38 protein-coding genes are annotated in these 47,009 nt (G+C 61.0%); 10 read left to right on the top strand and 28 right to left on the bottom strand.

All coding sequences use genetic code 11. From position 1 onward, the window contains the following. Window positions 1–669: 669 nt before the first annotated feature. Complete coding sequence (locus BBG20_RS23140; protein ID WP_065907532.1) at window positions 670–1,611, bottom strand: SphA family protein; 942 nt, start codon at window positions 1,609–1,611, stop codon at window positions 670–672. Between the two features lie 204 nt (window positions 1,612–1,815). Here BBG20_RS23140 and BBG20_RS23135 point away from each other — a divergent pair, with 204 nt between their 5' ends. Further along, window positions 1,816–2,853: an AraC family transcriptional regulator gene (locus BBG20_RS23135; RefSeq protein ID WP_065907530.1), complete on the top strand. Its 1,038-nt coding sequence runs from the start codon at window positions 1,816–1,818 to the stop codon at window positions 2,851–2,853. Between the two features lie 90 nt (window positions 2,854–2,943). On the opposite strand, the gene nuoN is transcribed toward BBG20_RS23135, so the two are convergent. The 23 genes from nuoN to BBG20_RS23020 all read right to left on the bottom strand — a co-directional run bounded on the left by nuoN (window position 2,944) and on the right by BBG20_RS23020 (window position 31,002). Next, entirely contained in the window at window positions 2,944–4,407 is a 1,464-nt protein-coding gene (gene nuoN / locus BBG20_RS23130; protein ID WP_003192122.1) for an NADH-quinone oxidoreductase subunit NuoN, read from the bottom strand. A 7-nt stretch (window positions 4,408–4,414) separates the two neighbouring features. Then, window positions 4,415–5,947: an NADH-quinone oxidoreductase subunit M gene (gene nuoM, locus BBG20_RS23125; RefSeq protein WP_065907529.1), complete on the bottom strand. Its 1,533-nt coding sequence runs from the start codon at window positions 5,945–5,947 to the stop codon at window positions 4,415–4,417. A gap of 39 nt (window positions 5,948–5,986) precedes the next feature. After that, entirely contained in the window at window positions 5,987–7,840 is a 1,854-nt protein-coding gene (nuoL, locus tag BBG20_RS23120; protein WP_065907528.1) for an NADH-quinone oxidoreductase subunit L, read from the bottom strand. Next, entirely contained in the window at window positions 7,837–8,145 is a 309-nt protein-coding gene (nuoK, locus tag BBG20_RS23115) for an NADH-quinone oxidoreductase subunit NuoK (protein ID WP_003174727.1), read from the bottom strand. Before nuoK ends, nuoL begins: the two co-directional genes overlap by 4 nt. A gap of 2 nt (window positions 8,146–8,147) precedes the next feature. Further along, the gene (nuoJ, locus tag BBG20_RS23110; protein WP_065907526.1) at window positions 8,148–8,651 is read right to left on the bottom strand and encodes an NADH-quinone oxidoreductase subunit J; all 504 of its coding nucleotides are present in this window, start codon (window positions 8,649–8,651) and stop codon (window positions 8,148–8,150) included. Between the two features lie 9 nt (window positions 8,652–8,660). Further along, window positions 8,661–9,209 carry an NADH-quinone oxidoreductase subunit NuoI gene (gene nuoI / locus BBG20_RS23105; RefSeq protein WP_003174725.1) on the bottom strand — a complete coding sequence of 183 codons (549 nt, stop codon included), beginning with the start codon at window positions 9,207–9,209 and terminating at the stop codon, window positions 8,661–8,663. Window positions 9,210–9,220: 11 nt separating this feature from the next. Next, on the bottom strand, window positions 9,221–10,228 hold the full coding sequence (nuoH, locus tag BBG20_RS23100) for an NADH-quinone oxidoreductase subunit NuoH (RefSeq protein WP_003219563.1): 1,008 nt from the start codon (window positions 10,226–10,228) through the stop codon (window positions 9,221–9,223). Continuing rightward, window positions 10,225–12,939, bottom strand: coding sequence for an NADH-quinone oxidoreductase subunit NuoG (gene nuoG, locus BBG20_RS23095; protein WP_065907525.1), 2,715 nt, complete (start codon window positions 12,937–12,939; stop codon window positions 10,225–10,227). Before nuoG ends, nuoH begins: the two co-directional genes overlap by 4 nt. 134 nt (window positions 12,940–13,073) lie before the next feature. Then, on the bottom strand, window positions 13,074–14,429 hold the full coding sequence (gene nuoF, locus BBG20_RS23090; RefSeq protein ID WP_065907523.1) for an NADH-quinone oxidoreductase subunit NuoF: 1,356 nt from the start codon (window positions 14,427–14,429) through the stop codon (window positions 13,074–13,076). Continuing rightward, the gene (gene nuoE / locus BBG20_RS23085; RefSeq protein WP_003174721.1) at window positions 14,426–14,923 is read right to left on the bottom strand and encodes an NADH-quinone oxidoreductase subunit NuoE; all 498 of its coding nucleotides are present in this window, start codon (window positions 14,921–14,923) and stop codon (window positions 14,426–14,428) included. The genes nuoF and nuoE overlap by 4 nt, the downstream gene beginning before the upstream one ends. Before the next feature lie 2 nt (window positions 14,924–14,925). Beyond that, complete coding sequence (gene nuoC / locus BBG20_RS23080; RefSeq protein ID WP_025858969.1) at window positions 14,926–16,710, bottom strand: NADH-quinone oxidoreductase subunit C/D; 1,785 nt, start codon at window positions 16,708–16,710, stop codon at window positions 14,926–14,928. A 72-nt stretch (window positions 16,711–16,782) separates the two neighbouring features. Further along, window positions 16,783–17,457 (bottom strand): NuoB/complex I 20 kDa subunit family protein, encoded by a 675-nt coding sequence (locus tag BBG20_RS23075; protein ID WP_003174719.1) that lies wholly within the window; start codon window positions 17,455–17,457, stop codon window positions 16,783–16,785. 10 nt (window positions 17,458–17,467) lie between these two features. Further along, window positions 17,468–17,881: an NADH-quinone oxidoreductase subunit A gene (locus BBG20_RS23070; protein WP_003219575.1), complete on the bottom strand. Its 414-nt coding sequence runs from the start codon at window positions 17,879–17,881 to the stop codon at window positions 17,468–17,470. Window positions 17,882–19,129: 1,248 nt separating this feature from the next. Beyond that, window positions 19,130–20,455, bottom strand: a complete 1,326-nt coding sequence (gene aceA / locus BBG20_RS23065) for an isocitrate lyase (RefSeq protein WP_025858968.1) — start codon at window positions 20,453–20,455, stop codon at window positions 19,130–19,132. A gap of 491 nt (window positions 20,456–20,946) precedes the next feature. Further along, the gene (locus BBG20_RS23060) at window positions 20,947–21,684 is read right to left on the bottom strand and encodes a secretin N-terminal domain-containing protein (protein ID WP_065907521.1); all 738 of its coding nucleotides are present in this window, start codon (window positions 21,682–21,684) and stop codon (window positions 20,947–20,949) included. A 229-nt stretch (window positions 21,685–21,913) separates the two neighbouring features. Beyond that, the gene (locus BBG20_RS23055) at window positions 21,914–22,336 is read right to left on the bottom strand and encodes a GNAT family N-acetyltransferase (RefSeq protein WP_065907519.1); all 423 of its coding nucleotides are present in this window, start codon (window positions 22,334–22,336) and stop codon (window positions 21,914–21,916) included. Beyond that, window positions 22,329–23,495: a ribosomal protein uL16 3-hydroxylase gene (locus BBG20_RS23050; protein WP_065907517.1), complete on the bottom strand. Its 1,167-nt coding sequence runs from the start codon at window positions 23,493–23,495 to the stop codon at window positions 22,329–22,331. Before BBG20_RS23050 ends, BBG20_RS23055 begins: the two co-directional genes overlap by 8 nt. 84 nt (window positions 23,496–23,579) lie before the next feature. Further along, entirely contained in the window at window positions 23,580–24,950 is a 1,371-nt protein-coding gene (purB, locus tag BBG20_RS23045; RefSeq protein ID WP_065907515.1) for an adenylosuccinate lyase, read from the bottom strand. A gap of 125 nt (window positions 24,951–25,075) precedes the next feature. Continuing rightward, a complete protein-coding gene (gene hflD, locus BBG20_RS23040) occupies window positions 25,076–25,699 on the bottom strand; it encodes a high frequency lysogenization protein HflD (protein WP_058425015.1) in 624 nt (207 codons plus the stop codon). Next, window positions 25,696–26,820: a tRNA 2-thiouridine(34) synthase MnmA gene (gene mnmA / locus BBG20_RS23035; RefSeq protein WP_065907513.1), complete on the bottom strand. Its 1,125-nt coding sequence runs from the start codon at window positions 26,818–26,820 to the stop codon at window positions 25,696–25,698. Before mnmA ends, hflD begins: the two co-directional genes overlap by 4 nt. Before the next feature lie 59 nt (window positions 26,821–26,879). Continuing rightward, entirely contained in the window at window positions 26,880–27,326 is a 447-nt protein-coding gene (locus tag BBG20_RS23030; RefSeq protein WP_065907512.1) for an NUDIX hydrolase, read from the bottom strand. 70 nt (window positions 27,327–27,396) lie between these two features. Next, on the bottom strand, window positions 27,397–28,614 hold the full coding sequence (locus BBG20_RS23025) for a serine hydrolase domain-containing protein (protein ID WP_065907510.1): 1,218 nt from the start codon (window positions 28,612–28,614) through the stop codon (window positions 27,397–27,399). Window positions 28,615–28,776: 162 nt separating this feature from the next. After that, on the bottom strand, window positions 28,777–31,002 hold the full coding sequence (locus tag BBG20_RS23020) for an NADP-dependent isocitrate dehydrogenase (RefSeq protein WP_065907507.1): 2,226 nt from the start codon (window positions 31,000–31,002) through the stop codon (window positions 28,777–28,779). Between the two features lie 493 nt (window positions 31,003–31,495). Here BBG20_RS23020 and icd point away from each other — a divergent pair, with 493 nt between their 5' ends. Then, a complete protein-coding gene (icd, locus tag BBG20_RS23015) occupies window positions 31,496–32,752 on the top strand; it encodes an NADP-dependent isocitrate dehydrogenase (RefSeq protein ID WP_065907535.1) in 1,257 nt (418 codons plus the stop codon). A gap of 81 nt (window positions 32,753–32,833) precedes the next feature. On the opposite strand, the gene cspD is transcribed toward icd, so the two are convergent. Next, window positions 32,834–33,091: a cold shock domain-containing protein CspD gene (gene cspD / locus BBG20_RS23010; RefSeq protein ID WP_168167071.1), complete on the bottom strand. Its 258-nt coding sequence runs from the start codon at window positions 33,089–33,091 to the stop codon at window positions 32,834–32,836. A 225-nt stretch (window positions 33,092–33,316) separates the two neighbouring features. On the opposite strand from cspD, the gene clpS reads away from it, so the two are divergent. Beyond that, on the top strand, window positions 33,317–33,685 hold the full coding sequence (clpS, locus tag BBG20_RS23005) for an ATP-dependent Clp protease adapter ClpS (protein ID WP_010567912.1): 369 nt from the start codon (window positions 33,317–33,319) through the stop codon (window positions 33,683–33,685). Window positions 33,686–33,714: 29 nt separating this feature from the next. After that, complete coding sequence (gene clpA / locus BBG20_RS23000) at window positions 33,715–35,985, top strand: ATP-dependent Clp protease ATP-binding subunit ClpA (RefSeq protein ID WP_065907505.1); 2,271 nt, start codon at window positions 33,715–33,717, stop codon at window positions 35,983–35,985. 1,039 nt (window positions 35,986–37,024) lie between these two features. Here clpA and infA read toward each other — a convergent pair. From infA to aat, 3 genes are all read right to left on the bottom strand, one after another. Next, entirely contained in the window at window positions 37,025–37,243 is a 219-nt protein-coding gene (gene infA, locus BBG20_RS22995) for a translation initiation factor IF-1 (protein WP_002553999.1), read from the bottom strand. A 100-nt stretch (window positions 37,244–37,343) separates the two neighbouring features. Continuing rightward, window positions 37,344–38,051: an arginyltransferase gene (locus tag BBG20_RS22990; protein WP_065907503.1), complete on the bottom strand. Its 708-nt coding sequence runs from the start codon at window positions 38,049–38,051 to the stop codon at window positions 37,344–37,346. A gap of 55 nt (window positions 38,052–38,106) precedes the next feature. Further along, a complete protein-coding gene (gene aat, locus BBG20_RS22985) occupies window positions 38,107–38,787 on the bottom strand; it encodes a leucyl/phenylalanyl-tRNA--protein transferase (protein ID WP_065907502.1) in 681 nt (226 codons plus the stop codon). A 496-nt stretch (window positions 38,788–39,283) separates the two neighbouring features. On the opposite strand from aat, the gene BBG20_RS22980 reads away from it, so the two are divergent. The 6 genes from BBG20_RS22980 to cysG are packed head-to-tail and all read left to right on the top strand — an operon-like array spanning window position 39,284 to window position 46,786. Continuing rightward, entirely contained in the window at window positions 39,284–41,692 is a 2,409-nt protein-coding gene (locus tag BBG20_RS22980; RefSeq protein WP_065907501.1) for a DNA translocase FtsK, read from the top strand. Window positions 41,693–41,746: 54 nt separating this feature from the next. Continuing rightward, window positions 41,747–42,370 (top strand): outer membrane lipoprotein chaperone LolA, encoded by a 624-nt coding sequence (gene lolA, locus BBG20_RS22975; RefSeq protein ID WP_065907498.1) that lies wholly within the window; start codon window positions 41,747–41,749, stop codon window positions 42,368–42,370. A 27-nt stretch (window positions 42,371–42,397) separates the two neighbouring features. Continuing rightward, complete coding sequence (locus BBG20_RS22970) at window positions 42,398–43,720, top strand: replication-associated recombination protein A (RefSeq protein WP_065907495.1); 1,323 nt, start codon at window positions 42,398–42,400, stop codon at window positions 43,718–43,720. Continuing rightward, the gene (crcB, locus tag BBG20_RS22965; RefSeq protein ID WP_065907493.1) at window positions 43,720–44,094 is read left to right on the top strand and encodes a fluoride efflux transporter CrcB; all 375 of its coding nucleotides are present in this window, start codon (window positions 43,720–43,722) and stop codon (window positions 44,092–44,094) included. The genes BBG20_RS22970 and crcB overlap by 1 nt, the downstream gene beginning before the upstream one ends. Window positions 44,095–44,110: 16 nt before the next feature. Further along, window positions 44,111–45,391 (top strand): serine--tRNA ligase, encoded by a 1,281-nt coding sequence (gene serS / locus BBG20_RS22960; protein WP_065907488.1) that lies wholly within the window; start codon window positions 44,111–44,113, stop codon window positions 45,389–45,391. Then, window positions 45,392–46,786 carry a siroheme synthase CysG gene (gene cysG / locus BBG20_RS22955; protein WP_065907487.1) on the top strand — a complete coding sequence of 465 codons (1,395 nt, stop codon included), beginning with the start codon at window positions 45,392–45,394 and terminating at the stop codon, window positions 46,784–46,786. Window positions 46,787–47,009 lie beyond the last annotated feature (223 nt).

Here is a 47,009-nt window from a genome sequence, read left to right as displayed (position 1 = left end):
TCAAGATCAAAAGCAAAAGCACGGCGGCCTGACAGCCGGCCTGAGTGGTTAGATCAAGAGCAGAAACCTGTAGGGGCCGGCTCCCACAGGGGATCGGCGGTGTTGGCCTCGATACGGGTCTACCGCAAGCAGCCTTGAGTCACACCCATAATCCGCCGCCCCAAAGATCAAATGTGGGAGCCGTCGAGCCCCAGCGAGGCCGCGAAGGCGGCGGCATTGCCGATGTATTTCGCGCCTGACCCACCGCTTTCGCGGCCTCGCCGGGGCTCGACGGCTCCCACAGGGGATCGGCAGTGTTGGCCTCGATACCGGCCTGGCGCAAACAAACACAACCCACGATGCGAAGCGAGCCGCTTTTGATCTTGATCTTGATCTTGATCTTGATCTAGGCGCCCCATTAAACACGCTGGCCGAACGCAGGCTTGAATCCGTGGGTAACCCGGCAGGACGCCGGGTTAGCCGCCCCGCGCCATGGATGGCGCGTGGCGGCGGCCCACGGATTCAAGCCGGAGTGAGGGCACACCGAGCCTAGGCGAGGTGCCGAGTGTTGGGGCAAGAGCCCTTTTGGTTACTTTTGGGGCTCTTTTCCAAAAGTGACCCGCTGTAAGAGCGGAACCAATATCAGCCATTACCGCAGCAACGGATATGTACACCCCCCCCAAAAAAACCTCACAAAGCAAACGGAATCGTCACCTTGGCCCACAACATATCCCCCTCCGGCCGATTCTCCACATCAAACTCCTTGGCCCACCGCACCTCTGCGCTGGCGTACTTGAGAAAGGTGAAATACACCGCCGGGCCGATCGCAAAAACCTGTCCGCGCACCCCGTCGTTCACCTCCTCGCCAAAGATATTCACCACCGTGTGCCCGTACTGCTTATCGTCGGTAGTCTGCTTGAGGTAGTAACCATTCACCCCCAGGCTCAGGTTGTCAGTGACCTTGTAGCTGGCCGAATAATCGAAGTGAAAAATCTGCCCGGAGCGGTAGTCGGTGTCGTGATTTTCCTGGTTGAAGCTGTAGGTAGCCTTGATCGACAGTTCAGTGCGATCGTCAGGCATCCAGGTCGCCGAGACCAACGGTTTATAGGTGTAGAAATTGTTGCTGGTGTTGGCCAACCGCGAAGCGTCGTATTCGCCGGTGGGCAGGGTGATCTCCACGGCGGTGGCCAAGGTCAGGCGGGGGCCCATGTCCCACAGGATGATCGGCGCCACCGTGGTGTCGCCCATGCTTTCGCGCTGGTCCGACATACCGAACAGCGCCACCTGTTGCTTGAGGTAGGGCTGGGCAATGTAGCCGCCCAGGCGCCCGCCGAAAATGCGCACCGGGCTCAGGTAGTCCAGGCGCGGGATGATCGCGTCGGACTTGATGCGCACGTCCGGCACCTTGCCGCCCAGGGAGCTGATGTCCAATTTCCGCGCTTCGTAGTGGTTGTAGTACAGGTTGAAGGCGAACATATGGTCCGGCAGGTTGTTCACATCCAGGGGCAGGATGTAGAAGCCGTCAGTGCCGGGGCCGATGTTGTCGACGCCGCCTTCGGTGGCCAGGGCCGGCAGGCTGATCAGGCTCAGCAGGGCGAACGGCAGTGGGTGAAACACACGGGTGGGGTTCATGTCTGGCCTCTTTATTATTGTTAGGGCACCGCTGGTCCATAGAAATAAGCCCTGGGCGCCCGGCAGGGCAGGGTTTTGGCGGCCAGATAGGGGGACTTTGCCGGACAGTTTTCACTCATGGTGCAGCGGCTCTTGCAAGCGCCTATGATTAACAGGATGTTTCCAAAACAAGAACTGAAGCACTCAGTCAGGAACCCGCGAGCCATGCAAAGGAAAGCCGTAGACCCGCACTTCGAGTTGGCGCTTGTGTCACCGTTCCTATTGCAGACGCTCGGGCAGGTGGTGGCGCAGAAAGGCGCCAATGCCGAGGCCCTGTGCCGTGGCCTGGGGTTCACCCTGGCTGACCTGGATGACCCGGCCCAACGCATTTCCTATCGCCAGGCGGTGGCGATGATCCAGCGTGCGCTGAGGGTGTTGCCCGACCAGGGCCTGGGGCTGTGGGTGGGCCATCAGAATGTGCTCGGCACCCTCGGCTTGCTCGGCCACGTGATTTCCTTGTGCAAGACCTTGCGCGATGCGTTTGCCATCGGCGAGCGCCATCAGCACACCTCCGGGGGCATCGCCACCACCCGCACGCATGAAGGGCCCCACGAGGTGTTTATCGACGTCGAGTGCCTGCTGCCGTATGCCGAGGTCCAGGTGTTTGCCGCCGAGGAGTTCTTCGCCAGCCTGATGGTGTACGGCCGCGCACTCGTGGGGGCTGAATTCATGCCGCTGCGCGTGGAGTTCGTGCATGCCGCACCGCCTTATGCGGCGCAGTACCCGCAGCTGTTTGGCGCCGATGTGCGTTTCGGCTGTCTGCACAACCGCATGGTGCTGGCGCCCCATTGGCTGGATGTGCGCTTGCCCAATCACCATGCCCTGGCGCTGCGCCAGGCCCTGGAGTTGCTGGAGTTGGAGAGTGCCCAGCTGCACCAGAAGATGGACCTGATCCAGGCGGTGGAGCGCGCAATTTCCCGCGACTTGCAGGGCAGCCACTTGGAGAAGGTTGCGAGTGACCTGAACATGAGCGGACGCACCCTGCGTCGGCGCCTGACCGAACACGGGCTGACCTTCGAGGCCTTGCTGGAGCAGGTTCGTCGCGCCCGGACCATGGGGCTGCTGGGCAATCCGGGATTGTCTATCGAGCGCATCACCGAGGAAGTCGGCTACAGCGACGTGCGCAGTTTTCGGCGGGCGTTCAAGCGCTGGACGGGGGTGAGCCCCAGTGCGTTTCGCGGTGACGGGGGAGGGGCGGCGTAGTCTGTCGCGTAACCTTTGCCTGGCGATTGCCCAGAACGCAAAAACGGCACCCGAAGGTGCCGTTTCTGTTGACTGCATCCTGCTAAGCGATCAAACGCCCAGTACCGCGTGCTGCACCAGGGTGAGCAACGGTTGTGGGTACACGCCCAGGAAGAACGCGAGCAGGGCGATGGCCAGCAGCATCACGCCGCCTGCCTTCTGTTCCCAATGCAGCTCGGCGTCCACACGGCGCAGGTTTGGCTCGATCAGGTACAGGGTGACCATCACGCGCAGGTAGTAGAACACGCCGATGGCGCTGCCCAGCACCAGCGAGGCAACCAGCCACCATTCGTGGGCTTCGACACCGGTAGCGACAATGTAGAACTTGCCGATGAAACCTGCAGTCAGCGGGATACCGGCCAGGGACAACATCATCACGGTCAGTACGGCGGTCAGGTACGGACGGCGCCAGAACAGGCCGCGGTATTCGTACAGGGCGTCGGCGTCACGGCCTTTGTACGGCGAGGACATCAGGGTAATCACGCCGAACGCGCCGAGGCTGGTGATCACGTAGGTGACCAGGTACACGCCGATGGCTTCCACGGCCAGGCCCTTGCTCGCCACCAGGGCGATCAGCAGGTAGCCGAAGTGGGCGATGGACGAGTAACCGAGCAGACGCTTGAGGTTGTTCTGGGTCAGGGCCAGCAGGTTACCGAACAGGATCGACGCGATGGCGATCACGGTCAGCACGTTGCTCAGCACCCCGGTGTTGGCCGCTGGCGAGATCTGGAACAGACGCACCATCACCGCAAACACCGCGACTTTCGACGCGGTCGCCAGGAACGCGGCCACCGGCGCCGGGGCGCCTTCGTACACGTCCGGGGTCCACAGGTGGAACGGCACCAGCGACAGCTTGAACGCCAGGCCGATCAGCATCATCGCCAGGCCCAACTGGGCAATCGGCGCCGGGCTGTTGGTGGCGGCCAGGGCGTGGCCGATACCGGTGAAGCTCAGGCTGCCGGCTTCGGCGTAGAGCAGGGCCATGCCGAACAACAGGAACGCGGAACCGGCCGCAGACAGCACCATGTACTTGATGCCGGCTTCCAGGGAGCGCTTGTTGAAGAAGGCGTAGGCCACCAGGCCGTAGGTCGGGATCGATAGCAGTTCCAGGCCGATGAACAAGCCAGCCAGGTGCTGCGCGCTGACCAGCACGATACCGCCGGCCGCAGCCAGCAGGATCAGCAGGTACAGCTCTTCCTTGTTGCCTGGGTAGCCGGTGCCGCCTTCGCCGAGGTAGGCGTGGGCGAGGGTGACGCAGGCCAGTGTCGCCACCAGGATCAACGCGATATACAGCAGCGCGAAGTCATCGACCATCATCAGCGGGGTGACCGCCAGTGGCGCGACCTTGAGGGCCGGGATGATCGACAGCAGGGCCAGGTTCAAACCGGCACAGGACAGCAGGAACGTTTGCGAGTGATTGCGGCGCCAGGCGATCGCCAGCATCACCACCACGATGGTGAGGCTGGTGATCAGCAGCGGCGCAAGCGCGATAAAGTGTTGGATCGTGAATTCCATAGCGCTCTTACCGGGCCGAAGCGAGTTGAGAGAAGGCGGTGCCGAACCACTGCTGCACGCCATGCATCGTTGCGGCAGAAGTGTCCAGGAACGGTTGCGGGTACACGCCGATGTAGATCAGCAATACCGCAAGGCCGAGCACCATGATCAGTTCGCGAGCATCCATCCCTTGCAGGACGGTGTCGGACTTGGCCGGGCCGAAGTACGCGCGGTGGATCATGATCAGCGAGTAGACCGAACCGAACACCAGGCCGGACGTCGCGATGGCACTGATCCAAGGCGTCTGGACGAACGACCCCATCAGGATCAGGAACTCGCCGATGAAGTTACCGGTACCCGGCAAGCCCAGGGACGCGGCGGCGAAGAACAGGCTGATCGCCGGCAGGTACGCGATGCGCGACCACACGCCACCCATTTCACGCATGTCACGGGTGTGCAGGCGCTCGTACAGCTGGCCACTCAGGATAAACAGGGCAGCGGCCGAAACACCGTGGGCCAACATCTGGATCACCGCGCCTTGCAGCGCCAGTTGGCTGCCGGAGTAGATGCCGATCAGTACGAAGCCCATGTGGGAAACGGACGAGAAGGCAATCAGGCGCTTGATGTCGGTTTGTGCGAAGGCCAGGAAGGCACCGTAGAAGATCCCGATCAGACCCAGGGTCATGGCGATCGGCGCAAACTCGGCCGAGGCATTCGGGAACAGCGGCAGGGCGAAACGCAGCAGGCCATAAGCAGCGGTCTTCAGCAGGATACCGGCCAGGTCCACAGAACCTGCGGTTGGCGCCTGGGCGTGCGCATCCGGCAGCCAGGAGTGGAACGGCACCACCGGCAGCTTCACCGCGAAAGCGATGAAGAAGCCCAGCATCAGGATGTACTCGGTGGTCAGCGACATCTTGGTTTTCAACAGGTCGGCGTAGTTGAAGGTAATCACGCCGGTGTTGTTGAAGTTGACCAGTACCAGGCCCAGGATCGCCACCAACATGATCAGGCCGGAAGCCTGGGTGAAGATGAAGAACTTGGTCGCCGCGTAGATCCGGGTTTTCTTGCCGTCCGAAGAACTGTGACCCCAGAGCGCGATGAGGAAGTACATCGGCACCAGCATCATTTCCCAGAAGAAGAAGAACATGAACAGGTCGAGGGCGAGGAATACGCCAACCACACCGCCCAGGATCCACATCAGGTTCAGGTGGAAGAAGCCCACGTGACGCTGAATCTCTTTCCAGGAGCAGAGTACCGAGAGGATACCCAGCAGGCCGGTCAGCAGGATCATCAACAGCGACAGGCCGTCGAGGGCCAGGTGCACGTTGATGCCGAAGCGCTGGATCCAGACGTGCTTGAACTCAAGCGCCCAGGTCGGATCGGCGCCAGGCGCCGGAGCAAATGAATAGTCACCGTGGGCCCACAGCCAGAGGCCGAGAGCGAGTTCCAGGGACATGGTCAGCAACGCAATCCAGCGGGGGAGGGTGGCGCCGAAGCGTTCACCCATCCAGCAGAGCAGGCCGCCGATAAAGGGGATCAGGATTAGCCAGGGCAGAATCATGACGGGCTCGTTTCCTTTCGCAAGTTCGCAAAGTTCATATCAGACCGCTACCACAACAATGGCGCCGATCACCAGGACGGCACCGGCCGCCATGGAAGCTGCATACCAACGCAATTGGCCAGTCTCGCTGCGGCTCAGGGCAGTGTGACCACCCTTGGCGGCGCGCGGGATCAAACCGATGGTCTGGTCGAGCGGGTCTTTGCGCAGTACATGGCTGATGGCGAGGTAGGGCTTGACGAACAGTTTGTCGTAGATCCAGTCGAAGCCCCAGGCGGCGAACCACCAGGCCGAAAGGAAGCGGCCAATGCCACTGTTGGCAACGGCCGTGACGAAGCGGCGCTTGCCGAGGAACAGCAGGGCCGCCAGCAGGATACCGGCGATGGCGATGGCGCCCGAGGCGATCTCCAGGCTGTGCTTGGCGGCACCGCCGGCATGGCCAGCGCTTTCCGGCAGGACGCCGGCGAGTGGCGGAGTGATCATGGCGCCGATGAAGGTCGACAGGATGATCAGCACCGACAGTGGCAACCAGTGGGAGATGCCGTGGCCTGCGTGTGCTTCGGTCTTGGCTTCACCGTGGAAGGTGATGAAGATCAGGCGGAAGGTGTACAGCGAGGTCATGAAGGCACCGACCAGGCCTGCGTACAGCAGGTTCTGGTTACCGCTGGCAAAGGCTTCCCAGAGGATTTCGTCTTTCGAGTAGAAACCTGCGGTCACCAGTGGCAGGGCAGCGAGTGCGGCACCACCGACGATGAAGCTGGCGTAGGCCAGTGGCAGTTTCTTCCACAGGCCGCCCATCTTGAAGATGTTCTGCTCGTGGTGGCAGGCAACGATCACCGCACCGGAAGCAAGGAACAGCAGGGCTTTAAAGAAGGCGTGGGTCATCAGGTGGAAGATCGCCGCGTCCCAGGCGCCGACGCCCAGGGCCAGGAACATGTAGCCGATCTGGCTCATGGTCGAGTAGGCGAGGATCCGCTTGATGTCGGTCTGCACCAGCGCGGCGAAGCCGGCCAGTACCAGGGTCACGCCGCCGACCAGGCCCACCAGGTGCAGGATTTCCGGCGCCAGGGTGAACAGGCCATGGGTACGTGCGATCAGGTAGACACCGGCGGTCACCATGGTTGCCGCGTGAATCAGTGCGGAAACCGGGGTAGGACCGGCCATGGCATCCGCCAGCCAGGTTTGCAGCGGCAGTTGCGCCGATTTACCCACGGCGCCGCCCAGCAGCATCAGGGTCGCCAGGGTGATCCAGAAGTCGCCGACCTGGAATTTCTGCGGTGCCAGTACCAGCAGTTCCTGGATGTTCAACGTGCCCACTTGTTGGAACAGGATGAACAGGCCGATGGCCATGAACACGTCGCCGATCCGGGTCACGATAAAGGCCTTGAGTGCCGCGTTACCGTTGTTGCGGTTGCTGTAGTAGAAACCAATCAACAGGTACGAGCACAGGCCCACGCCTTCCCAGCCGAAGTACAGGAACAACAGGTTATCGCCGAGCACCAGGAACAGCATGCTGGCGATAAACAGGTTGGTGTACGAGAAGAAGCGCGAGTAACCGGCTTCACCGCGCATGTACCAGGACGCGAACAGGTGGATCAGGAAGCCCACGCCGACGACCACGCCGAGCATGGTGATCGACAGGCCGTCGATGTAGAGGGCGAAGTTGGGCTTGAAGCCCTCCACCGACATCCACTGCCACAGCACCAGGGTGTAGTGGCCGCCTTCCGGCGGTGCCACGTTGAATTGCCAGATGACGTAGGCGGCGACAATCGCCGACAGGCCAATGGAACCCACGCCGATCAGGGCAGACAGGTTTTCCGACCAGCGTCCACGGGAGAACGACAGCAGCAGGAAACCGATCAGGGGAAATACGAAAGTCAGAAAGATCATGTTCATCCGCGCATCTCACTGGCAGCGTCGATATCAAGCGTGTGGAAGCGACGATACAGCTGCAGCAGGATCGCCAGGCCGATACTGGCCTCGGCGGCTGCCAGGCTGATCACCAGGATGAACATGACTTGTCCATCCGGCTGGCCCCAACGTGCACCTGCCACGATGAAGGCCAGTGCCGCAGCGTTCATCATGATTTCCAGGCTCATCAACACGAACAGAATGTTACGGCGGACCATCAGGCCGACCAGGCCAAGGCAGAACAGGATGCCGGCGACCGCCAGACCATGCTCCAAAGGGATAGCAGGCATCGTCATTGCTCCTTGGCTTCGTTGCGGCCCAAGTGGAAGGCAGTGATGGCTGCAGCGAGCAGCAGCATCGACGCCAGTTCGACCACCAGCAGGTACGGGCCGAACAGGCTGACGCCCACGGCTTTCGCGTCCACGGTGGTGTGGCCGATGGCCTGGCCGCTCTGGTGAGCGAACAGCACATACAGCAGTTCAGCCAGCAGCAGGGCTGCCAGGATCACCGGGCCGAGCCAGATGCCGGGCTTGAGCCAGACGCGCTCCTGGGCGACCGAGGCCGGCCCCAGGTTGAGCATCATCACCACAAACACGAACAGCACCATGATGGCGCCGGCGTAGGCAATCACTTCCAGTACACCGGCGAACGGTGCGCCGAGGCTGAAGAAGGTCATGGCCACGGCGATCAGCGAAATGATCAGGTAGAGCAGGGCGTGCACGGGGTTGGTGTTGGTGATCACGCGAAGCGTGGACACCACTGCAATACCCGATGCGAAATAGAAAGCGAATTCCATCTTTCTTCCTTAAGGCAGCAAGCTCTTCACGTTGATCGGCTCGGCTTCGTTTTGTGCGGCGCCTTTCGGCTTACCGGCAACGGCCATACCCGCAACACGATAGAAGTTGTAATCAGGGTTTTTACCGGGACCAGAGATCAGCAGATCTTCTTTCTCGTACACCAGGTCCTGACGTTTGAACTCGGCCATCTCGAAATCCGGTGTCAGCTGGATTGCGGTGGTCGGGCAAGCTTCCTCGCAGAGGCCGCAGAAAATGCAGCGCGAGAAGTTGATGCGGAAGAAGTCCGGGTACCAGCGACCGTCTTCGGTTTCAGCTTTCTGCAGGGAGATGCAACCCACCGGGCACGCCACGGCGCACAGGTTGCAGGCTACGCAACGCTCTTCGCCATCGGGGTCACGGGTCAGCACGATGCGGCCGCGATAGCGCGGCGGCAGGTACACCGCTTCTTCCGGGTATTGCAGGGTGTCGCGTTTGCGGAAGCCATGGCCGAAAACCATCACCAGGCTTCGCAACTGGGTACCGGTACCCTTAACGATGTCGCCAATATATTTGAACATGGGTCAAATCCTCACTGAACCGCGCCGGCTGGCGTGTTCAACAACACAACGGCAGCCGTCACCAGCAAATTGATCAGGGTCAGCGGCAGGCAGAAACGCCAGCTGAAATCCATCACCTGGTCATACCGTGGACGCGGGATGGAAGCGCGCAGCAGGATAAACAACATGATGAAGAACGCGGTCTTCAGGAAGAACCAGAAGAACGCCAACTGCGGCAGGATGCCGAACGGACCGTGCCAGCCGCCGAAGAACAGCGTGACCAACAGGGCCGAGATCAAGATGATGCCGATGTACTCACCGACGAAGAACATGCCCCATTTCATGCCGGCGTATTCAATGTGGTAACCGTCGGCCAGTTCCTGTTCCGCTTCCGGCTGGTCGAACGGGTGACGGTGAGTCACGGCCACGCCAGCGATGAAGAAGGTACAGAAGCCGAAGAACTGCGGAATGATGAACCACAGGTTCTGCGCCTGGTACTCGACGATGTCGCGCATGTTGAACGAGCCGACCTGCACCACGATGCCCATCAGCGCGAGGCCCATGAACACTTCGTAGGAGACGGTCTGGGCCGAGGCCCGCAAGCTGCCCAGCAGGGCGAACTTGTTGTTGCTCGACCAACCGGCGAACAGCACCGCGTAGACCGACAGGCCGGCCATGGCGAAGAAGAACAGCAAGCCGATGTTCAGGTCCGCGACGCCCCAGGTCGGGGTGATCGGGATGATCGCGAAGGCGATCAGCAAGGCGCTCATGGCCACGACGGGTGCCAGGGTGAAGATCACCTTGTCGGCAAACGGCGGGGTCCAGTCTTCCTTGAAGAACATTTTCAGCATGTCGGCGGCGATCTGGAACATACCGAACGGGCCAACGCGGTTCGGACCATAACGGTCCTGCCACCAGCCCAACAGGCGACGTTCGACGAAGCTGAGCAGGGCGCCCGCGACGACCACGGCCAACAGGATCACGATGGCCTTGACGACCGCGATGATCACGTCGATCACTTCAGGGGTGAACCAGGTCATTGCGCTGCCTCCTGCAGACCGTCAACGGTTTTGCCAAAGATCGCCGCTGGAATACCGGCGAAGCCCTTGGGCAGTGCAACCAGGCCGGCACCCAACTCTTCGTTGATGCGCAGCGGCAGGCGCAGGGTCTGGCCAGCCACGTTGAGGCTGAGCAGGGCGCCGTCGTTGACGCCCAGGCGGTCGGCTTCGGACTTGGCCACGGACACATACGCGGCTGGGATGCGTTCTTGTACCGGCGCGGCTTTGGAAGAGGTTTCTTCACTGCCGAACAGGTGGAAGAACGGCACAACCTGCCAGGTGCCCTGGGCCGGGTTGAACGGACGCGGTACCGCGGCGAACCAGTTCAGCGAATCACCTGTGCTTTCGATCAGGCGGGTGCCCGGGTCGCCAGCACGGATGTGGCCACCGACTTCGTCCTGGAACTTGTTCCAGGCCTGCGGCGAGTTCCAGCCCGGCGACCAGGCAAATGGCACTTGCTGACGCGGCTCGACCGAACCCGAGTAACCTTCCATGGAGAAGGCAAACGCGGTGTCCGGGTCTTGCGGGGTACGCGGCTCGTGCACGCTGATGTCAGCACGCATGGCGGTACGACCGGAGTAACGCAGCGGTTCGCGGGCCAGTTTCAAGCCCTTGATGCGGAACGAGGCGGACGGTGCAGCATCGACGATACGTGCCAGCTGCGGTGCGCTTGCGGCGGCGGCAGCGGTGACGTGGTCGAGCTGGGTCCAGTCGATCGGCTGGTTCAGCAGGGTCGCGCGCAGGGCATGCAGCCAGCGCCAGCCTTCGTGAACCAGGATGCTGGCGTCCATGTACTTCGGATCGAACACCTGGAAGAAGCGCTGGGCGCGGCCTTCCTGGCTGACCAGGGTACCGTCGCCTTCGGCGAAGGTGGCGGCTGGCAGGATCAGGTCGGCACGTTCGCTGGTGGCGGTCTTCTGGTGGTCGGCAACGATCAGCACCTTGGTGGCGTCGAGCGCAGCATCAACCTTGGCGGCATCGGTGCGGGTGTACAGGTCGTTTTCCAGCACCACGATGGCGTCGGCGTTGCCGTCGATCACGGTTTGCAGCGCCGCGTCCAGCGATTCGCCACCGAGCATGGCCAGGCCAAGGCTGTTGGCTTCCGGCACGACGAGGCTGATGGAACCGTTCTTGTCGCGCAGCTTCAGGGCCTTGGCGATGTTGGCAGCCGCCTCGATCAGCGCCTTGGAACCCAGCGAGGTCCCGGCAATGATCAATGGACGCTTGGCCGCGAGCAGGGCGTCGGCGATGCGCTGGGCCAGTTCGACGGCTTCAGTGTCCAGGCCGTCGACGGCAGGCGCGCTGGCGTCAAGGGCGTGGGCCACGGCGAAACCGATGCGGGCCAGGTCGTCGGGGGCTGCGTGTACGCATTCTTCGGCGATGTCGTCGAGCTTGGTTTCGGCCAGGCTGGCGATAAACAGCGGGTTCAGCGCGTGCTGGCCGATGTTTTTCACGGCCGCGTCGAGCCACGGCTGTACGCGCATGGCCTCGGCCATGTCTTCAGCCTTGCCCTTGACCGACTGGCGCAGCGACAGGGCGATGCGGGCAGCGGTCTGGGTCAGGTCTTCACCGAGCACGAAGATGGCGTCGTGGTCTTCGATGTCGCGCATGTTCGGCACGGGCAGCGGGCTGTCGTTCAGCACTTGCAGCACCAGGCGGATGCGCTCCAGTTCACCGGCTTCGATGCCGGAGTAGAAGTGCTCGGCACCGACCAGCTCGCGCAACGCGTAGTTGCTTTCGAGACTGGCGCGTGGCGAACCGATACCGACGATGTTGCGCCCGCGCAGCAGGTCGGCGGCTTTATCCAGCGCCGCGTCCAGGCTCAGCTTGGCGCCACCGGCCAGCAGCGGCTGGCGTGGGCGGTCTTCGCGGTTGACGTAGCCATAGCCGAAGCGGCCACGGTCACACAGGAAGTACTGGTTGACCGAACCGTTGAAGCGGTTTTCGATCCGACGCAGTTCGCCGTAGCGCTCGCCCGGGGAGATGTTGCAACCGCTGGAGCAGCCATGGCAGATGCTCGGCGAGAACTGCATGTCCCATTTACGGTTGTAGCGCTCGGAGTGAGTCTTGTCGGTGAACACACCGGTCGGGCAGACCTCGGTGAGGTTGCCGGAGAACTCGCTTTCGAGCACGCCGTCTTCAACGCGACCGAAGTACACGTTGTCGTGGGCGCCGAAGACGCCCAGGTCGGTGCCGCCGGCGTAGTCTTTATAGAAGCGCACGCAGCGATAGCAGGCGATGCAGCGGTTCATCTCGTGGGAAATGAACGGGCCGAGGTCCTGGTTCTGGTGGGTACGCTTGGTGAAGCGATAACGACGCTCGTTGTGGCCAGTCATCACCGTCATGTCTTGCAGGTGGCAGTGACCGCCTTCCTCACAGACCGGGCAGTCGTGGGGGTGGTTGGTCATCAGCCATTCGACAACGCTGGCGCGGAACGCCTTGGATTCATCATCGTCGATGGAAATCCAGGTGTTGTCGGTGGCTGGGGTCATGCAGGACATGACGATACGACCACGGGTGTCGTTCTCGTCGGTGTATTGCTTGACCGCACACTGGCGACAGGCACCGACGCTACCAAGCGCGGGGTGCCAGCAGAAATAAGGGATGTCGAGGCCTAGTGACAGACACGCCTGTAACAGGTTGTCCGCCCCATCGACTTCGAGCGCTTTGCCGTCTACGTGGATAGTGGCCATGGTTCAAAGTTCTTCGTTGGCCCGTTGTCAGCGGGCGTGGCTAATGGAATCTTGTTATTCATGTGCATCTACACAGCCTTGACGGCGTCAGCACATGAGAAAGCGAAGGGCACGGACCCTTCGCTCTTTAAGCGTTACGCGCCGACTACGATCGGCCTCGCCAGAGGCGGGACGGCGGCGCTGGTAGGCGCGATGCCGGCTTCGAACTCCGAGCGGAAGTATTTGATTGCGCTGCCCAATGGCTCCACGGCGCCCGGTGCGTGAGCACAGAAGGTCTTGCCTGGGCCGAGGAAACCGACCAGACCCAGCAGGGTCTCGATGTCACCCTGGCGGCCTTCGCCGTTTTCCAGGGCCATCAACAGCTTGACGCTCCACGGCAGACCGTCGCGGCATGGGGTGCAGAAACCGCACGATTCACGGGCAAAGAACTGCTCCATATTGCGCAGCAGCGAAACCATGTTCACGGTGTTGTCCACCGCCATCGCCAGGCCGGTACCCATCCGGGTGCCGACCTTGCCGATGCCGCCGGCATACATCTGTGCGTCGAGGTGCTCGGGCAACAGGAAGCCGGTACCGGCACCGCCTGGCTGCCAGGCTTTCAAGGTGTAGCCGTCGCGCATGCCGCCGGCGTAGTCCTCGAACAGCTCGCGGGCGGTCACGCCGAAAGGCAGCTCCCACAGGCCCGGGTTCTTGACCTTGCCGGAGAAGCCCATGAGCTTGGTGCCCATATCTTCGCTGCCTTCGCGGGCCAACGATTTGTACCAGTCGACGCCGTCGGCGATGATCGCCGGTACGTTGCACAGGGTCTCGACGTTGTTCACGCAGGTCGGCTTGCCCCACACGCCCACGGCGGCAGGGAAGGGCGGCTTGGAGCGCGGGTTGGCGCGGCGGCCTTCGAGGGAGTTGATCAGTGCGGTTTCTTCACCGCAGATGTAACGCCCGGCGCCGGTGTGCACGAACAGTTCGAAGTCAAAACCCGAACCGAGGATGTTCTTGCCCAAGAGGCCTGCGGCCTTGGCTTCTGCCACGGCACGGTTGAGGTGCTTGGCGGCGGTGGTGTATTCGCCACGCAGGAAGATGTAGCCGCGGTAGGTTTTCAGCGCGCGGGCGCTGATCAGCATGCCTTCGATCAGTAGATGGGGCAGTTGCTCCATCAGCATGCGGTCTTTCCAGGTGTTCGGCTCCATTTCATCCGCGTTGCACAGCAGGTAGCGGATGTTGATGGATTCGTCCTTGGGCATCAGGCCCCACTTCACGCCCGTGGGGAAGCCTGCACCGCCCCGACCTTTGAGGCCGGCGTCTTTCACGGTCTGGACGATATCGTCCTGGGCCATGTCGGCGAAGGCTTTGCGCGCAGCGGCGTAGCCGTTCTTGGCCTGGTACTCGTCGAGCCATACCGGCTCGGCATCGTCACGCAGGCGCCAGGTCAGTGGGTGGGTCTCAGGCGAACGCTTGATCAGGTTGGCCGGGCCGAAAGATGTAAGGGTCATGGGTAGCCCTCGAGCAATTGGGTCACGCCAGCAGGCTGCACGTCACCGAATGTGTCGTCGTCGATCATCAACGCCGGCGCCTTGTCGCAGTTGCCCAGGCAGCACACCGGCAGCAGCGTGAAGCGGCCGTCCGGGGTGGTTTGGCCAAGGCCGATGCCCAGCTTGTTCTGGATTTCGCTGACCACCGACTCGTGGCCACCGATGTAGCAGACCATGCTGTCGCACACGCGAATGATGTGGCGGCCCACGGGCTGGCGGAAGATCTGGCTGTAGAACGTTGCCACACCTTCAACATCACTGGCCGGGATGCCGAGGATCTCGCCGATGGCGTAGAGGGCGCCGTCCGGCACCCAGCCACGTTCCTTCTGGACGATCTTCAGGGCTTCGATCGACGCCGCGCGCGGGTCTTCGTAGTGATGCAGCTCGTGCTCGATGGCCGAGCGCTCGGTTTCACTGAGGGTGAAACGGTCTGTCTGGATAAGCGTGCTGTTCATGCTTAGCGGTCCACGTCGGCCATAACGAAATCGATACTACCCAGGTACGCAATCAAGTCCGCGACCATCTCGCCTTTGATCACCGAAGGGATCTGCTGCAAGTGCGCGAAGCTTGGGGTACGAATCCGGGTGCGGTAGCTCATGGTGCCGCCATCGCTCGTCAGGTAATAACTGTTGATACCCTTGGTCGCTTCGATCATCTGGAAGGATTCGTTGGCCGGCATCACCGGGCCCCACGAAACTTGCAGGAAGTGCGTGATCAGGGTTTCGATGTGCTGCAGCGTGCGCTCTTTCGGCGGCGGCGTGGTCAGCGGGTGATCCGCCTTATACGGGCCGGCCGGCATGTTGCGCATGCACTGCTCGATGATCTTCAGGCTCTGGCGCATTTCTTCGACGCGCACGATGCAACGGTCGTAGGCATCGCCATTGGCCGCCAGCGGGACTTCGAATTCGAAGTTCTCGTAGCCGGAGTACGGGCGCGCTTTACGCAGGTCGAAATCGCAACCGGTGGAACGCAGGCCAGCACCGGTGACGCCCCATTCCAGGGCTTCCTTGGTGTTGTACTGGGCGACGCCGATGGTGCGGCCCTTGAGGATGCTGTTGTCCAGCGCGGCTTTCTGGTACTCGTCCAGACGCTTGGGCATCCAGTCGATGAATTCCTTGACCAGGCGTTCCCAGCCGTTAGGCAGGTCATGGGCGACACCGCCGATGCGGTACCAGGCCGGGTGCAGGCGGAAGCCGGTGATGGCTTCGATGACCTTGTAGGCGCGCTGCCGGTCGGTGAAGGTGAAGAACACCGGGGTCATGGCGCCGACGTCCTGGATATAGGTACCCAGGAACAGCAGGTGGCTGGTGATCCGGAAGAACTCGGCCATCATGATGCGGATGGTGTCGACGCGGTCCGGGACCTTGATGCCGGCCAGCTTCTCGACCGAGAGCACGTACGGCAGGTTGTTCATCACGCCGCCGAGGTAGTCGATACGGTCGGTGTACGGGATGAAGCTGTGCCAGGACTGACGCTCGGCCATCTTCTCGGCACCACGGTGGTGGTAGCCGATGTCCGGCACGCAGTCGACGATTTCTTCGCCGTCCAGTTGCAGGATGATGCGGAACGCACCGTGAGCCGAAGGGTGGTTCGGGCCCAGGTTGAGGAACATGTAGTCCTCGTTGGTGCCGGAGCGCTTCATGCCCCAGTCTTCCGGACGGAAGCGCGCAGCCTCTTCTTCAAGCTGTTGCTTGGCGAGGTTGAGGCTGAACGGGTCGAATTCGGTGGCGCGCGCAGGGAAGTCCTTGCGCAGCGGGTGACCTTCCCAGGTCGGCGGCATCATGATGCGCGTCAGGTGCGGGTGGCCCGGGAAGTCGATCCCGAACATGTCCCAGACTTCACGCTCGTACCAGCTGGCGTTCGGCCAGATACCGGTCACGGTCGGCACGCTCAGGTCGCTTTCGGAAAGGGCGACCTTGATCATCACGTCGCTGTTACGTTCGATCGACAGCAGGTGATAGAACACGGTGAAGTCGGCGCCGCTCGGCAGCCCCTGGCGCTTGGTGCGCAGACGCTCGTCCACGCCATGCAGGTCATAGAGCATGACGTACGGCTTGGGCAGGTTGCGCAGGAAGGTCAGGACTTCGACAAGCTTGGCACGCGCCACCCACAGCACCGGCATACCGGTGCGTGTGGCCTGGGCGGTGAAGGCGTCAGGGCCAAAACGGTTATTGAGTTCGACGACCACATCCTGGTCGTCTGCCTTATAAGGCGGGATGTACAGAGCACTGCCTGTAGTCATGGTTTTTTATCGCTTTCGGTCAACGTAAAGAATGAAGCCAGGTTTTCGTTCTATAAAAGAAGCGGGGCTGGATCAGACTTCGTCGGGGCTGCGCAGGTTGGTGACTGCGATTCGCTGTTCGCGGCGCTGTTCCTTTTGCGAAGGCATCTCGGCGCGGTACACGCCTTGATCGCCGACGACCCAGGAAAGCGGGCGACGCTCCTTGCCAATCGACTCCTGCAACAGCATCAAGCCTTGCAGGAAAGCTTCAGGGCGAGGCGGGCAGCCAGGCACGTAGACGTCCACGGGCAGGAACTTGTCCACCCCCTGAACCACGGAGTAGATGTCGTACATGCCACCGGAGTTGGCGCACGAACCCATGGAGATAACCCACTTCGGCTCGAGCATTTGCTCGTAGAGACGCTGAATGATCGGCGCCATCTTGATGAAGCAGGTTCCGGCGATAACCATGAAATCCGCCTGGCGCGGCGATGCCCGGATAACTTCGGCGCCAAAGCGCGCGATGTCGTGGGGCGCCGTGAAGGCGGTGGTCATTTCCACGTAGCAGCACGAAAGGCCGAAGTTGTACGGCCACAGGGAGTTTTTACGCCCCCAGTTGACCGCGCCACTCAGCACGTCTTCCAGCTTGCCCATGTAGATGTTTTTGTGGACTTGGTCTTCTAACGGGTCGGAAACGGTTTCCCGTTCGCCGATGGGGTACTGCTCGTTAGGAGCATCCGGGTCGATCCTGGTGAGATTGTATTGCATCGCCAAAGCCTCATTGTTTCAGCTTCGCTTGCCGCTTACGACGAGCTTCCGGAGCCCAGTCAAGGGCGCCCACTCGGAATAGGTAGACAAGGCCTGCCAACAGAATTGCTATGAAAACGAGGGCTTCGACGAATCCGGTCCAGCCGCTTTCGCGGACGGACACAGACCAGGCAAAGAGAAAGAGGGCTTCGATGTCGAAGATCACGAAGAGCATCGCGACCAGATAGAATTTGGCTGAGAGCCGCAAGCGGGCGCCACCTGTAGGGAGCATGCCGGACTCGAACGGTTCGTTTTTGCTGCGGCCCCAGGCTTTTGACCCGAGGAGGCTGGAGACGCCGAGCATGAAGGCGCAGAGGCCGACAACACCGAGGAGGAAAATGGCAAAGCCCCAGTTGTGGGCCATGAGTCCTGTCGCTTCGGTCATGCTGGAAATCCTTAACAGAGAGCAAAGGTCTCTGAGCTCGAAAAAGTAACGATGCAGTGACGATATGTCGCACTGCAATCAATCGCGGTGATTTTATGGCTAAACACCGGGCAAGTAAAATTCCTATAGCGAAATTATTCGATGGAATAAGGACATAGTGCACCTTTGTGGGGCTGCAGCCCTTGCGGTGTGGGCATTAGCGGGCTTTTCACCAATTATGTTTTGTTTAACCTGTAACGAAGTTTTCATGCGCTAAATGATAATGAATATTGTTTGCGTGGGGTTTAAGCGATTGTTTCTCATGTGGCGGGGGAAGTTGCCGTTACTTGCTGGAGTGGTGCTAGTTGGTGGAGGGGATCTTTTAACTGATTTGAGTCGAGTAAATACCGCTCTGGATCAATGTTTTGCGCAAAATCCCCAGGTAGCCAGCATTCCCTGTGGGAGCCGGGCTTGCCCGCGAAGGCGATCCGTCAGTTGATGCATTCGGCGACTGACCCAGCGCTTTCGCAGGCAAGCCAGCTCCCACACTCGATCTCCATACACCCGGGGACCTAGGCCTTATCCCCAATCCCCTGTGGGAGCGGGCTTGCCCGCGATGGCGATCCGTCAGTTGGTGCATTCGGCGACTGACCCAGCGCTTTCGCAGGCAAGCCAGCTCCCACATTTGATCTCCATGCACCCGGGGACCTAGGCCTCACCCCCAATCCCTTGTGGGAGCGGGCTTGCCCGCGAAGGCGATCCGTCAGTTGGTGCATTCGGTGACTGACCCAGCGCTTTCGCAGGCAAGCCAGCTCCCACATTGGATTTCCATACACCTGGGGGTCTAGGCCTCACCCCCAATCCCCTGTGGGAGCGGGCTTGCCCGCGAAGGTGATCCGTCAGTTGATGCATTCGGCGACTGACCCACTGCTTTCGCAGGCAAGCCAGCTCCCACATTGGATCTCCATGCGCCCGGGGACCTAGGCCTCACCCCCAATCCCTTGTGGGAGCGGGCTTGCTCGCGAATGCGGTGTGTCAGTTAATGCATTCGGCGACTGATCCACCGCTTTCGCAGGCAAGCCAGCTCCCACATTCGATCGCCATACGCCCCGGGACCTAGGCCTCATCCCCAACTCCCTGTAGCCAGTTCCACCTTGGATTTTGGTGTTCTTTAAATAAAAAAAACGCCCCGAACCAGTCGGGGCGTGATTGTTGTGCGGCACTGCGGTTAGGTCTTCCTTGGGGCCGCAGTGGCCGTGTACGCGGTGCTTAGTGGAACTGCTCTTCTTCGGTCGAACCGGTCAGCGCGGTCACGGACGAGGTGCCGCCCTGGATCACGGTGGTCATGTCGTCGAAGTAGCCAGTGCCCACTTCCTGCTGGTGCGCCACGAAGGTGTAGCCCTTGGCGGCGTCAGCGAATTCCTGCTCCTGCAGCTTCACGTAGGCAGTCATGTCGTTGCGGGCGTAGTCGTGCGCCAGGTTGAACATGCTGTGCCACATGTTGTGAATGCCGGCCAGGGTAATGAACTGGTGCTTGTAGCCCATGGCGGACAGTTCGCGCTGGAACTTGGCGATGGTCGCGTCGTCCAGGTTCTTCTTCCAGTTGAAGGAAGGCGAGCAGTTGTAGGACAGCAGTTGGTCCGGGTATTCCTTCTTGATCGCTTCGGCAAAGCGGCGCGCTTCGTCCAGGTCCGGCTTGGCGGTTTCGCACCAGATCAGGTCGGCGTACGGCGCGTAGGCCAGGCCGCGGGCGATGGCCTGGTCGAGACCGGCGCGCACCTTGTAGAAGCCTTCCTGGGTGCGTTCGCCTGTCACGAACGGCTGGTCGTACGGGTCGCAGTCCGAGGTCAGCAGGTCAGCGGCGTTGGCGTCGGTACGGGCCAGGATGATGGTCGGGGTACCTGCAACGTCAGCAGCCAGGCGCGCAGCAGTCAGCTTCTGTACAGCTTCCTGGGTAGGAACCAGTACCTTGCCGCCCATGTGGCCGCATTTCTTCACCGAGGCCAGTTGGTCTTCGAAGTGCACGCCGGCAGCGCCTGCCTCGATCATGCTCTTCATCAGTTCGTAGGCGTTCAGCACACCACCGAAACCGGCTTCGGCGTCAGCCACGATCGGTGCGAAGTAGTCGATGTAGCCTTCGTCGCCCGGGCCTTTACCGGCTTTCCACTGGATCTGGTCGGCGCGGCGGAACGAGTTGTTGATGCGCTTGACCACGGTTGGCACGGAGTCCACCGGGTACAGCGATTGGTCGGGGTACATGGATTCAGCGGAGTTGTTGTCCGCTGCCACTTGCCAGCCGGACAGGTAGATCGCCTGGATACCGGCTTTTACCTGCTGGACTGCCTGGCCGCCAGTGAGGGCGCCCATGCAGTTGACGAAATCTTTGTCGGGACGGAAGGACGGCTTGGCGCCCTGGGTGACCAGGTTCCACAGCTTCTCGGCGCCGAGTTTTGCAAAGGTGTGCTCAGGTTGAACCGAGCCACGCAGGCGGACGACGTCAGCAGCGGAATAAGCGCGGGTCACGCCTTTCCAGCGTGGGTTTTCAGCCCAATCTTTTTCAAGGGCTGCAATTTGCTGTTCGCGTGTCAGTGCCATGGGGAAAAACCTCGTCGCGTCTTGTTTGAAGTATCCGTTTGCCAGCCATGCATTCATTGCGTGGGCAGGGCTGCTCGCTGATCAGGAGCGTAGGCGCTCAAGACAGGTTCGACGGAGAAGGCGACGGGATGAACGATGGGGCTCAAGGGAGAGTTGAGCAGGTAAGGGCGAACTGCGAACGGTCTTCGGGCGTCGTGGGCCTTTGTACGATCCAACAGCGTGTTGCCGGGTTACCTGGTTAGCTTCCGTCCCTCGGGACAACTTCGTTCCAGTCGCAACCTCGTCAAACACACCTTGTGGGCGGTACAGACACGAATCGGCTCAGGTGGGTAGCTTAGAGCGGCGATCCGAAGGCCCTTGCCAGGGCCCCTGATTAGCGGGAGCGAGGCCATCATGCCCATGCTTTTTTGGATCGTCAAATGTTTTGTAGTGCTTTTTTTCAAGCACTACATCTTTAGTCTAATGCGACTCATCAGTCAGTTTTTGGTGCTTCAGTTCAGGGTATCGACCTTGACCCGCAGAGTCAGGTCATCGCGGCCTTGAGTAGAGTAGCTGCGGGTTGTAGAGGATTTGTCGGCCTGGGTCTCGCGATTGATGCCGGCCAGTGGAATCCATTCGCCAAGGCGACCGCTGATGGTTGTGTCGGTGCTTTGCACGTTCACTACATCGGGACGTTCCTGGCTCATGCGGTCACGGTTGGTACTGATCGCCAGGTGCACGGTCTCGCCGGTAACGCTGGCGGTGACATAGAAACCCTGGGTGACATTGCGGTACTGGGTCTGGTTTTGCGGGCGGCCGTAGGCATCCGGCTGGGTGGTGGTCAGGGGGACGCTCTGGCCGACCTGGATCAGCGCGGGCACACCCTCGCTCGCCTGGATCTGCTGGATGCCACCGTCGCGGCTGGCAGTGCCGTAGCTGATGATGCGGGTCTGGCTGTCACCGCTGTTCTGCTGGTTGTTTTCATTGCTGTCGACCGTGATCAGCAGGCGCTTGGCCGGCGTGTCCAGCTGCGCGAGCAGAGCGCGCAGGTCCTGGATCTTGCCGGGGTCGGCGTTAACGATAAGCTGGTTGCCGTAGGCGCTGACGGTGCCGTCCTTGCCGATGAAATTCTGTGCCACCGGCAGCAGGTCGGCGCTGGTACGGTTGCTGAGGTTGACGACTTCGGTGTCGGCCATGGCCGAACAGCTGGCAGCCAGGAGGAGGGCGGTGAGCAGGGTGCGTAGGGACATGTCCGTTATCTCTGCGAGTCATTTAGGCGTGATAGTGCCAGTTTGTCGGCCTGGCAGGGCGCAAGTTGAATCGTAGACGGCAAAATGCCCTGGCAAGCCAGGGCATTGTTGGTGTTGCTGAATTAGCTTTCGGGGGCAAGCCCCTCCCATACTTGACCGCATTTCAAAGTATGTACTCGGTCAAATGTGGGAGCTGGCTTGCCGGCGATAGCAGCGGCGCGGTATTGGATCAGTCCCCGCGCACCATATCCACATGCGGAATCCCGACTTCAAGGAACTCGTCACTGACGATCTTGAAACCCAGGCGCTCGTAGAATGGCGCCGCATATACCTGTGCGCTGAGAAATTGCCGGGTCTGGCCGCGTTGCTCGGCCGCGCCAATCACCGCTTCCATCAGCTTGTCGCCGACCTTCAGGCCGCGCCAGTCCTTGAGTACCGACACGCGGCCGATCTCGCCACTGGGCAGCAGGCGCGCAGTACCGATCGGAAAGTCGCCTTCGAAGGCTAGGAAATGCACTGCGTCTGCGTCGTCCGCATCCCACTCCAGCTCAGGTGGGACCGATTGTTCAGCGACAAAGACCGCTTCACGAATGCGCCGAATCTCGGCGATATCCTTTTGCCAGTCCGCGACACTTACGTGAATCTTATTCATCGGCAAACCCCAGGCTTCCTTGCTTGACCAGCTCGCACAGCAGGTCGCGGCCATCTTCGTCGGCCAGCCATTCGCCAAGGTTCTCGCTGTGCAGCGCATCGGCAGAGCACACCAGCTTCAGCAGCTCACGCAATTTGCCCGGCAGGTAACGGCTCTGGCCGCTGGCGAACAGCAGCACGTCGTCGTCGACTTCGGACCAGGCCAGGCGCGCGCTCGGGTTGCGCACCAGGATCGCGCCGTCTTGCAGGCTGGTGACGAAGTCGTCTTCGCCCAGCTCTTCGCCGGCTACCAGTTCCGGGTAGCGCGGTTCGGTCATGAACTGGCCGAACCAGGTCAGCAGCATGCGCTCGTCGCTCATGTGCTCGGCCAGCAGGCTCTTGAGGCGGTCGAGTGCATCGCTCTGGATCTGATGCGGGTCGCTGACGGGCTGGGCATCGGCGTCGGTGTAGCGCTCTTCGTCGGTCAGGTACTGGCTGAGGAAGTCGGTGAAGTGGGTCAGCACTTCAGCTGCGCTCGGCGCGCGGAAGCCGACCGAGTAGGTCATGCAGTCATCTTCGGCAATGCCGAAATGCGCCAGGCGCGGCGGCAGGTAGAGCATGTCGCCCGGTTCCAGGACCCATTCGGCGCTCTCTTCGAATTCGGCGAGGATGCGCAGGTCGGCGTGTTGCAGCAGCGGGCTTTCGGCGTTGCACATCTGGCCGATCTTCCAGTTGCGCTTGCCCTGGGCCTGCAGCAGGAACACATCGTAATTGTCGAAGTGCGGACCGACACTGCCGCCCGGTGCGGCGAAGCTGATCATCACGTCGTCGATGCGCCAGCTGGGCAGGAAGCGGAAGTGTTCGAGCAATTCGGCGACTTCCGGCACGAACTGGTCGACGGCCTGTACCAGCAGGGTCCACTCGCGCTCGGGCAGGGTGCTGAAAGCGTCTTCGGCGAACGGGCCGCGACGCAGTTCCCACGGGCGCTCGCCGTGCTCGATCACCAGGCGCGATTCGACTTCTTCTTCCAGCGCGAGGCCTGCGAGTTCGTCGGCGTCGATCGGGCTTTCGAAGTCAGGGATGGCCTGGCGGATCAGCAGTGGTTTTTTCTGCCAGTAGTCGCGCAGGAATTCCCGTGCCGTGATGCCGCCCAGAAGTTGAAGAGGGATATCAGGATTCATGTGTAACCTATTGAAAAAAAGCACTTTTCAGACTGGAATAAAAACGCCCGGCGCGGCCGGGCGTCTCAAAGGGTCGTGCGTGGATCAGATGCGCTTGGCTTGCTCTACAGCGTTACCGATGTAGTTGGCCGGGGTCAGCAGTTTCAGCTCGGCCTTGGCCGCGGCTGGCATGTCCAGGCCATCGATGAAAGTCTGCAACGCCTCGGGGCTGATGCCCTTGCCGCGCGTCAATTCTTTCAGCTTCTCGTAGGGGTTTTCGATGTTATAGCGACGCATCACGGTCTGGATCGGCTCGGCCAATACTTCCCAGCACGCGTCCAGGTCGGCGGCGATCTTCTGCTCGTTGAGCTCAAGCTTGCTGATGCCCTTGAGGCTGGCTTCGTACGCGATCACGCTGTGGGCAAAGCCCACGCCGAGGTTACGCAGTACGGTGGAGTCGGTCAGGTCGCGCTGCCAGCGGGAGATCGGCAACTTGCTGGCCAGGTGCTGGAACAGCGCGTTGGCGATGCCGAGGTTGCCTTCGGAGTTTTCGAAGTCGATCGGGTTGACCTTGTGCGGCATGGTCGACGAACCGATTTCACCGGCAATGGTGCGTTGCTTGAAGTAGCCCAGGGAGATGTAGCCCCAGATATCGCGATCGAAGTCGATCAGGATGGTGTTGAAGCGCGCAATGGCGTCGAACAGCTCGGCGATGTAGTCGTGCGGTTCGATCTGCGTGGTGTACGGGTTGAAGCCCAGGCCCAGTTCGTCTTCGATGAAGGCGCGGGCGTTGGCTTCCCAGTCGATCTCGGGGTAGGCCGACAGGTGGGCGTTGTAGTTGCCGACAGCGCCGTTGATCTTGCCCAGCAGCGGGACGGCAGCCACTTGAGCGATCTGGCGCTCCAGGCGGTACACCACGTTGGCCAGTTCTTTACCCAGGGTGGTTGGCGACGCCGGCTGGCCGTGGGTGCGCGACAGCATTGGCACGTCGGCGAAACGGATGGCCAGTTCGCGGATGGCGTTGGCGGTCTGGCGCATCAGCGGCAGCATCACGTCATCACGGCCTTCGCGCAGCATCAGGGCGTGGGACAGGTTGTTGATGTCCTCGCTGGTGCAGGCAAAGTGGATGAACTCGCTGATCTGGGCCAATTCCGGCAGCTTGGCCGCTTGCTCCTTGAGCAAGTATTCGATGGCCTTGACGTCGTGGTTGGTGGTGCGCTCGATCTCTTTCACACGCTCGGCGTGCTCCAGGGAGAAGTTTTCCGCCAGGGTGTCGAGCACAGCGTTGGCTTCGGCGGAGAACGCCGGCACTTCGCTGATGGCGGGGTGAGCGGCCAGGCGCTGGAGCCAGCGCACTTCAACCAATACACGAGCACGGATCAGGCCGTATTCGCTGAAAATAGGGCGCAGGGCCTGGGTTTTGCCGGCGTAGCGGCCGTCAACAGGGGAAACCGCAGTGAGCGAAGAAAGCTGCATGGGGTGTTCTCGGACAGTCGGGCAACGAAATGGGGCGCGTATCATACATGAAAAAATCCGCCGGTCCGTTGCCAACTGACCGGCGTATTACGCGTGAGGCTATAAAAAAACGTGGCTGTTGCGACTTATTCGTTGCGCATCAACGGGTAAAGCTCTTTGAGCAATTTGCGTCGGCTGATCACCAGCTGCCAACGATGACCGCCCAACTGGCGCCACAACCGTGCCGAACGAATACCGGCCAGGAGCAGGGCGCGGATTTTCGAGGCGTTGTTCGGTTGCTGCAGGTTGCGCATGTCGCCGTGCACCTGAATCCGTTGGCGCAAGGTGCTCAAGGTGTCCTGGTACAGCGCACCGCAGGCGGCAATCACGTTCTCGTGGGCCGGGCCGAAGTGCTCTACCTGGGACTGGATCTGCGGCAGGCGTTTGCCGATGACTTCCAGCATGTCTTCACGCTTGGCCAGTTGGCGCTCCAGGCCGAGCATCGACAGGGCGTAGCGCAGCGGCTCGCGCTGCAAGGTGCTCGGGTCGCGTTCCAGGGCGCCGATCAGCGCGCGGTAACCTTCGCGCAGCGCCAGGTCGTCGCCGCCATACACTTCCAGCGTGTCCTTGGGATCACGGATCAGCAGGCTGCCGAGCATGCAGGTCAGGCCTGCCTCGGTGACCTGGCCAGTCTTGGCGATCTTGTCGACCAGCACCGCGGCAAGGAATACCCCGCCGAGGGCGGTCAATTGCTCCTGGGTCGGGCTCATGCCGGGTTGCTCCAGGGCTCGGCGACTTCAATCACGCCGCCGCCGAGGCAAATCTCGCCGTCATAGAACACCACGGACTGGCCTGGCGTGACCGCGCGTTGCGGGTCATCGAAGGTGGCACGGTAGCCGCTGGCGGTTTTTTCCAGGGTGCAGGGCTGGTCACTCTGGCGATAGCGCACTTTGGCGGTCAGGCGGCGCGGGGTGCTCAGGTCGATCGGGTTGACCCAGTAGATCTCCGACGCCAGCAGCGCGCCGGAGAACAGCAACGGGTGCTCATTGCCCTGGCCGACGATCAGCACGTTGTGCTCGAGGTCCTTGACCAGCACGTACCACGGCTCTTCGCCGGCGTCTTTCAAACCGCCGATGCCCAGGCCCTGGCGCTGGCCGATGGTGTGGTACATCAGGCCATGGTGGCGGCCGATCACTTCGCCTTCGGTGGTCTTGATCTCGCCGGGTTGCGCGGGCAGGTACTGCTTGAGGAAGTCGCTGAAGCGGCGCTCGCCGATAAAGCAGATACCAGTGGAGTCCTTCTTCTTGGCAGTGGCCAGGCCGTGTTTCTCGGCAATCTTGCGGACTTCGGGTTTTTCCAGCTCGCCCACCGGGAACAGGGTCTTGGCGATCTGTTCGCCGCCGACGGCGTGCAGGAAATAGCTCTGGTCCTTGTTCGGGTCCAGGCCCTTGAGCAGTTCGGTGCGGTCATCAACGTCGCGGCGGCGCACATAGTGGCCGGTGGCGATCAGGTCGGCGCCGAGCATCATGGCGTAGTCGAGGAACGCCTTGAACTTGATCTCGCGGTTGCACAGGATGTCCGGGTTCGGCGTGCGGCCGGCCTTGTATTCGGCCAGGAAGTGCTCGAACACATTGTCCCAGTACTCGGCGGCGAAGTTGGCGGTGTGCAGCTTGATGCCAATCTTGTCGCAGACGGCCTGGGCATCCGCCAGGTCGTCCATGGCGGTGCAATATTCCGTTCCATCGTCTTCTTCCCAGTTCTTCATGAACAGGCCTTCCACCTCATAACCCTGCTCCATGAGCAGAACGGCGGAAACGGAAGAATCCACGCCGCCGGACATACCGACGATGACGCGCTTCTTTTGTGTGTCAGAAGGGGCTGGATCACGCATAGGATTTCAACGGGTGTCTTGAAAAAGGACGCGATTCTAGCAGGCCTGGGCCCGCAAGGCTAAAGAGAAGGGCGGATCAGTTCGAGGCTGTGGCACTGGCCGGCCAAATAATCATCGATACAGCGGATGATCAGCTCGCTGCGCCAGTCATTGCGCACGGCCATCAGTTCATCGCGGGTCATCCAGCGGGCGCGCAGGATGCCTTCGTCGAGTTGATAGTCGGGATGGTGTTTCAGCGCCTTGGCGATAAAACATACCCGCTGATAGGTCACGCCGTTGCTGGGGGCGGTGTACAGGTAGATGCCGACGATGCCGGTGGCTTCCACGTCCCAGCCGGTTTCCTCGAGGGTTTCGCGCACGGCGGCTTCGGTCAGGGTTTCGTGTGGGTCGAGGTGGCCGGCAGGCTGGTTGAGCACGGCGCGCCCGCCCTTGAGTTCCTCGACCATCAGGAAGCGGCCGTTGTCTTCTACGAGGGTGGCGACGGTGATGTGGGGTTGCCAGGTCATGGAGGGCTCTCAAGCGATCAGTGGGGCAGGCGCCCATCATACAGGGGCGCCTGCCGGGTGTTGCGCTCGGTTACCGGGCGGCCTTGGTGATGGCGTCGAAGGCGACCATGTCGTCAATGACTTCACCGCCGGTGGCTTTGGTCTGCGCTTGCCACACGACGATCACCACGTTTTGCGTAGGGTTTATGTAGATGAACTGGCCGAAAATGCCGGCAGCCGTGAAGGCTTTGTCGGCTTTGGACGCGGCAGTCCAGGCCGGCCACCACATGGAGGCAAAGTCGCCGTAGGCGGCATCGGTGCCGGTGGTGGCGCTGGCAAAGCTCATCCAGCCTTTGGGTAGCACTTGCTTGTCGCCGGCTTTACCGCCACTGAGTACGAACTGTCCGAAGCGCCCGTAATCTTCCAATGTTGCGCTGATGCCGCTGCCGCCCACTTCGTTGCCGTTCGGGCCGTCGAGCCACCAGTTCGCATCGGTCTGCATGCCATACGGCGCCCAGATTTTCTCGCTGAGGTAGTTCGCCAGGGGCTTGCCCACGGCGGCGCTGACCAGTTGGCCCAGCACTTGTGTCTCGCCGGTGCTGTAGTTGGTGCGGGTGCCAGGCGGCGCGGCGCTGGGCAGGCTCGCCATGAACTTGAGGGCGGAGCCGGGCACTTGTTCGGTCTGCAGCTTGAGCATCATGCGTCGATCCGACGTCGGGTCGGCGTATTTCTCACTCCATTTGACTCCCGAACGCATCGCCAGCACCTGGCGCACGGTGGCCTGGTCGTAGCCGCTGCCGGCGAGTGCAGGCAAATACTCGGTCACTTTGTCATCCAGGCTCTTGATCGAGCCGTCCTGCAAGGCCGCGCCGACGAGGGTCGATGTAATCGACTTGGCCACCGACATCGACATCCAGCGGGTTTCGGCGGTGTTGCCTTTTTCGTAGCGTTCAGTAACGACTTGGCCGTCCTTGATCACCAGCAGGCCTGTTACCCGGTTGAGGGTGACGTAGTCATCGAGGCTATAGCGTTTGCCTTCGTAATCGAATGCAACCGGTCCCAACGCCCGGCTGCTGTGCGGCAGTGGGAAAGGGTGGCCGCCGGCCTTGATGGTGCGCACCGGAAACAAGCGGTCGATATTGCGAAAGGTGCTGACCGCGGCGTCGGGGCTGAGTTTGCCGTCGTACATGGTCTGCACGTCGCCAATCGGTTCCTGTGCATGCGGGTAGGGTGGCGAGTGGCTCGCGCAGGCGGTCAGCAGGGCGATTGCCGAGGCCCAGGCCAGCGCCTGGAAGTGAGCTCTTTGCATAAAAACTTCCTTATTTGTTGTTTTCTGGAATGGCTTGAGCAAAAACACAAAGCAAGTCCTGCGCCCACTTACGGAAAAAAGCGCAAAAAAAATCCGGAACCCTTTCGGGTTCCGGATTTTGCTGTGGTGTGACGATCAATCAAGCATCGTCACATCAGCGCATCACACCAGTGCAGCAATCGCCGCATTGAGGGTGTTGCTTGGACGCATGGCCTTGCTGGTCAGCTCAGGGTTCGGCGCGTAGTAGCCGCCGATGTCCACTGGCTTGCCCTGCACGGCGTTGAGCTCGGCAACGATGGTTGCTTCGTTCGCGGCCAGGGTCTTGGCCAGTTCGCCGAACTGCGCTTGCAGTGCAGTGTCTTCGGTCTGGGCGGCCAGGGCTTGAGCCCAGTACAGCGCCAGGTAGAAGTGGCTGCCGCGGTTGTCGATGTTGCCGACTTTGCGCGATGGCGACTTGTTGTTGTCGAGGAACTGGCCAGTCGCCTGGTCCAGGGTTTTCGACAGCACCAGGGCTTTCGGGTTGTTGTACGTGACGCCCAGGTGTTCCAGGGAAGCGGCCAGGGCCAGGAATTCGCCCAGGGAGTCCCAGCGCAGGAAGTTTTCTTCCAGCAGCTGCTGCACGTGCTTGGGAGCCGAACCGCCGGCGCCGGTTTCGAACAGGCCGCCACCGTTCATCAGCGGCACGATCGAGAGCATCTTGGCGCTGGTGCCCAGTTCCATGATCGGGAACAGGTCGGTCAGGTAGTCACGCAGTACGTTACCGGTCACCGAGATGGTGTCCAGGCCCTTACGGGTGCGCTCCAGGGTGAACTTCATCGCGTCGACCGGCGACATGATGCGGATGTCCAGGCCTTCGGTGTTGTGGTCTTTCAGGTAGGCCTGAACTTTCTCGACCACGACGCCGTCGTGCGCGCGCTTCGGGTCCAGCCAGAAAATGGCTGGGGTGTTGCTGGCGCGGGCACGGTTGACGGCCAGTTTGACCCAATCCTGGATCGGCGCGTCTTTGGTCTGGCACATGCGGAAGATGTCGCCGGCCTCGACGTTCTGTTCCATCAGCAGGTTGCCCTTGCTGTCGGTGACGCGGACGACGCCGTCAGCCTTGATCTGGAAGGTCTTGTCGTGGGAGCCGTACTCTTCGGCTTTCTTCGCCATCAGGCCAACGTTTGGCACGCTGCCCATGGTGGTTGGGTCGAAAGCGCCATTGGCCTTGCAGTCTTCGATGACCGCTTGGTAGATGGTGGCGTAGCAGCGATCCGGGATCACGGCCTTGGTGTCGTGCAGCTGGCCGTCGGTGCCCCACATCTTGCCGGAGTCACGGATCATGGCTGGCATCGAGGCGTCGACGATGACGTCGCTCGGCACGTGCAGGTTGGTGATGCCTTTGTCGGAGTTGACCATCGCCAGGGAAGGGCGAGCGGCGTAGACCGCCTGGATGTCAGCTTCGATCTGTGCTTGCTGGTCGGCCGGCAGGGCCTTGATGCGAGCGTACAGGTCGCCGATGCCGTTGTTCAGGTTGAAGCCGATCTGCTCCAGCACGGTGGCGTGCTTGGCCAGCGCGTCTTTGTAGAACTCGGCAACGATCTGGCCGAACATGATCGGGTCGGAGACCTTCATCATGGTGGCTTTCAGGTGAACCGAGAGCAGCACGCCTTGCTTCTTGGCGTCTTCGATTTCAGCGGCGATGAAGCTGCGCAGGGCGTTCTTGCTCAGTACGGCGCTGTCGATGATCTCGCCAGCCTGTACGGAAGTCTTTTCCTTGAGGACGGTCGCGGTACCGTCCTTGGCGATCAGCTCGATTTTGACAGCATCGGCGGCTTCGATCTGAACGGCTTTTTCGCTGCCGTAGAAGTCGCCGCTGCTCATGTGAGCCACGTGGGACTTGGAGTCGGCAGCCCAGGCGCCCATCTTGTGCGGGTGCTTGCGCGCGTAGTTCTTGACCGACAGCGGGGCGCGGCGGTCGGAGTTGCCTTCGCGCAGGACCGGGTTCACGGCGCTGCCCTTGACCTTGTCGTAACGTGCACGGGTTTCTTTTTCCGCGTCGGTGGTTACGGTTTCAGGGTAGTCCGGCAGGGCGTAGCCCTGGGCCTGCAGTTCCTTGATCGCAGCCTGCAGCTGAGGCGTCGAGGCACTGATGTTAGGCAGCTTGATGATGTTGGCTTCAGGCGTAACGGCCAGGTCGCCCAGTTCGGCGAGGTGGTCCGGGATGGCCTTGGTACCCAGTTGCTCAGGGAAGCTTGCGAGGATGCGCCCGGCGAGGGAGATGTCGCGGGTTTCCACGGCAATATCAGCGGAAGCGGTGAAGGCCTCTACGATAGGCAGCAGTGAATAGGTGGCGAGGGCTGGGGCTTCGTCGGTGAAGGTGTAGATGATCTTCGAGCGGGTGGGCATATTCGGATTAACTCTCTTCTTTGCTGAAAGCGTGCGCAGAAACTCGAGATGCGCCGGGTGGAGCGCGTTCGTTCAAAGTCATCCATGAGCGAAATGTCGAGGTTTCTTCGCGGTGATGTTGGTTTGCATCAGTCGAGCGTCAAGCGGGTGGACTATTGTATTAGTCCTGCTTTGTAGCGGAAGGCTGTGTTCTAGAGCGGTCCGCCGTCGTGACTCTTTGGTCAGCGGCGGCATTATACATAGGTCGCTATGCTTACGCCGAGCCTTCATACAAAAGGTGTGTCGTCCATTGGTCTAAAGGTCGCAGGGCCCAACGTGCTACCAAGGTCGCATGCAGTGCTCAAGATTGGCGATTTTGCCTTTGCTTTCAGGCTTGTAGGCGACAATTTATGCTGTTTTCGATGCAAATGAGCATGGCGTGAGGTTTCAGTCGCCATTTATCTGGAGTAGGCTCGAACGCAGCCAGATGTTCAATCCATAGATGGAGTTCAGCATGGGATACAAGCAGATTCAGGTTCCGGCAGTCGGCGACAAAATCACCGTCAATGCAGACCATTCTCTCAATGTTCCTGACCAACCGATCATCCCTTATATCGAAGGTGACGGTATTGGCGTCGACATCAGCCCGGTGATGATCAAGGTGGTCGACGCAGCTGTTGAAAAGGCCTACGGCGGCAAGCGCAAGATCTCCTGGATGGAGGTGTACGCCGGCGAGAAAGCTACTCAAGTCTACGACCAGGACACCTGGCTGCCCCAGGAAACCCTGGATGCGGTCAAGGATTACGTGGTGTCCATCAAGGGCCCGCTGACCACCCCGGTCGGTGGCGGCATCCGTTCGCTGAACGTGGCCCTGCGCCAACAACTCGATTTGTATGTGTGCCTGCGCCCGGTGCGCTGGTTCGAAGGCGTGCCGAGCCCGGTCAAGAAGCCAGGCGATGTGGACATGACCATCTTCCGTGAGAACTCCGAAGACATCTACGCCGGGATCGAGTGGAAAGCCGGCTCGCCCGAAGCGATCAAGGTGATCAAGTTCCTCAAGGAAGAAATGGGCGTGACCAAGATCCGTTTCGACCAGGATTGCGGCATCGGCGTCAAGCCGGTCTCCAAAGAGGGGACCCAGCGCCTGGCGCGTAAAGCCCTGCAATATGTAGTGGATAACGACCGCGATTCGCTGACCATCGTGCACAAAGGCAACATCATGAAGTTCACCGAGGGGGCCTTCAAGGAATGGGCCTACGAAGTGGCGGCGCAGGAATTCGGTGCAACCCTGCTCGATGGCGGTCCATGGATGCAGTTCAAGAACCCGAAAACCGGCAAGAATGTGGTGGTCAAGGATGCGATTGCCGACGCCATGCTCCAGCAGATCCTGCTGCGTCCGGCCGAATATGACGTGATTGCGACACTCAACCTGAACGGTGACTACCTGTCCGACGCGCTGGCGGCAGAGGTGGGCGGTATCGGCATTGCGCCGGGGGCCAACCTGTCCGACACCGTGGCCATGTTCGAGGCGACCCACGGCACCGCGCCCAAGTATGCGGGCAAGGACCAGGTCAATCCGGGTTCATTGATCCTGTCGGCGGAGATGATGTTGCGCCACATGGGCTGGACCGAGGCGGCTGACCTGATTATCAAGGGCACCAATGGCGCGATTTCGGCCAAGACCGTGACCTATGACTTCGAGCGCCTGATGGACGGCGCGAAGTTGGTGTCGTCGTCGGGCTTTGGTGATGCGCTGATTTCGCATATGTAAGGCGCAGGCATAAAAAAACCGGCCGTCCCAATCTTGCTGGGGTGGCCGGTTTTTTATTGCGTTTGCGCGCTCGACGGCGGATCAGGCCGTTTGCTTCTTTTCGTTATGAGCGGTCGACCCCGCGGGGGTTACAGGTGCCATGGCGACGATTTCCACGGCATGCAACCCTTTCGGTCCTTGAATGATTTCGAAACTTACAGGTTGGCCCGCTTTCAGCGTCTTGTACCCATCCATCTTGATCGCTGAAAAATGCGCAAAGAGATCCTCGGACTTACCGTCCTCTACGACGAAACCGTAGCCTTTGGCATTGTTGAACCACTTGACCTTACCACTTGCCATGCCCATATCCCTCTGCACCAGACTCCATCACTGGAGTATCATCCAGTTTATCCGTCCTAACCCGAATAAATAAGGTTGACTGCGCGGACCTTTTTTACCCACTGTGGGTTCTATTGGTTGTAACACCGTTTTGCCGATAGTCAAGGCGACTGGCCGGTCAGCAGTTGAAATTCTGACAGGTCGCCCCCACCACTGTATTTGAACCACTGACGAACCTTTCTTTCCATGCATGCAATCAGCCAGATTCGACTAACATTCAATCAGGATCGACCGGATCACGAACACGATGACGACGGTTCTGCAGGCATTGCTGTTCAGGAGGCCAAGCCTGCTTTACAGGCGCCGCCGATGTACAAGGTGGTTTTGTTCAATGATGACTACACACCGATGGATTTCGTGGTCGAAGTACTCGAGGTGTTTTTTAACCTGAACCGCGAGTTGGCGACCAAGGTAATGCTGGCCGTTCACACAGAAGGACGGGCAGTATGTGGAGTGTTTACCCGCGACATCGCCGAGACAAAGGCCATGCAGGTCAACCAGTACGCCAGGGAAAGCCAGCATCCGCTACTCTGTGAAATCGAGAAGGACGGTTAACGCCGACCACTTGGGTATGAGGTGAAGCTATGTTAAACCGCGAGCTCGAAGTCACCCTCAATCTTGCCTTCAAGGAGGCCCGTTCGAAGCGTCATGAATTCATGACCGTCGAGCACCTGCTGCTGGCACTTTTGGATAACGAAGCTGCCGCCACCGTTCTACGTGCGTGCGGCGCCAATCTCGACAAACTCAAGCATGACCTGCAGGAGTTTATCGACTCCACCACGCCACTGATCCCCGTGCATGACGAGGACCGCGAGACCCAGCCAACCCTGGGCTTCCAGCGGGTATTGCAGCGTGCTGTTTTCCACGTACAGAGCTCCGGTAAGCGTGAAGTCACAGGCGCCAACGTGCTGGTGGCAATTTTCAGCGAGCAGGAAAGCCAGGCAGTGTTCCTGCTCAAGCAGCAGAGCGTTGCCCGTATTGATGTCGTCAACTACATCGCCCACGGTATCTCCAAGGTGCCTGGGCACGGCGATCATTCCGAGGGTGAACAGGATATGCAGGACGACGAGGGCGGTGAGTCTTCTTCTTCGGGCAATCCACTGGATGCCTATGCCAGTAACCTCAATGAGCTGGCGCGCCAGGGGCGGATCGATCCGCTGGTGGGGCGTGAGCTTGAGGTCGAGCGTGTAGCGCAGATCCTCGCGCGTCGTCGCAAGAACAACCCGTTGCTGGTGGGTGAGGCAGGCGTGGGTAAAACCGCGATTGCCGAGGGCCTGGCCAAGCGTATCGTCGACAATCAGGTGCCTGACCTGCTGGCCAACAGTGTCGTCTACTCCCTTGACCTGGGCGCCTTGCTCGCCGGGACCAAGTACCGTGGCGATTTCGAGAAGCGCTTCAAGGCGTTGCTCGGTGAGCTGAAGAAACGTCCGCAGGCGATCCTGTTCATTGATGAAATCCACACCATCATTGGTGCCGGTGCGGCATCCGGTGGGGTAATGGACGCCTCGAACCTGCTCAAGCCGCTGCTGTCGTCGGGTGATATCCGCTGCATCGGTTCGACCACGTTCCAGGAATTCCGCGGCATTTTCGAGAAAGACCGCGCCTTGGCGCGTCGCTTCCAGAAAGTCGACGTGTCCGAGCCTTCGGTTGAAGACACCATTGGCATCCTGCGCGGGCTCAAGGGGCGTTTCGAAGCGCACCATGGCATCGAGTACACCGATGAAGCCCTGCGTTCGGCCGCTGAACTGGCGTCGCGCTACATCAATGACCGGCACATGCCGGACAAGGCCATCGACGTGATCGACGAGGCGGGTGCCTATCAGCGCCTGCAGCCGGTCGAGAAGCGTGTGAAACGCATCGACGTACCTCAGGTCGAGGACATCGTGGCGAAGATCGCGCGGATTCCGCCAAAACACGTCACCAGTTCCGACAAGGAACTGCTGCGTAATCTGGAGCGTGACCTCAAGCTGACCGTGTTCGGCCAGGATGCGGCCATCGACTCGCTGTCCACCGCGATCAAGTTGTCGCGTGCGGGCCTCAAGTCGCCGGACAAGCCTGTGGGTTCGTTCCTGTTCGCTGGTCCTACCGGCGTCGGCAAGACCGAGGCGGCACGGCAGTTGGCCAAGGCCATGGGCATTGAGCTGGTGCGTTTCGACATGTCCGAATACATGGAGCGTCACACTGTGTCGCGCCTGATCGGTGCGCCTCCGGGCTATGTCGGGTTCGACCAGGGCGGCCTGTTGACCGAAGCGATCACCAAGCAGCCGCATTGCGTATTGCTGCTCGATGAAATCGAGAAGGCGCACCCGGAAGTCTTCAACCTGCTGCTGCAGGTGATGGACCACGGCACCCTGACCGACAACAACGGGCGCAAGGCGGATTTCCGCAACGTGATCGTGATCATGACCACCAACGCCGGTGCTGAAACGGCCGCGCGGGCTTCGATCGGCTTCAGTCATCAGGATCACTCTTCCGATGCCATGGAAGTGATCAAGAAGAGCTTTACGCCGGAGTTCCGCAACCGCTTGGACACCATTATCCAGTTTGGTCGCCTCAGCCATGAGGTTATCAAGAGCGTGGTGGACAAGTTCCTCACCGAGCTTCAGGCGCAGTTGGAAGACAAGCGCGTGCAGCTGGACGTGACGGACGCGGCGCGCAACTGGCTGGCCGAAGGTGGTTACGACGCGGCAATGGGCGCTCGCCCGATGGCGCGTCTGATCCAGGACAAGATCAAGCGGCCATTGGCCGAAGAGATCCTGTTCGGCGAACTGTCCGACCATGGCGGCGTGGTGCATATCGACCTGAAGGATGGCGAGCTGACCTTCGACTTCGAAACCACGGCGGAAATGGCCTGATCGTTGACTGCAATAAAGCAAAGGCGCCGAAAGGCGCCTTTTTGCTGTCTTGATGTTGGTGGAGATCAAATGTGGGGGCTGGCTTGCCTGCGAAAGCGGTGGGTCAGCCAGCGAATGCATCAACTGACGGATCGCCTTCGCGGGCAAGCCCGCTCCCACAGGGGATTGGGTTTAGGTCTAGGCCCCGGGTATACGCAGATCAAATGTGGGAGCTGGCTTGCCTGCGAAAGCGGTGGATCAGCCAGCGAATGCATCAACTGACGGATCGCCTTCGCGAGCAAGCCCGCTCCCACAGGGGATTGGGGTGGGGCCTGAGATCCCGGGTGTACGCAGATCAAATGTGGGAGCTGGCTTGCCTGCGAAAGCGGTGGGTCAGCCAGCGAATGCATCAACTGACGGATCGCCTTCGCGGGCAAGCCCGCTCCCACAGGGGATTTGGGTTAGGTTTAGGCTCTGGGTGTACACAGATCAAATGTGGGAGCTGGCTTGCCTGCGAAGGCGGTGGGCCAGCCACCGAATGCATCAACTGACGGATCGCCTTCGCGAGCCCGCTCCCACAGGGGATTGGGGTGGGGCCTGAGACCCCGGGTGTACACAGATCAAATGTGGGAGCTGGCTTGCCTGCGAAAGCGGTGGATCAGTCGCCGAAAGCATTAACTGACACACCGCCTTCGCGAGCAAGCCCGCTCCCACAGGGAATTGGGGTATGGCCTGAGACCCCGGGTGTATGCAAGTCAAATGTGGGAGCTGGCTTGCCTGCGAAAGCGGTGGGTCAGCCAGCGAATGCATCAACTGACGGATCGCCTTCGCGAGCAAGCCCGCTCCCACAGGAGGTTGGGGTGGTGCCTGAGATCCCGGGTGTACACAGATCAAATATGGGAGCTGGCTTGCCTGCGAAAGCGGTGGGTCAGTCGCCGAATGCGCCAACTGACGGATCGCCTTCGCGGGCAAGCCCGCTCCCACATGAGTCCTGCAGCCCTGGATAAATAGCGCGCACACAAAAACGCCCGGCATAACCGGGCGTTTTGTATTGACTTGCTTAACGAGCGCGGTAAGTGATGCGCCCTTTGCTCAAGTCATAGGGCGTCAGCTCGACGCGCACTTTGTCACCGGTAAGAATACGAATGTAGTTCTTGCGCATCTTGCCGGAGATATGCGCGGTTACGACGTGCCCATTTTCCAACTCCACACGAAACATGGTGTTGGGCAGGGTGTCGACGACAGTGCCTTCCATTTCGAAGCTGTCTTCTTTCGACATGCAGTAAAGCCCTCGGTATCCAGTGAATGGCCCGGTGCAACTGCGCCAGGCAAAAGCGGCGTGCATTGTGCCCGAAAAAGGGTGTTTAAGCCAAGGGGTTCTAGTTAAGCGTGACCCATCTTTGATTAATCAGCAGTTCAATAGGCCGATATTGGGTCTTGTAGTTCATCTTTTTGCAGTTCTTGATCCAGTATCCGAGGTACACCGCCTCGAGTTCCAGGCGCATGGCTTCGCCAATTTGCCAGAGGATCGCGAAACGCCCCAGGCTGCGGCGTTCTTCGGCTGGTTCGTAGAAGGTGTAGACCGCCGACAGGCCGTTAGGCAGCAAATCGGTCACGGCGACGGCCACCAGGCGACCGTCGAGGCGAAACTCGTAGAATCGCGAGAACGGCAGCTCACGCACCAGAAAGGTGGAAAACTGATCGCGGCTGGGCGGGAACATGTCGCCGTCAGCATGGCGTTGCTCGATGTAGCGCTGGTAAAGGTCGAAATATTCTTCGCTGAACCTCGGCTTGGCCGAGGTCACCGTCAGGTCGGCGTTGCGCTTGAGGATGCGTTTCTGGTTGCGGTCCGGTACAAACTGCGCCACAGGGATGCGCGCCGGGACGCAGGCATTGCAGTTCTGGCAATGGGGCCGGTACAGGTGGTCGCCGCTGCGCCGAAAGCCCATTTCCGAGAGATCGGCATACACATGCACGTCCATTGGCTGGCTGGGATCGAGGAACAGCGTGGTGGCCTGCTCGTCGGGCAGATAGCTGCAAGAGTGGGGTTGAGTGGCATAAAACTTCAAACGCGCCAACTCGGTCATGATCAACCCTCGGGTAAGCTTTGAAATAAGTGTAAGCCAGGTGCGCGCAAGTCGCCTAGGAAACCCACGGTCCAGTGTTGGGTTGATCCAGATGGTCGCGCAGCAGGCCCGCGAATTCGCTGCGAGGGATGGCGCGGGCGCCCAGGCTGTGCAGGTGATCGTTGGGCATCTGGCAGTCGATCAGCACAAATCCCCAGGCCTGCAGTTGCCGAGTCAGTGTGGCAAAGCCGAATTTCGAGGCGTTGTCGGCGCGACTGAACATGGATTCGCCGAAGAACAATTGGCCCATCGCCAGGCCATACAGGCCGCCTACCAGTTCACCGTCGTCCCATACCTCCACCGAGTGCGCGTAGCCGCGCGTGTGCAACTCGAGGTAGGCGCTCTGGATGCCCTCGGTGATCCAGGTGCCATCGGCGTAGGCGCGCGGCGCGGCGCAGGCCTGGATGACGGCGGCGAAATCCTGGTCGAATGTCACGCTGTAGCGCTGCTGGCGCAACAATTTGCCCAGGCTGCGCGAGACGTGCAGTTCGTCGGGGAAGATCACCGTGCGCGGGTCGGGCGACCACCAGAGGATCGGCTGGCCCTCGGAGAACCACGGGAAGCAACCGTGGCGATAGGCCTGGACCAGGCGTTCGGCCGACAGGTCACCGCCGGCGGCGAGCAGGCCATTGGGTTCGCGCATGGCTTTAGCCAGTGGCGGAAATGTCAGGGTGTCGCGTTGTAACCAGGTCAGCATGGCATCCAGGCTTACGGAAGGGGAGGGGAGTGGCAGGAATGTCGCCTGCACCGAGAGCGTGATTATTGTCGACACAGCGCTGTGGGGCCAGCCCGAATCGGCCATCGGCGCGCATTAGCGTGAGCGCGTGTTTCTGCAACTCTGTGCCTGAGGCGTGGTCGTAATCGGGTCTGGCCGATGCAGGCCATTTGCCAAGCTTGCCTGGATTGGTAAAAACAGCTCATAAGCCTTTGTCAGCAAAGACAATGCATGCTCAAATTGAACATCTTGTGACACACAATTGGCTATGCTGCTTGAAGAGCGCCAAGTGGTGTGGCATCAGGGGCACAAACCCGTACAATGCGGCGATTGTGGCGTTATCGCCATTTCATCCAGCAATCGCCCAGTGTTAAAAGTAGATTCAACGACGTTCGTTCATTTTTCAGCTGCTCGGATTGGGCAGTATTTACAGTTATTCAACAGATGGACGCGCTAAAGGCGCAGGAAAAGACCCGTTTTGAAGAAATCCGCCGCAACACCCAAAGCAGCAGTCGTGCCGGCCTGGCGCCAGCACCTGCACTACCGACTCAAGGAAGGTGCGCTGATCGCTATCGGCGCGCTGTGCCTGTTCCTGATGATGGCCTTGCTCACCTATGGCAAGGACGATCCGGGCTGGAGCCACAACAGCAAGATCGAAGACGTGCAGAACTTCGGTGGACCTGCCGGCTCCTACAGCGCCGATATCCTGTTCATGGTGCTCGGTTACTTCGCGTATATCTTCCCCTTGCTGCTGGCGATCAAGACCTGGCAGATCTTCCGCCAGCGGCATGAGCCGTGGCAGTGGAGCGGCTGGCTGTTTTCCTGGCGCCTGATCGGCCTGGTGTTCCTGGTGTTGTCCGGCGCGGCGCTGGCGCATATCCACTTTCATGCGCCTACCGGCCTGCCGGCGGGCGCGGGCGGGGCGCTGGGCGAAAGCCTTGGCGACCTGGCGCGCAGGACCCTGAATATCCAGGGCAGCACCTTGATGTTCATCGCGCTGTTCCTGTTCGGCCTCACCGTGTTCACCGACCTGTCGTGGTTCAAGGTGATGGACGTGACCGGCAAGATCACCCTCGACCTGCTGGAGCTGTTCCAGGGCGCTGCCAACCGTTGGTGGGCGGCCCGGGTCGAGCGCAAGCGCATGGTCGCCCAGTTGCGTGAGGTCGATACCCGCGTCAACGAGGTGGTCGCCCCGAGTACGCCGGACCGCCGTGAGCAGGCCAAGGTCAAGGAGCGCCTGATCGAGCGCGAGCAGGCCCTGAGCAAGCACATGTCGGACCGCGAGAAGCAGGTGCCGCCGGTGATCGCTCCGGCACCGCCCAAGCCCGCCGAGCCAAGCCATCGCGTGCAGAAAGAGAAACAGGCGCCGTTGTTTGTCGACAGCGCCGTCGAAGGCACCTTGCCGCCGATCTCGATCCTCGATCCGGCCGAAAAGAAGCAACTCAACTATTCCCCCGAGTCACTGGCGGCTGTCGGCCACCTGCTGGAAATCAAGCTCAAGGAGTTCGGCGTCGAAGTGTCGGTGGACTCGATCCACCCCGGCCCGGTGATTACCCGTTACGAAATCCAGCCGGCGGCAGGCGTCAAGGTCAGCCGTATCGCCAACCTGGCCAAAGACCTGGCGCGCTCCCTGGCCGTGACCAGCGTGCGCGTGGTCGAAGTGATTCCCGGCAAGACCACCGTAGGTATCGAGATTCCCAACGAGGACCGCCAGATCGTGCGCTTCTCCGAAGTACTCTCGACGCCGGAATACGACAACTTCAAATCGCCGGTCACCCTGGCCCTGGGTCATGACATCGGCGGCAAGCCGGTGATTACCGACCTGGCGAAAATGCCGCACTTGCTGGTTGCCGGTACGACCGGTTCGGGTAAGTCGGTGGGTGTGAACGCGATGATCCTGTCGATCCTGTTCAAGTCCGGCCCGGAAGATGCCAAGCTGATCATGATCGACCCGAAGATGCTCGAACTGTCGATCTACGAAGGCATTCCGCACCTGCTGTGCCCGGTCGTCACCGACATGAAGGACGCCGCCAACGCCCTGCGCTGGAGCGTGGCCGAGATGGAGCGTCGCTACAAGCTGATGGCGAAGATGGGCGTGCGCAACCTGTCGGGCTTCAATGCCAAGGTCAAGGAAGCCCAGGACGCTGGCACGCCGCTGACCGACCCGCTGTACAAGCGCGAGAGCATCCACGACGAAGCGCCGCTGCTGAGCAAGCTGCCGACCATCGTGGTGGTGGTCGACGAATTCGCCGACATGATGATGATCGTCGGCAAGAAGGTCGAAGAACTGATCGCGCGTATCGCCCAGAAGGCGCGGGCGGCGGGTATTCACTTGATCCTCGCGACCCAGCGTCCGTCGGTGGATGTGATCACCGGCTTGATCAAGGCCAACATTCCGACGCGGATGGCGTTCCAGGTGTCGAGCAAGATCGACTCGCGGACCATCATCGACCAGGGTGGCGCCGAGCAGCTGCTCGGCCACGGTGACATGCTCTACATGCCGCCGGGCACCAGCTTGCCGATTCGGGTGCACGGCGCTTTTGTTTCCGATGACGAAGTGCACCGCGTGGTGGAAGCCTGGAAACTGCGTGGCGCTCCGGAATACAACGACGACATCCTCGCGGGCGTCGAGGAAGCCGGCAGCGGCTTCGACGGCGGCAGCAGCGGTGGCGACGACGATGCCGAGACTGACGCGCTGTACGACGAGGCCGTCGCGTTTGTGCTGGAAAGTCGCCGCGCCTCGATTTCCGCGGTGCAGCGCAAGCTGAAAATCGGCTACAACCGCGCCGCGCGCATGATCGAAGCCATGGAAATGGCTGGCGTCGTGACCGCAATGAACACCAACGGCTCGCGCGAAGTCATCGCCCCCGGGCAGATGCGCGACTGATCACGTGCCGCGTGGCAGCACGCGGCACGCCCTAACGACTCAATGAGGACTCCCATGCGTCTTATCCGCATGCTGTTGTTGCCGGCACTGGCCCTGACTGCTGTTTCGGCGCACGCCGACCCGGCCTCCGTGGCCAGCCTGACCAACCTGCTGGACAAATCCAAGACCCTGACCGCGCGCTTCTCCCAGCTGACCCTGGACGCGGGCGGCACCCAGTTGCAGGAAACCGCCGGCGAAATGGCCGTGCAGCGCCCTGGGCTGTTCTACTGGCACACCGAAGGCAAGGCGGAGCAGACCATCGTCTCCGACGGCCAGAAAGTCACGCTGTGGGACCCGGACCTGGAGCAGGCGACCATCAAGAAGCTCGACCCGCGCCTGAACCAGACGCCAGCGCTGCTGCTGTCGGGTGATGTGTCGAAAATCAACGAGAGTTTCGACATCACCTCCAAGCAAACCAGCAATGTGATCGAGTTCACCCTCAAGCCAAAATCCAAGGACACGCTGTTTGACACGCTGTCCCTGTCGTTTGGCAATGGCGTGATCAACAACATGCGCCTGGTCGACAGCGTCGGCCAGCGCACCGATATCCTGTTCTCCGGGGTCAAGGCCAATGAGCCGGTGCCGGCGTCCAAGTTCAAGTTCGACATCCCCAAGGGTGCCGACGTGATCCAGGAATAATCTGCCAAGAGGTTTCAAACGCTGCCCATGGACCTGTTTCGAAGTGACCCGATTGCTCAGCCACTGGCCGCGCGCTTGCGCTCGACCAACCTGGATGAGTATGTCGGGCAGGAACACCTGCTCGCTCGCGGCAAGCCTTTGCGCGAAGCCCTGGAGCAGGGTGCGCTGCACTCGATGATTTTCTGGGGGCCGCCGGGCGTGGGCAAGACCACCCTGGCGCGGCTGCTGGCAAAAGTCTCGGATGCGCACTTCGAAACGGTCTCGGCGGTACTGGCCGGGGTCAAGGAGATCCGCCAGGCGGTCGAGGTCGCCAAGCAGCAGGCTGGGCAATACGGCAAGCGCACCATCCTGTTTGTCGATGAAGTGCACCGCTTCAACAAGTCGCAGCAAGATGCGTTCTTGCCCTATGTCGAAGACGGCACGCTGATCTTTATCGGCGCCACCACCGAAAACCCTTCGTTCGAACTCAACAACGCCTTGCTGTCGCGGGCGCGAGTCTATGTGCTCAAGAGTCTGGATGAAGCGGCGATGCAAAAGCTGCTGCACCGCGCGTTGAACGAAGACAAGGGCCTGGGCAAGCGCCAACTGAGCGTCAGCGACGAAGGCTTCAAGATTTTGCTGACTGCCGCTGATGGCGATGGCCGGCGCTTTCTCAACTTGCTGGAAAACGCCTCCGACCTGGCCGAAGACGGCAGCGAAATCGGCGTCGATCTCCTGCAAAGCCTGCTCGGCGATACGCGTCGGCGCTTCGACAAGGGCGGTGAAGCTTTCTACGATCAGATATCGGCGCTGCATAAATCCGTGCGCGGTTCCAACCCGGACGGCGCGTTGTACTGGTTTGCGCGGATGATCGACGGCGGCTGCGACCCGCTGTACCTGGCCCGCCGCGTGGTGCGCATGGCCAGCGAAGACATCGGTAACGCCGACCCGCGCGCCTTGAGTCTGTGCCTGGCCGCGTGGGACGTGCAGGAGCGCCTCGGCAGCCCCGAAGGCGAATTGGCCGTGGCCCAGGCCATTACCTACCTGGCCTGTGCGCCCAAGAGCAACGCGGTGTACATGGGCTTCAAGTCCGCGCTGCGCGCCGCTGCCGAGTACGGCTCCCTCGAAGTGCCGTTGCACCTGCGCAACGCGCCCACCAAGTTGATGAAACAACTGGGCTACGGCGACGAATACCGCTATGCCCACGATGAGCCGGATGCCTACGCGGCCGGTGAAGACTATTTCCCCGATGAGCTTGAGCCGCTGCCGCTCTATCAGCCGGTGCCGCGTGGCCTGGAGCTGAAGATCGGCGAAAAGCTCAATCACCTGGCCCAACTCGATCGCCTCAGCCCTAAACAGCGGAGAAAGTAGTGCTCAAGACGATTCTTGCCGTGTCCGCAGCCGGCATCGCTGGTACATTATTGCGTTTCGCCACCGGTAACTGGGTCAGCGCTAACTGGCCCAAGCATTTTTATGCGGCGACCCTGGCGGTCAACCTGGTGGGCTGTTTGATCATCGGGTTGTTGTACGGCTGGTTCCTGTTGCGCCCGGAAGTGCCGATTGAAATTCGCGCCGGCTTGATTGTCGGCTTTGTAGGCGGTCTGACGACCTTTTCATCCTTTTCACTGGACACGCTGCGACTGCTGGAAAGCGGGCAGGCCCTGGTCGCCTTCGGGTACCTGGGCATCAGCGTGTTCGGCGGGCTGCTCGCCACCTGGGCCGGCCTGTCCTTGACCAAACTTTGATAAACGAGAGACCGACATGCTCGATTCCAAACTGTTACGTAGCAACCTTCAGGACGTAGCGGACCGCCTGGCATCCCGTGGCTTTGCCTTGGATGTTGCGCGCATCGAAGCGCTGGAAGAACAGCGCAAGACCGTCCAGACCCGCACCGAAGCACTGCAGGCTGAGCGTAATGCGCGTTCCAAATCCATCGGTCAGGCCAAGCAGCGCGGCGAAGACATCGCGCCGCTGATGGCGGATGTCGAGCGCATGGGCACCGAGCTGTCCGACGGTAAAGTCGAGCTGGAAAAGATTCAGTCCGAGCTGGATTCGATCCTGCTGGGCATTCCCAACATTCCCCATGAGTCCGTACCGGTCGGCGAAGACGAAGACGGCAACGTCGAAGTGCGCCGCTGGGGCACGCCGACGACTTTTGATTTCGAGATCAAGGACCACGTCGCCCTGGGCGAACTGACCGGCGGCCTGGATTTCGAAACCGCCGCGAAGATGTCCGGCGCGCGCTTTGCCTTGCTGCGCGGCCCGATCGCACGCATGCACCGCGCCCTGGCGCAGTTCATGATCAACCTGCACACCGGCGAGCACGGCTACGAAGAGGCCTACACCCCGTACCTGGTGCAGGCACCGGCGCTGATGGGCACCAGCCAGTTGCCGAAGTTCGAGGAAGACCTGTTCAAGATCAGCCGCGATGGCGAAGCCGATCTGTACCTGATCCCGACCGCCGAAGTGTCGCTGACCAACATCGTCGCCGGCGAGATCCTCGACGCCAAGCAACTGCCGATCAAGTTTGTCGCCCACAGCCCGTGCTTCCGCAGTGAGGCGGGTGCATCGGGCCGTGACACCCGCGGCATGATCCGCCAACACCAGTTCGACAAGGTCGAGATGGTGCAGGTGGTCGAGCCGTCGACTTCCATGGAAGCCCTGGAAGGCCTGACCGCCAACGCCGAACGCGTCCTGCAACTGCTGGAGCTGCCGTACCGCGTGCTGGCGCTGTGCACCGGCGACATGGGTTTCAGTGCCGTGAAGACCTACGACCTCGAAGTGTGGGTGCCGAGCCAGGACAAATACCGCGAGATTTCGTCGTGCTCCAACTGTGGCGATTTCCAGGCCCGTCGCATGCAGGCGCGCTTCCGCAACCCGGAAACCGGCAAGCCGGAACTGGTCCACACCCTCAACGGTTCGGGCCTGGCGGTAGGCCGTACGTTGGTGGCCGTGCTGGAAAACTACCAGCAGGCTGACGGCTCGATCCGTGTGCCGGAAGTGCTCAAGCCGTACATGGCGGGCGTCGAGGTCATCCGCTAAATGGAGTTTCTGCCGCTGTTTCATAACCTGCGCGGCAGCCGTGTGTTGGTCGTCGGTGGCGGGGAGATTGCCTTGCGCAAATCCCGACTGCTGGCCGACGCCGGTGCAGTGCTGCGGGTGGTTGCTCCCCAGATCGAAGACCAGCTGCGTGTTTTGGTGCTGGGCAGTGGCGGGGAATTGATTTTGCGCGGTTATCAGGAGGCCGATCTCGACGACTGCACCCTGATTATCGCCGCCACCGATGACGAGCCGCTGAACGCGCAAGTGTCCAGCGATGCCAAGCGTCGTTGCGTGCCGGTCAATGTGGTGGATGCGCCGGCCTTGTGCAGCGTGATCTTCCCGGCGATTGTCGACCGTTCACCGTTGGTGATCGCGGTGTCCAGCGGCGGCGATGCGCCGGTGCTGGCACGCTTGATCCGGGCCAAGCTGGAAACCTGGATTCCGTCCACCTACGGGCAACTGGCCGGGCTCGCGGCGCGTTTTCGCGCCCAGGTCAAAGGCCTGTACCCGGATGTGCAACAACGCCGTGCGTTCTGGGAAGAAGTGTTCCAGGGCCCGATTGCCGACCGTCAATTGGCCGGGCAGGGTGACGAGGCCGAGCGCCTGCTGATCGAAAAGGTCAACGGCGCGCCGCCGTATGCACCGGGCGAGGTGTACCTGGTGGGGGCAGGGCCGGGTGATCCGGACCTGTTGACCTTCCGCGCCTTGCGCCTGATGCAGCAGGCCGACGTGGTGCTGTACGACCGCCTGGTGGCCCCGGCGATTCTCGAACTGTGCCGCCGCGATGCCGAGCGTATTTATGTCGGCAAGCGTCGCGCCGATCACGCGGTCCCGCAGGACCAGATCAACCAGCAACTGGTGGACCTGGCCAAGCAGGGCAAACGTGTATTGCGGCTCAAGGGTGGCGACCCGTTCATCTTTGGCCGGGGTGGCGAAGAGATCGAGGAACTGGCGGCCCATGGCATTCCGTTCCAGGTGGTGCCTGGCATCACGGCGGCGAGCGGATGCGCGGCGTATGCCGGAATTCCGCTGACTCACCGTGACTATGCGCAGTCGGTGCGGTTTATCACCGGGCACCTGAAGGACGGCACCTCGGACCTGCCCTGGCATGACCTGGTGGGACCGTCGCAGACCCTGGTGTTCTATATGGGCTTGATTGGCTTGCCGATCATCTGCGAACAACTGATCAAGCATGGCCGCGCGGCGGACACCCCCGCTGCATTGATCCAGCAGGGCACCACCTCCAACCAGCGCGTATTCACCGGCACCCTGGCGGACTTGCCGCGCATGGTGGCGGAGCATGAAGTGCATGCACCGACACTGGTAATCGTCGGTGAAGTGGTGGTGTTGCGCGAGAAGCTGAAGTGGTTTGAGGGCGCGCAGTCGCAGGTTTAGGCCTGTGTGATTGCCGGGCTTGTTGAGGCTGCGCAGTTGTTGTGGCCGGTGGGCTTTCTGAGGCCAGTGAGATTTTTGTGGGCAGTGGAGATTACTGAGGGCAGTGGAGATTCCTGAGGCCAGTGGAGATTCCTGAGGTCAGTGAGACTCCTGAGGTCAGTGGAGATTCCTGAGGTCAGTGGGGATTCCTGAGGTCAGTGGAGATTCCTGAGGCCAGTGGGAT

Source organism: Pseudomonas aylmerensis (assembly GCF_001702265.1).
Classification (GTDB): Bacteria; Pseudomonadota; Gammaproteobacteria; order Pseudomonadales; family Pseudomonadaceae; genus Aquipseudomonas; species Aquipseudomonas aylmerensis.
The sequence above is the reverse complement of the archived record's forward strand: the minus strand, read 5'-3'. Positions and strand labels throughout refer to the sequence as shown.

Coding starts and splice junctions, on each gene's coding strand:
- BBG20_RS22990 (WP_065907503.1), bottom strand. CDS start 38,051: ATGACCGAGTTGGCGCGTTTGAAGTTTTATGCCACTCAACCCCACTCT.
- nuoN (WP_003192122.1), bottom strand. CDS start 4,407: ATGGAATTCACGATCCAACACTTTATCGCGCTTGCGCCGCTGCTGATC.
- nuoJ (WP_065907526.1), bottom strand. CDS start 8,651: ATGGAATTCGCTTTCTATTTCGCATCGGGTATTGCAGTGGTGTCCACG.
- nuoF (WP_065907523.1), bottom strand. CDS start 14,429: ATGACCCTTACATCTTTCGGCCCGGCCAACCTGATCAAGCGTTCGCCT.
- BBG20_RS23060 (WP_065907521.1), bottom strand. CDS start 21,684: ATGTCCCTACGCACCCTGCTCACCGCCCTCCTCCTGGCTGCCAGCTGT.
- nuoC (WP_025858969.1), bottom strand. CDS start 16,710: ATGACTACAGGCAGTGCTCTGTACATCCCGCCTTATAAGGCAGACGAC.
- cspD (WP_168167071.1), bottom strand. CDS start 33,091: ATGGCAAGTGGTAAGGTCAAGTGGTTCAACAATGCCAAAGGCTACGGT.
- icd (WP_065907535.1), top strand. CDS start 31,496: ATGGGATACAAGCAGATTCAGGTTCCGGCAGTCGGCGACAAAATCACC.
- mnmA (WP_065907513.1), bottom strand. CDS start 26,820: ATGCGTGATCCAGCCCCTTCTGACACACAAAAGAAGCGCGTCATCGTC.
- aceA (WP_025858968.1), bottom strand. CDS start 20,455: ATGGCACTGACACGCGAACAGCAAATTGCAGCCCTTGAAAAAGATTGG.
- hflD (WP_058425015.1), bottom strand. CDS start 25,699: ATGAGCCCGACCCAGGAGCAATTGACCGCCCTCGGCGGGGTATTCCTT.
- BBG20_RS23135 (WP_065907530.1), top strand. CDS start 1,816: ATGCAAAGGAAAGCCGTAGACCCGCACTTCGAGTTGGCGCTTGTGTCA.
- serS (WP_065907488.1), top strand. CDS start 44,111: ATGCTCGATTCCAAACTGTTACGTAGCAACCTTCAGGACGTAGCGGAC.
- BBG20_RS23055 (WP_065907519.1), bottom strand. CDS start 22,336: ATGAATAAGATTCACGTAAGTGTCGCGGACTGGCAAAAGGATATCGCC.
- nuoE (WP_003174721.1), bottom strand. CDS start 14,923: ATGAACAGCACGCTTATCCAGACAGACCGTTTCACCCTCAGTGAAACC.
- BBG20_RS23070 (WP_003219575.1), bottom strand. CDS start 17,881: ATGACCGAAGCGACAGGACTCATGGCCCACAACTGGGGCTTTGCCATT.
- clpA (WP_065907505.1), top strand. CDS start 33,715: ATGTTAAACCGCGAGCTCGAAGTCACCCTCAATCTTGCCTTCAAGGAG.
- BBG20_RS23020 (WP_065907507.1), bottom strand. CDS start 31,002: ATGCCCACCCGCTCGAAGATCATCTACACCTTCACCGACGAAGCCCCA.
- cysG (WP_065907487.1), top strand. CDS start 45,392: ATGGAGTTTCTGCCGCTGTTTCATAACCTGCGCGGCAGCCGTGTGTTG.
- nuoL (WP_065907528.1), bottom strand. CDS start 7,840: ATGAACATGATCTTTCTGACTTTCGTATTTCCCCTGATCGGTTTCCTG.
- nuoG (WP_065907525.1), bottom strand. CDS start 12,939: ATGGCCACTATCCACGTAGACGGCAAAGCGCTCGAAGTCGATGGGGCG.
- purB (WP_065907515.1), bottom strand. CDS start 24,950: ATGCAGCTTTCTTCGCTCACTGCGGTTTCCCCTGTTGACGGCCGCTAC.
- nuoH (WP_003219563.1), bottom strand. CDS start 10,228: ATGACCTGGTTCACCCCTGAAGTGATCGACGTGATCATCGCGGTCGTC.
- BBG20_RS23050 (WP_065907517.1), bottom strand. CDS start 23,495: ATGAATCCTGATATCCCTCTTCAACTTCTGGGCGGCATCACGGCACGG.
- BBG20_RS23140 (WP_065907532.1), bottom strand. CDS start 1,611: ATGAACCCCACCCGTGTGTTTCACCCACTGCCGTTCGCCCTGCTGAGC.
- nuoK (WP_003174727.1), bottom strand. CDS start 8,145: ATGCCTGCTATCCCTTTGGAGCATGGTCTGGCGGTCGCCGGCATCCTG.
- clpS (WP_010567912.1), top strand. CDS start 33,317: ATGCATGCAATCAGCCAGATTCGACTAACATTCAATCAGGATCGACCG.
- BBG20_RS23025 (WP_065907510.1), bottom strand. CDS start 28,614: ATGCAAAGAGCTCACTTCCAGGCGCTGGCCTGGGCCTCGGCAATCGCC.
- aat (WP_065907502.1), bottom strand. CDS start 38,787: ATGCTGACCTGGTTACAACGCGACACCCTGACATTTCCGCCACTGGCT.
- BBG20_RS22970 (WP_065907495.1), top strand. CDS start 42,398: ATGGACCTGTTTCGAAGTGACCCGATTGCTCAGCCACTGGCCGCGCGC.
- nuoM (WP_065907529.1), bottom strand. CDS start 5,947: ATGATTCTGCCCTGGCTAATCCTGATCCCCTTTATCGGCGGCCTGCTC.
- BBG20_RS23075 (WP_003174719.1), bottom strand. CDS start 17,457: ATGCAATACAATCTCACCAGGATCGACCCGGATGCTCCTAACGAGCAG.
- nuoI (WP_003174725.1), bottom strand. CDS start 9,209: ATGTTCAAATATATTGGCGACATCGTTAAGGGTACCGGTACCCAGTTG.
- lolA (WP_065907498.1), top strand. CDS start 41,747: ATGCGTCTTATCCGCATGCTGTTGTTGCCGGCACTGGCCCTGACTGCT.
- infA (WP_002553999.1), bottom strand. CDS start 37,243: ATGTCGAAAGAAGACAGCTTCGAAATGGAAGGCACTGTCGTCGACACC.
- BBG20_RS23030 (WP_065907512.1), bottom strand. CDS start 27,326: ATGACCTGGCAACCCCACATCACCGTCGCCACCCTCGTAGAAGACAAC.